The organism is Citrobacter freundii complex sp. CFNIH9 (assembly GCF_002903305.1).
GTDB lineage: Bacteria > Pseudomonadota > Gammaproteobacteria > Enterobacterales > Enterobacteriaceae > Citrobacter > Citrobacter portucalensis.
In genome coordinates, this window is record NZ_CP026238.1 from 1,499,462 (window position 1) to 1,557,132 (window position 57,671).

General features: G+C 52.0%; 55 protein-coding genes, 4 tRNA genes and 1 pseudogene (2 of these 60 running past the window's edge). 30 read left to right on the forward strand and 30 right to left on the reverse strand.

Going from position 1 to position 57,671, the window contains the following annotated elements:
* From sdhB to sucD, 5 genes are all read left to right on the forward strand, one after another.
* Positions 1-436, forward strand: partial view of a succinate dehydrogenase iron-sulfur subunit SdhB gene (gene sdhB / locus C2U43_RS07535; protein ID WP_003022921.1) — the 3' portion only. The gene continues 281 nt to the left of window position 1, outside the view; the window shows 436 of its 717 coding nt (coding positions 282-717); the start codon falls outside the window, past its left edge; its stop codon occupies positions 434-436.
* Positions 437-785: 349 nt separating this feature from the next.
* Positions 786-3,587: a 2-oxoglutarate dehydrogenase E1 component gene (gene sucA / locus C2U43_RS07540; protein WP_003831411.1), complete on the forward strand. Its 2,802-nt coding sequence runs from the start codon at positions 786-788 to the stop codon at positions 3,585-3,587.
* A gap of 14 nt (positions 3,588-3,601) precedes the next feature.
* Positions 3,602-4,825 carry a 2-oxoglutarate dehydrogenase complex dihydrolipoyllysine-residue succinyltransferase gene (gene odhB / locus C2U43_RS07545; RefSeq protein ID WP_003022925.1) on the forward strand — a complete coding sequence of 408 codons (1,224 nt, stop codon included), beginning with the start codon at positions 3,602-3,604 and terminating at the stop codon, positions 4,823-4,825.
* 90 nt (positions 4,826-4,915) lie between these two features.
* Positions 4,916-6,082, forward strand: a complete 1,167-nt coding sequence (sucC, locus tag C2U43_RS07550) for an ADP-forming succinate--CoA ligase subunit beta (RefSeq protein WP_003022927.1) — start codon at positions 4,916-4,918, stop codon at positions 6,080-6,082.
* Positions 6,082-6,951 (forward strand): succinate--CoA ligase subunit alpha, encoded by an 870-nt coding sequence (gene sucD, locus C2U43_RS07555; protein WP_003022929.1) that lies wholly within the window; start codon positions 6,082-6,084, stop codon positions 6,949-6,951. Before sucC ends, sucD begins: the two co-directional genes overlap by 1 nt.
* 97 nt (positions 6,952-7,048) lie before the next feature.
* On the opposite strand, the gene C2U43_RS07560 is transcribed toward sucD, so the two are convergent.
* From C2U43_RS07560 to otnK, 8 genes are read right to left on the reverse strand one after another with little or no spacing between them, the layout of a single operon-like run.
* Entirely contained in the window at positions 7,049-7,702 is a 654-nt protein-coding gene (locus C2U43_RS07560) for an aspartate/glutamate racemase family protein (protein WP_032942725.1), read from the reverse strand.
* Entirely contained in the window at positions 7,699-8,118 is a 420-nt protein-coding gene (locus C2U43_RS07565) for a GlcG/HbpS family heme-binding protein (protein WP_103284895.1), read from the reverse strand. The genes C2U43_RS07560 and C2U43_RS07565 overlap by 4 nt, the downstream gene beginning before the upstream one ends.
* Positions 8,119-8,123: 5 nt before the next feature.
* Complete coding sequence (locus C2U43_RS07570; RefSeq protein WP_048235850.1) at positions 8,124-9,470, reverse strand: bile acid:sodium symporter family protein; 1,347 nt, start codon at positions 9,468-9,470, stop codon at positions 8,124-8,126.
* Between the two features lie 21 nt (positions 9,471-9,491).
* Complete coding sequence (locus C2U43_RS07575) at positions 9,492-10,304, reverse strand: 3-keto-5-aminohexanoate cleavage protein (protein WP_008784143.1); 813 nt, start codon at positions 10,302-10,304, stop codon at positions 9,492-9,494.
* Positions 10,305-10,332: 28 nt separating this feature from the next.
* Positions 10,333-11,109 (reverse strand): hydroxypyruvate isomerase family protein, encoded by a 777-nt coding sequence (locus C2U43_RS07580; RefSeq protein WP_103284896.1) that lies wholly within the window; start codon positions 11,107-11,109, stop codon positions 10,333-10,335.
* Positions 11,090-11,899 carry a DeoR/GlpR family DNA-binding transcription regulator gene (locus C2U43_RS07585; RefSeq protein ID WP_172313033.1) on the reverse strand — a complete coding sequence of 270 codons (810 nt, stop codon included), beginning with the start codon at positions 11,897-11,899 and terminating at the stop codon, positions 11,090-11,092. The genes C2U43_RS07580 and C2U43_RS07585 overlap by 20 nt, the downstream gene beginning before the upstream one ends.
* A gap of 6 nt (positions 11,900-11,905) precedes the next feature.
* A complete protein-coding gene (gene otnC / locus C2U43_RS07590; protein ID WP_103284897.1) occupies positions 11,906-12,550 on the reverse strand; it encodes a 3-oxo-tetronate 4-phosphate decarboxylase in 645 nt (214 codons plus the stop codon).
* Positions 12,547-13,803 carry a 3-oxo-tetronate kinase gene (gene otnK / locus C2U43_RS07595; RefSeq protein WP_103284898.1) on the reverse strand — a complete coding sequence of 419 codons (1,257 nt, stop codon included), beginning with the start codon at positions 13,801-13,803 and terminating at the stop codon, positions 12,547-12,549. Before otnK ends, otnC begins: the two co-directional genes overlap by 4 nt.
* A gap of 372 nt (positions 13,804-14,175) precedes the next feature.
* Here otnK and C2U43_RS07600 point away from each other — a divergent pair, with 372 nt between their 5' ends.
* A complete protein-coding gene (locus C2U43_RS07600; protein ID WP_103284899.1) occupies positions 14,176-15,069 on the forward strand; it encodes a PocR ligand-binding domain-containing protein in 894 nt (297 codons plus the stop codon).
* Here C2U43_RS07600 and cobA read toward each other — a convergent pair.
* Positions 15,048-15,836, reverse strand: a complete 789-nt coding sequence (gene cobA, locus C2U43_RS07605; protein WP_003831416.1) for a uroporphyrinogen-III C-methyltransferase — start codon at positions 15,834-15,836, stop codon at positions 15,048-15,050. The genes C2U43_RS07600 and cobA overlap by 22 nt on opposite strands.
* Before the next feature lie 405 nt (positions 15,837-16,241).
* On the opposite strand from cobA, the gene C2U43_RS07610 reads away from it, so the two are divergent.
* Positions 16,242-17,144, forward strand: coding sequence for a LysR substrate-binding domain-containing protein (locus tag C2U43_RS07610; protein WP_003022936.1), 903 nt, complete (start codon positions 16,242-16,244; stop codon positions 17,142-17,144).
* Between the two features lie 82 nt (positions 17,145-17,226).
* Here the strand turns inward: C2U43_RS07610 and cobO are convergent, their stop codons facing one another.
* The 10 genes and pseudogenes from cobO to glmS all read right to left on the reverse strand — a co-directional run bounded on the left by cobO (position 17,227) and on the right by glmS (position 28,435).
* Positions 17,227-17,829, reverse strand: a complete 603-nt coding sequence (cobO, locus tag C2U43_RS07615; protein WP_003022939.1) for a cob(I)yrinic acid a,c-diamide adenosyltransferase — start codon at positions 17,827-17,829, stop codon at positions 17,227-17,229.
* A 9-nt stretch (positions 17,830-17,838) separates the two neighbouring features.
* The gene (locus C2U43_RS07620) at positions 17,839-19,491 is read right to left on the reverse strand and encodes a class I fumarate hydratase (RefSeq protein WP_103284900.1); all 1,653 of its coding nucleotides are present in this window, start codon (positions 19,489-19,491) and stop codon (positions 17,839-17,841) included.
* A gap of 109 nt (positions 19,492-19,600) precedes the next feature.
* Positions 19,601-20,602, reverse strand: coding sequence for a glutaminase A (gene glsA / locus C2U43_RS07625; RefSeq protein ID WP_032942734.1), 1,002 nt, complete (start codon positions 20,600-20,602; stop codon positions 19,601-19,603).
* Between the two features lie 151 nt (positions 20,603-20,753).
* Positions 20,754-22,035 (reverse strand): annotated as a pseudogene (locus C2U43_RS07630) (dicarboxylate/amino acid:cation symporter); the annotation flags it as partial.
* A gap of 169 nt (positions 22,036-22,204) precedes the next feature.
* Positions 22,205-22,522, reverse strand: coding sequence for a DUF4387 domain-containing protein (locus tag C2U43_RS07635; protein ID WP_003831425.1), 318 nt, complete (start codon positions 22,520-22,522; stop codon positions 22,205-22,207).
* On the reverse strand, positions 22,519-23,889 hold the full coding sequence (locus C2U43_RS07640; protein WP_048212244.1) for an acyclic terpene utilization AtuA family protein: 1,371 nt from the start codon (positions 23,887-23,889) through the stop codon (positions 22,519-22,521). Before C2U43_RS07640 ends, C2U43_RS07635 begins: the two co-directional genes overlap by 4 nt.
* Positions 23,890-23,892: 3 nt before the next feature.
* Positions 23,893-25,134 carry a methylaspartate ammonia-lyase gene (locus C2U43_RS07645; protein ID WP_032942736.1) on the reverse strand — a complete coding sequence of 414 codons (1,242 nt, stop codon included), beginning with the start codon at positions 25,132-25,134 and terminating at the stop codon, positions 23,893-23,895.
* Positions 25,134-26,579 (reverse strand): methylaspartate mutase subunit E, encoded by a 1,446-nt coding sequence (locus C2U43_RS07650; RefSeq protein ID WP_003831428.1) that lies wholly within the window; start codon positions 26,577-26,579, stop codon positions 25,134-25,136. Before C2U43_RS07650 ends, C2U43_RS07645 begins: the two co-directional genes overlap by 1 nt.
* Before the next feature lie 18 nt (positions 26,580-26,597).
* On the reverse strand, positions 26,598-27,986 hold the full coding sequence (glmL, locus tag C2U43_RS07655) for a methylaspartate mutase accessory protein GlmL (protein ID WP_103284902.1): 1,389 nt from the start codon (positions 27,984-27,986) through the stop codon (positions 26,598-26,600).
* Positions 27,986-28,435, reverse strand: a complete 450-nt coding sequence (glmS, locus tag C2U43_RS07660) for a methylaspartate mutase subunit S (protein WP_003022963.1) — start codon at positions 28,433-28,435, stop codon at positions 27,986-27,988. The genes glmL and glmS overlap by 1 nt, the downstream gene beginning before the upstream one ends.
* Before the next feature lie 1,217 nt (positions 28,436-29,652).
* Here glmS and cydA point away from each other — a divergent pair.
* The 17 genes from cydA (at position 29,653) to pnuC (ending at position 41,572) form a co-directional block, all read left to right on the forward strand.
* Positions 29,653-31,221: a cytochrome ubiquinol oxidase subunit I gene (cydA, locus tag C2U43_RS07665; protein ID WP_008784156.1), complete on the forward strand. Its 1,569-nt coding sequence runs from the start codon at positions 29,653-29,655 to the stop codon at positions 31,219-31,221.
* Positions 31,222-31,236: 15 nt separating this feature from the next.
* Complete coding sequence (cydB, locus tag C2U43_RS07670) at positions 31,237-32,376, forward strand: cytochrome d ubiquinol oxidase subunit II (RefSeq protein WP_003831431.1); 1,140 nt, start codon at positions 31,237-31,239, stop codon at positions 32,374-32,376.
* A gap of 14 nt (positions 32,377-32,390) precedes the next feature.
* Positions 32,391-32,504 (forward strand): cytochrome bd-I oxidase subunit CydX, encoded by a 114-nt coding sequence (gene cydX, locus C2U43_RS07675; RefSeq protein ID WP_003022970.1) that lies wholly within the window; start codon positions 32,391-32,393, stop codon positions 32,502-32,504.
* Positions 32,504-32,797: a cyd operon protein YbgE gene (gene ybgE, locus C2U43_RS07680; protein ID WP_003831434.1), complete on the forward strand. Its 294-nt coding sequence runs from the start codon at positions 32,504-32,506 to the stop codon at positions 32,795-32,797. The genes cydX and ybgE overlap by 1 nt, the downstream gene beginning before the upstream one ends.
* A 542-nt stretch (positions 32,798-33,339) precedes the next feature.
* A complete protein-coding gene (gene ybgC, locus C2U43_RS07690) occupies positions 33,340-33,744 on the forward strand; it encodes a tol-pal system-associated acyl-CoA thioesterase (RefSeq protein WP_003831439.1) in 405 nt (134 codons plus the stop codon).
* Positions 33,741-34,433: a Tol-Pal system protein TolQ gene (gene tolQ / locus C2U43_RS07695; RefSeq protein WP_003022976.1), complete on the forward strand. Its 693-nt coding sequence runs from the start codon at positions 33,741-33,743 to the stop codon at positions 34,431-34,433. The genes ybgC and tolQ overlap by 4 nt, the downstream gene beginning before the upstream one ends.
* 3 nt (positions 34,434-34,436) lie before the next feature.
* Positions 34,437-34,865, forward strand: a complete 429-nt coding sequence (tolR, locus tag C2U43_RS07700; protein ID WP_003022978.1) for a colicin uptake protein TolR — start codon at positions 34,437-34,439, stop codon at positions 34,863-34,865.
* Positions 34,866-34,929: 64 nt separating this feature from the next.
* A complete protein-coding gene (gene tolA, locus C2U43_RS07705; protein WP_103284903.1) occupies positions 34,930-36,186 on the forward strand; it encodes a cell envelope integrity protein TolA in 1,257 nt (418 codons plus the stop codon).
* A gap of 128 nt (positions 36,187-36,314) precedes the next feature.
* Entirely contained in the window at positions 36,315-37,607 is a 1,293-nt protein-coding gene (tolB, locus tag C2U43_RS07710) for a Tol-Pal system beta propeller repeat protein TolB (RefSeq protein WP_003022981.1), read from the forward strand.
* 34 nt (positions 37,608-37,641) lie between these two features.
* Positions 37,642-38,160, forward strand: a complete 519-nt coding sequence (gene pal / locus C2U43_RS07715; RefSeq protein ID WP_003022983.1) for a peptidoglycan-associated lipoprotein Pal — start codon at positions 37,642-37,644, stop codon at positions 38,158-38,160.
* A 9-nt stretch (positions 38,161-38,169) separates the two neighbouring features.
* Positions 38,170-38,961, forward strand: a complete 792-nt coding sequence (cpoB, locus tag C2U43_RS07720; protein ID WP_103284904.1) for a cell division protein CpoB — start codon at positions 38,170-38,172, stop codon at positions 38,959-38,961.
* Positions 38,962-39,126: 165 nt separating this feature from the next.
* Positions 39,127-39,202: transfer RNA gene (locus C2U43_RS07725), tRNA-Lys, on the forward strand.
* A 36-nt stretch (positions 39,203-39,238) separates the two neighbouring features.
* Positions 39,239-39,314, forward strand: a tRNA-Val gene (locus C2U43_RS07730).
* Positions 39,315-39,317: 3 nt separating this feature from the next.
* Positions 39,318-39,393, forward strand: a tRNA-Lys gene (locus tag C2U43_RS07735).
* A 32-nt stretch (positions 39,394-39,425) separates the two neighbouring features.
* A tRNA-Lys gene (locus C2U43_RS07740) sits at positions 39,426-39,501 on the forward strand.
* Between the two features lie 281 nt (positions 39,502-39,782).
* Positions 39,783-40,826, forward strand: a complete 1,044-nt coding sequence (gene nadA / locus C2U43_RS07745; RefSeq protein ID WP_003837113.1) for a quinolinate synthase NadA — start codon at positions 39,783-39,785, stop codon at positions 40,824-40,826.
* 26 nt (positions 40,827-40,852) lie between these two features.
* Positions 40,853-41,572, forward strand: coding sequence for a nicotinamide riboside transporter PnuC (gene pnuC / locus C2U43_RS07750; protein WP_003831446.1), 720 nt, complete (start codon positions 40,853-40,855; stop codon positions 41,570-41,572).
* On the opposite strand, the gene zitB is transcribed toward pnuC, so the two are convergent.
* Together zitB and C2U43_RS07760 are read right to left on the reverse strand one after the other, a co-directional pair.
* Entirely contained in the window at positions 41,569-42,510 is a 942-nt protein-coding gene (gene zitB, locus C2U43_RS07755) for a CDF family zinc transporter ZitB (protein ID WP_103284905.1), read from the reverse strand. The two genes, pnuC and zitB, sit on opposite strands and share 4 nt — an antisense overlap.
* A gap of 113 nt (positions 42,511-42,623) precedes the next feature.
* The gene (locus C2U43_RS07760) at positions 42,624-42,998 is read right to left on the reverse strand and encodes a YbgS-like family protein (protein ID WP_003022994.1); all 375 of its coding nucleotides are present in this window, start codon (positions 42,996-42,998) and stop codon (positions 42,624-42,626) included.
* A gap of 317 nt (positions 42,999-43,315) precedes the next feature.
* Between C2U43_RS07760 and aroG the strand changes: the two genes are divergently transcribed.
* The gene (aroG, locus tag C2U43_RS07765) at positions 43,316-44,368 is read left to right on the forward strand and encodes a 3-deoxy-7-phosphoheptulonate synthase AroG (RefSeq protein WP_100272745.1); all 1,053 of its coding nucleotides are present in this window, start codon (positions 43,316-43,318) and stop codon (positions 44,366-44,368) included.
* Positions 44,369-44,476: 108 nt separating this feature from the next.
* Here the strand turns inward: aroG and gpmA are convergent, their stop codons facing one another.
* From gpmA to modE, 7 genes are all read right to left on the reverse strand, one after another.
* Positions 44,477-45,229, reverse strand: coding sequence for a 2,3-diphosphoglycerate-dependent phosphoglycerate mutase (gene gpmA, locus C2U43_RS07770; RefSeq protein ID WP_003022999.1), 753 nt, complete (start codon positions 45,227-45,229; stop codon positions 44,477-44,479).
* A gap of 232 nt (positions 45,230-45,461) precedes the next feature.
* On the reverse strand, positions 45,462-46,502 hold the full coding sequence (gene galM / locus C2U43_RS07775; RefSeq protein WP_057066491.1) for a galactose-1-epimerase: 1,041 nt from the start codon (positions 46,500-46,502) through the stop codon (positions 45,462-45,464).
* Complete coding sequence (gene galK / locus C2U43_RS07780; RefSeq protein WP_032942744.1) at positions 46,496-47,644, reverse strand: galactokinase; 1,149 nt, start codon at positions 47,642-47,644, stop codon at positions 46,496-46,498. The genes galM and galK overlap by 7 nt, the downstream gene beginning before the upstream one ends.
* A 3-nt stretch (positions 47,645-47,647) precedes the next feature.
* The gene (galT, locus tag C2U43_RS07785; RefSeq protein WP_032942745.1) at positions 47,648-48,694 is read right to left on the reverse strand and encodes a galactose-1-phosphate uridylyltransferase; all 1,047 of its coding nucleotides are present in this window, start codon (positions 48,692-48,694) and stop codon (positions 47,648-47,650) included.
* Positions 48,695-48,703: 9 nt separating this feature from the next.
* Complete coding sequence (gene galE, locus C2U43_RS07790) at positions 48,704-49,720, reverse strand: UDP-glucose 4-epimerase GalE (protein WP_003831462.1); 1,017 nt, start codon at positions 49,718-49,720, stop codon at positions 48,704-48,706.
* A gap of 217 nt (positions 49,721-49,937) precedes the next feature.
* Positions 49,938-51,410 (reverse strand): molybdate ABC transporter ATP-binding protein ModF, encoded by a 1,473-nt coding sequence (gene modF / locus C2U43_RS07795; protein ID WP_103284906.1) that lies wholly within the window; start codon positions 51,408-51,410, stop codon positions 49,938-49,940.
* Positions 51,411-51,477: 67 nt separating this feature from the next.
* The gene (gene modE, locus C2U43_RS07800; RefSeq protein ID WP_103284907.1) at positions 51,478-52,266 is read right to left on the reverse strand and encodes a molybdenum-dependent transcriptional regulator; all 789 of its coding nucleotides are present in this window, start codon (positions 52,264-52,266) and stop codon (positions 51,478-51,480) included.
* A gap of 129 nt (positions 52,267-52,395) precedes the next feature.
* Between modE and C2U43_RS07805 the strand changes: the two genes are divergently transcribed.
* The 4 genes from C2U43_RS07805 (at position 52,396) to modC (ending at position 55,253) form a co-directional block, all read left to right on the forward strand.
* Positions 52,396-52,545 (forward strand): AcrZ family multidrug efflux pump-associated protein, encoded by a 150-nt coding sequence (locus C2U43_RS07805; protein ID WP_020996536.1) that lies wholly within the window; start codon positions 52,396-52,398, stop codon positions 52,543-52,545.
* A gap of 184 nt (positions 52,546-52,729) precedes the next feature.
* Positions 52,730-53,503, forward strand: coding sequence for a molybdate ABC transporter substrate-binding protein (gene modA / locus C2U43_RS07815; protein ID WP_003831470.1), 774 nt, complete (start codon positions 52,730-52,732; stop codon positions 53,501-53,503).
* Complete coding sequence (gene modB, locus C2U43_RS07820) at positions 53,503-54,192, forward strand: molybdate ABC transporter permease subunit (RefSeq protein ID WP_008784169.1); 690 nt, start codon at positions 53,503-53,505, stop codon at positions 54,190-54,192. Before modA ends, modB begins: the two co-directional genes overlap by 1 nt.
* A 2-nt stretch (positions 54,193-54,194) precedes the next feature.
* Positions 54,195-55,253: a molybdenum ABC transporter ATP-binding protein ModC gene (gene modC, locus C2U43_RS07825; protein ID WP_003831474.1), complete on the forward strand. Its 1,059-nt coding sequence runs from the start codon at positions 54,195-54,197 to the stop codon at positions 55,251-55,253.
* On the opposite strand, the gene C2U43_RS07830 is transcribed toward modC, so the two are convergent.
* A complete protein-coding gene (locus C2U43_RS07830) occupies positions 55,254-56,072 on the reverse strand; it encodes a pyridoxal phosphatase (protein ID WP_003831476.1) in 819 nt (272 codons plus the stop codon). It abuts the gene before it with no gap.
* Between the two features lie 165 nt (positions 56,073-56,237).
* Here C2U43_RS07830 and pgl point away from each other — a divergent pair, with 165 nt between their 5' ends.
* Positions 56,238-57,233 carry a 6-phosphogluconolactonase gene (gene pgl, locus C2U43_RS07835; protein ID WP_020996535.1) on the forward strand — a complete coding sequence of 332 codons (996 nt, stop codon included), beginning with the start codon at positions 56,238-56,240 and terminating at the stop codon, positions 57,231-57,233.
* A 56-nt stretch (positions 57,234-57,289) separates the two neighbouring features.
* Here pgl and C2U43_RS07840 read toward each other — a convergent pair whose 3' ends face one another.
* Positions 57,290-57,671: the 3' portion of a LysR family transcriptional regulator gene (locus C2U43_RS07840; RefSeq protein ID WP_103284908.1), read on the reverse strand. Its footprint extends 569 nt past the window's final position; 382 of the gene's 951 nt are visible here — the last part of the coding sequence; its start codon lies off the right edge, out of view; it ends in the stop codon at positions 57,290-57,292.

Here is a 57,671-nt window from a genome sequence, read left to right on the forward strand (position 1 = left end):
GCCGGGTTTACCGGTTGTGCGCGATTTGGTGGTAGACATGGGGCAATTCTACGCACAGTATGAGAAGATTAAGCCTTACTTGTTGAATAATGGGAAAAATCCGCCAGCTCGTGAGCATTTACAAATGCCAGAGCAGCGTGAGAAGCTCGATGGGCTGTATGAATGTATTTTGTGTGCATGCTGCTCAACGTCCTGCCCATCATTCTGGTGGAACCCGGACAAATTTATTGGCCCGGCAGGCCTGCTGGCAGCGTATCGCTTCTTAATTGATAGCCGCGATACCGAGACCGACAGCCGCCTGGAAGGTTTAAGTGACGCTTTCAGCGTATTCCGCTGCCATAGCATCATGAACTGCGTCAGCGTATGTCCGAAAGGACTGAACCCGACGCGCGCCATCGGCCATATTAAGTCGATGTTGCTCAAACGTAGTGCGTAAGTAGTTGTAGTGGTTGCCGGATGGCGACGTAGCGTCTTATCCGGCCTACGGGTTATGTACCTTGTAGGTCTGATAGGCGAAGCGCCATCAGGCAATGGTTGCCGGATGCGACGTAGCGTCTTATCCGGCCTACGGGTTACGTACCTTGTAGGCCTGATTAGCGAAGCGCCATCAGGCAATTTAAGTGCAGGAAACCTCTAAAAACTGCCACATTATTAGACAGTTTTTAAAGGTTCCTTAGCGGACGCAGATGACACGACAGTCCGCAACAAGTGAACCCCGGCACGCACATCGGTGTGCGTGGTAGTATCCACGGCGAAGTAAGCATACAAATGCTTAAGGGATCACGATGCAGAACAGCGCTTTGAAAGCCTGGTTGGACTCTTCTTACCTCTCTGGTTCTAACCAGAGCTGGATAGAACAGCTCTATGAAGACTTCTTAACCGACCCTGACTCGGTAGATGCTAACTGGCGTTCGACGTTCCAGCAGTTACCTGGTACCGGAGTCAAACCGGATCAACTTCACTCAAAAACACGTGATTATTTCCGTCGACAGGCGTTGATTACCCCACGTTACTCTTCTTCTATTTCCGACCCTGATGCCAATGTGAAGCAGGTTAAAGTCCTGCAGCTCATTAACGCCTATCGTTTTCGCGGTCATCAGCATGCGAATCTTGATCCGCTGGGACTGTGGCAGCAAGAAAATGTGGCCGATCTGGACCCGTCTTTCCACGATCTGACCGATGCGGATTTCCAGGAAAGCTTTAACGTAGGTTCTTTTGCCGGCGGCAAAGACACGATGAAGCTGAGCGACCTGGTTGTTGCGCTGAAACAAACCTACTGCGGCCCAATTGGCGCCGAGTATATGCACATCACCAGCACCGAAGAAAAACGTTGGCTTCAGCAGCGTATCGAGTCTGGCCGTGCCGCATTCAGTAGCGAAGAGAAGAAACGCTTCCTCAGTGAACTGACCGCAGCAGAAGGTCTGGAACGCTACCTGGGCGCTAAGTTCCCGGGCGCGAAACGCTTCTCGCTGGAAGGCGGCGATGCGTTAATCCCAATGCTCAAAGAGATGATCCGCCACGCCGGTAACAGCGGTACCCGTGAAGTGGTACTGGGCATGGCGCACCGTGGTCGTCTGAACGTTCTGGTTAACGTACTGGGCAAACGCCCGCAGGAACTGTTCGACGAATTTGCGGGCAAACATAAAGAACATCTCGGCACAGGTGACGTGAAGTACCACATGGGCTTCTCATCAGATATCGAAACCGAAGGCGGCCTGGTGCACCTGGCGCTGGCGTTTAACCCGTCGCACCTGGAAATCGTTAGCCCGGTGGTTATCGGTTCTGTACGTGCACGTCTGGATCGTCTGGACGAGCCGAGCAGCAATAAAGTCCTGCCAATCACCATTCACGGTGATGCGGCAGTTACCGGGCAGGGCGTGGTTCAGGAAACCCTGAACATGTCGAAAGCGCGTGGTTACGAAGTGGGCGGTACCGTTCGCATCGTTATCAACAACCAGGTGGGCTTCACTACGTCTAACCCGCTGGATGCGCGTTCTACACCGTACTGTACCGACATCGGTAAGATGGTTCAGGCGCCGATTTTCCACGTGAACGCGGATGACCCGGAAGCGGTCGCTTTCGTGACCCGCCTGGCGCTGGATTTCCGTAATACCTTTAAACGCGATGTCTTCATCGATCTGGTGTGCTACCGCCGTCACGGCCACAACGAAGCCGACGAGCCGAGCGCAACCCAGCCGCTGATGTATCAGAAAATCAAAAAGCACCCGACCCCGCGCAAAATCTACGCTGATAAGCTGGAAGCGGACAAGGTCGCCACGCTGGAAGATGCGACCGAGATGGTCAATCTGTACCGTGACGCGCTGGATGCTGGCGAATGCGTAGTGAAAGAGTGGCGTCCAATGAACATGCACTCCTTCACCTGGTCGCCGTACCTCAACCACGAATGGGATGAAAACTACCCGAACAAAGTTGAGATGAAGCGTCTGCAGGAGCTGGCAAAACGCATCAGCACCGTACCTGAAGCGGTTGAAATGCAGTCGCGTGTTGCCAAGATTTACGGCGACCGCCAGGCCATGGCCGCAGGCGAGAAGCTGTTTGACTGGGGTGGTGCAGAGAATCTGGCTTACGCCACGCTGGTTGACGAAGGCATTCCGGTCCGTCTGTCGGGTGAAGACTCCGGTCGCGGAACCTTCTTCCACCGTCACGCGGTGATTCATAACCAGGCGAACGGTTCAACCTACACGCCGCTGCAGCATGTGCATAACGGACAAGGCACCTTCCGCGTATGGGACTCCGTGCTGTCTGAAGAAGCCGTGCTGGCGTTCGAGTACGGTTATGCCACAGCAGAACCGCGCACGCTAACCATCTGGGAAGCACAGTTCGGTGACTTCGCTAACGGTGCACAGGTCGTTATCGACCAGTTCATCTCTTCCGGCGAGCAGAAATGGGGCCGTATGTGTGGTCTGGTTATGCTGCTGCCGCACGGCTATGAAGGTCAGGGTCCGGAGCACTCCTCCGCGCGTCTGGAACGTTATCTGCAACTTTGCGCTGAGCAAAACATGCAGGTTTGCGTCCCGTCTACCCCGGCGCAGGTTTATCACATGCTGCGTCGTCAGGCGCTGCGCGGTATGCGTCGTCCGCTGGTGGTGATGTCACCGAAGTCGCTGCTGCGTCATCCGCTGGCGGTGTCTACTCTGGACGAACTGGCAAATGGTACTTTCCTGCCAGCCATTGGCGAAGTAGATGAACTTGATCCTAAAGGCGTGAAGCGCGTCGTGATGTGTTCTGGTAAGGTTTATTACGACCTGCTGGAGCAACGCCGCAAGAACGACCAAAAAGATGTCGCCATTGTGCGCATCGAACAGCTCTATCCGTTCCCGCATAAAGCGGTGCAGGAAGCGCTGAAACCATTTGCTCACGTACATGATTTTGTCTGGTGCCAGGAAGAGCCGCTCAACCAGGGCGCATGGTACTGCAGCCAGCATCATTTCCGTGAAGTAATTCCATTTGGGTCAGCTCTGCGTTATGCAGGTCGCCCGGCCTCTGCCTCTCCGGCAGTAGGGTATATGTCCGTTCACCAGAAGCAGCAACAAGATCTGGTAAATGACGCGCTGAACGTCGATTAAATAAAGGATAAATAATGAGTAGCGTAGATATTCTTGTTCCCGACCTGCCTGAATCCGTAGCGGATGCAACGGTTGCAACCTGGCACAAAAAACCGGGCGATGCAGTACGTCGTGATGAAGTACTGGTAGAAATCGAAACTGACAAAGTGGTACTGGAAGTACCGGCATCAGCGGACGGTATTCTTGATGCGGTTCTGGAAGATGAAGGGACAACCGTCACTTCTCGCCAGATCCTCGGTCGCCTGCGTGAAGGCAACAGCACCGGTAAAGAAACCAGTGCTAAGTCTGAAGAGAAAGATTCTACTCCGGCACAGCGCCAGCAGGCGTCTCTTGCTGAGCAGAACAACGATGCCCTGAGCCCGGCGATCCGTCGCCTGCTCGGTGAGCATAACCTCGAAGCCAGCGCTATCAACGGCACCGGTGTCGGCGGTCGTATCACCCGTGAAGATGTTGAAAAACATCTGGCGAAAGCTCCGGCTGCGAAAGCCGAAGCAAAAGCGCCGGCTGCAGCACCTGCACCGCAGGCTCAACTGGGCGCGCGTGGCGAAAAACGTGTTCCGATGACCCGTCTGCGCAAACGCGTAGCCGAGCGTCTGCTGGAAGCGAAAAATTCTACCGCCATGCTGACCACGTTCAACGAAGTCAACATGAAGCCAATCATGGACCTGCGTAAGCAATACGGTGATGCGTTCGAGAAACGCCACGGTATCCGTCTGGGCTTTATGTCTTTCTACGTGAAAGCGGTTGTTGAAGCGCTGAAACGCTATCCGGAAGTGAACGCGTCCATCGACGGCGATGACGTGGTTTACCACAACTACTTTGATGTCAGCATGGCGGTCTCCACGCCGCGTGGCCTGGTCACGCCGGTCCTGCGTGATGTGGATCTGCTGGGTATGGCTGACATTGAGAAGAATATTAAAGAACTGGCAGTTAAAGGTCGCGACGGCAAGTTGACGGTCGAAGATCTGACGGGTGGTAACTTCACCATCACTAACGGTGGTGTGTTCGGTTCCCTGATGTCCACGCCGATCATCAACCCACCGCAGAGCGCCATCCTGGGTATGCATGCCATCAAAGATCGTCCGATGGCGGTAGACGGCAAGGTTGAAATCCTGCCGATGATGTATCTGGCGCTGTCTTATGACCACCGTCTGATCGATGGTCGTGAGTCAGTAGGCTTCCTGGTAACCATTAAAGAGTTGCTGGAAGATCCAACGCGTCTGCTGCTGGACGTGTAGTTAATAAGAGTATCACCTGCCCCGTAGGTCTGGACGCTTATCAGACCTACGGGTAAAAGATAACGATTACCTGAAGGATGGACAGAACACATGAACTTACATGAATATCAGGCAAAACAACTTTTTGCCCGCTATGGCTTACCGGCACCGGTGGGTTATGCCTGTACTACTCCGCGTGAAGCCGAAGAAGCTGCATCTAAAATCGGCGCTGGCCCGTGGGTAGTGAAATGTCAGGTTCACGCTGGTGGCCGTGGTAAAGCGGGCGGTGTGAAGGTGGTAAACAGCAAAGAAGACATTCGCGCTTTTGCTGAACACTGGCTGGGTAAACGTCTGGTCACTTACCAGACAGATGCTCATGGCCAACCGGTAAATCAGATTCTGGTTGAAGCCGCGACCGACATTGGTAAAGAACTTTACCTCGGCGCAGTTGTTGACCGTAGCTCCCGTCGCGTGGTCTTCATGGCCTCTACCGAAGGCGGCGTGGAAATCGAAAAAGTAGCGGAAGAAACCCCGCACCTGATCCACAAAGTGGCGCTCGATCCGCTGGCAGGTCCGATGCCTTACCAGGGCCGTGAGCTGGCGTTCAAACTGGGTCTGGAAGGTAAACAGGTTCAGCAGTTCACCAAGATCTTCATGGGTCTGGCGACTATCTTCCTGGAGCGCGATCTGGCGCTGATCGAAATCAACCCGCTGGTGGTGACCAAACAGGGTGATCTGATCTGCCTCGACGGCAAACTGGGCGCTGACGGCAACGCACTGTTCCGCCAGGCTGACCTGCGCGAAATGCGCGACCAGTCTCAGGAAGATCCGCGTGAAGCGCAGGCTGCACAGTGGGAACTGAACTACGTCGCACTGGACGGTAACATCGGTTGTATGGTTAACGGTGCGGGCCTGGCAATGGGCACCATGGACATCGTTAAGCTGCACGGCGGCGAACCGGCTAACTTCCTCGACGTTGGCGGCGGTGCGACCAAAGAGCGTGTAACCGAAGCGTTCAAAATTATCCTCTCTGATGACAATGTTAAAGCCGTACTGGTTAACATCTTCGGCGGTATCGTACGTTGCGACCTGATCGCTGACGGTATCATCGGCGCGGTAGCAGAAGTAGGTGTAAACGTTCCGGTTGTGGTACGTCTGGAAGGTAACAACGCTGAACTCGGCGCGAAAAAACTGGCTGATAGCGGCCTGAATATTATTGCAGCGAAAAGTCTGACGGATGCAGCTCAGCAGGTTGTTGCCGCAGTGGAGGGGAAATAATGTCAGTTTTAATTAATAAAGATACCAAGGTTATCTGCCAGGGCTTCACCGGTAGCCAGGGGACATTCCACTCCGAACAAGCGATCGCTTACGGTACGCAAATGGTCGGTGGCGTTACGCCGGGCAAAGGCGGCACCACGCATCTGGGTCTGCCAGTGTTCAACACCGTACGTGAAGCGGTAGAAGCGACCGGCGCAACCGCCACCGTTATCTATGTTCCGGCCCCGTTCTGCAAAGATTCCATTCTGGAAGCAATCGATGCAGGCATCAAGCTTATCATCACCATCACCGAAGGTATCCCAACGCTGGATATGCTGACCGTGAAAGTGAAGCTGGATGAAGCTGGCGTACGCATGATCGGCCCGAACTGCCCAGGCGTTATCACTCCGGGTGAATGTAAAATCGGTATCATGCCGGGCCACATTCACAAGCCGGGTAAAGTGGGTATCGTTTCCCGTTCAGGTACCCTGACCTATGAAGCGGTTAAGCAGACCACCGACTATGGTTTCGGCCAGTCTACCTGTGTGGGTATCGGTGGCGACCCGATCCCTGGCTCTAACTTCATCGACATCCTGAAGCTGTTCCAGGAAGATCCGCAGACTGAAGCGATCGTCATGATCGGTGAGATCGGCGGTAGCGCGGAAGAAGAAGCGGCTGCTTACATCAAAGATCATGTAACCAAGCCGGTTGTAGGTTACATCGCGGGTGTGACTGCGCCGAAAGGTAAGCGTATGGGTCACGCGGGGGCGATCATCGCGGGTGGGAAAGGTACAGCGGATGAGAAATTCGCTGCGCTGGAAGCCGCAGGCGTGAAAACTGTTCGTAGCCTGGCCGATATCGGCGAAGCGCTGAAAACCGTTATTAAGTAAGAAATAAAAAAACAGCCCTGACTCTCTGCATAGTCAAGGGCTGGTCCCGTTTCGACATGGTTGGCCATCTGATGATGGCCTTTTTTTTGCCGGGAATTTAGCGTTCAGCCAGCGTTTTCAACCAGCGAATTCCGCTTTCCGGTGAGGTCATTACCGGCACCGGCGGGGAAGGGAGCTGTTGTAAAACGCGCGCCATCGAAGCCTGCGCCAGCATCACGACATCCGCTTGGGTAAAGGCGCTCTGTAACCCTTCACTGACGATACGGTCATGGGTATCCATATCTCCCGCCAGCAGCGCGTGGAATGCATCCTCCATTAATACAGGCGTAATGGTTCGTGATTTACCGCTTTGCTGAACTTTACGCTGGACGTAATCCAGCGTTGGCTTCAGCGTGGTTGCCACAGTTGCCAACACGGCGATCCGCTCGCCTTTTCCAATCGCCTCTTCCACCATCGCGCAGTCAATGCGCGCGAGCTGGAGTGGAGTCATAAACTGGCATTGCTCCACCGCAGTACCAATTGAAGAACAGGCGGTAATAAAGATATCGCAGTCCGCCTTTTCAGCAATATGCACATAGTCGGCGATGCGGGCGGCAATATTTGGTGATACGCCTCCGGCTTTCATCACCTGTTTAATCATCGACTCCTCGACCAGATGCATCACTTCCACTTCCGGCATAATGTCGGCGATCAGCTGTTGCATCATTGCAAGGGTGGCTGCACTGGTATGCAGCATGGCGACCTTTTTCATTGGGCAATCTCCTTAAGTAATATTTCTGCGACGGACAGCGCCGCATCATGATCTTCCTGCGCGGATAAACCGCCCACCGCGACGGCTCCAAGGCATTTCCCCTGGTGCAGAATAGGGATCCCGCCCGGCAGCGCCGTAAAACGCGGATCGGCAAAATAGCTAATATCCAGCTGCTCTTTTTGCAGACGCTGTAAAAATGCCTGCGTGGTGCAGCCCAGGCGGCTGCTGGTGCGCGCTTTACGCTGGGTTAACTCGATGGTTAACAGTTTGGCGTTATCCATCCGCGCAAAGCTAAGCAGTTCTCCATTGGCATCGCATACGGCCGCACTTAACGGGCGATTTGCATAACGTGTTTCGGCGAGTTCGAGCGCACAGGTTACGGCGCGCAGGGCCTGTCCCAGAGTGAGAGTTGTCATCGTGATTATCCTTTCGACAGATTTTCGCAAGCGGGTTGAACGGGATCTTTGGCTGCTGCTGCCTGCGCCTGTCTGGCGTCTTTTTTGCGCCAGTAGTTGGCGAGCAGCGAGCCGCTAACGTTACCCAGCGGTGTCATCACCGCTGAGGCGAGTCCTACCGTTGCCAGTTTGCCCATCGCGGCGGCAAGCCCTGACGCCATACCGCCGTTTTGCAGGCCGACTTCAAAGGCCACGGTACGGGCAGACTGCACGTCCATGCGGAAGATCCAGCGGCTCATCAGATAACCAATCAGGAAGCCGCCGAGGTTATGCATCAACATGGCGAAGCAGAGCAGGAAACCGACCTGCACCAGGTTGTCGCGCCCGGCGGCGGCGGCGGTGGTGGTAAAGAAAATGATCCCCATCATTGAGATGGTTGGCATGACCTTCTTCACGCCCGCCACGCGGCCATACAGCCAGTTGTAGAACAATGCCCAAACGAGGCCGCCTGCTACGAAGTTGAGGACCACCGCGTACATCTGCGCTTCGGCGCTGGCATGACCAAACAGCGCGTCCCAGCCGCCGGCAATCATATACAGCAGCCAAATTGCGCCGATCCCGGCCAGCATCTGGACAACACGGCGTCCGCGCACGCCTGCATAGGTTTTCAGATAGTCATGCAGAATTGCTGCGCCGATGGGAATTAATACGATTTTCACCACGTCCATCACCATCGCGGTGAGCTGGATATCAATCATCGAACCCGCCAGCAGATTAACCCACAGCGGTGTCATTACCGTTGCCGCCAGCGTTGAGACTGCGGCGATTGATACCGCCAGCGCGAGGTTGGCGTTGGCGATGTAAACCATCACCGTTGACGAGAGACCGCTGGGGCAAGCGCCAATCAACAAAATGCCCACCGCCACTTCAGGCGGAAAATCAAAGATCAGGGTAATGCTCAGGCCGAGCAGGGGCATGATCACGAAATGGCAGAAGGTACCGATAAAAACTGCCCACGGCATTTTGGCGACATCAATAAAATCCTGGATCGTTAGCTTGGTGCCCATGCTGAACATGGTGGCCTGAATCACAAGGAACACGATCCATTTATGGGTGATATTGAAACCGCCCCAGACGATCAGATCCGTAGACCAGGTCATGGCGGCAACAAAACCGGCGATGATCCACAGCGTAAACTGATAGCTGCGTAAACCAGGCCAGTAGCCTGCACCGGCGGCGAATCCGACGGTGAACATCACCAGCCCCGGCTGCCACAGCGCCGTGGACTGGATGAGCGCGCCGATAATCGCCAGCGCCACGCCCGCAACGCTGACGCCGAGTCCGGTTTTGTGAATAACAGTGGTCATAGTCATGTTGAAATGTCCTTGCTGTTGTTATTGCTGCCGGGGTGGAATAGATAACATGCGCCGCGCAATTTCCGGCGTAGCAACTTTTTTATCCATACTGCGAATGAGCGTAGCGAGTTTGGCTACCTGCTGATAATTATGCTGAGCTTTTTCTTCGGCGCTTAAATAATAACTATCTTCATAGCCGATTCGCACTTCACTGGCACCCATAGCGACCGCGGCAGCGATAATATCGAAATTCCTTCTGCCAAAATGAGTAATTCCCCATAAGGCGTCGCGTGGGATCATGCTACGCAGAGCAATTAATGCATCAACGGTTGCAGGCGTACTGCCGCGGTGACCGAGAACAATATTAAAGAGCATAGGTTTTTGAAATTTTATTTTATCTTCAAGGTTCAGGATGTTATTAATCATGCCGATTTCAAAAACTTCAAACTCTGGAATAATATTGCGTTCAGTTATTTGCCGTGAACAATATTCCACGTCCGGACCGGGATTAAAATACACCGCATCACCGAGGTTAACGGAACCGACGTTCAGCGAGGCCATCTCCACACCGGGGCAGGCCAGTGGCGCGCAGCGCTCGGCGATGGACATCGAAGAGACGCCGCCGGTAGAAGCCTGAATAATCAGGTTTGAATGGCGCATAACGCGGTCAATTGTTGCCTGAAAGTCGGTAGTATCTGGCGTCAGGCGTCCCTGTTTATCGCGAACGTGTAAATGGACGATGGAGGCGCCATGTTCTACGCTGGCGAGTATTTCCTGCGCCAGTTCTTCGGGTATAACTCTGGGGCAATCTGCGGCAACGGGTGCCAGCGAAATAATAACAGTATCCGACATTTTTTCCTCCGGTACAGAGATGTTAAAATTATAGGTAAGGCGTTATCCAGCGTAATGATTCCGGCCCTGATGTTGATGGTTGATATTCACAGCCAATCCAGTCCTGGTAATTCATTTTTCTTATAAAATTAAATAGCCATGCTTCATTTAACTCCCCGGTTCCCGGTTCATGGCGATAAGGAACAGAAGCGATTTGAAAATGTTTAATAAGGGTAAAATAGCGTTCGATATTTTTCGCCACGTTGCCATGAGTTTTCTGACAGTGGTAAATATCAAACTGTAAGCCGATATTCTTCTTACCAACCTCGTGAATGATAGATTCAGCCAGCGGGAAACTGTCAATAAAATAACCGGGCATATCCTGCGAATTTAATGGTTCAATCAGTACATCGATTTCCGCGTCTGCCATCACATCGCAGGCGATGCGCAGTCGATTCGTCAGGAGGTCGCGCTGGGCGTGCAGCGTCAGGTGATTGCAGCGCAAGCCGGACATAACGTGAACCCGGCGACAACCCAGTGCCGTGGCGTAATCTCGCGCCACGTTCAGGCTGTGATGAAATTCCTGGTTTCGACCGGGCAATGCAGCGAGTCCCCGTTCACCCTGTGCCCAGTTGCCAGCCGGGGCGTTCATCAGCACCACCGGCAGAGATGTTTCCCGCTGAGCGGCCCGCAAATGCTCCAGCGGGTGCTGCCAGAGAAACAGCCCTTCTACGCCGCGAAAACCGGCTGCTTTTGCCGCCTGAAATCGACCCTCTATCGGTAAATCAGTAAATAACCAGTCGAGGTTAGCCGCTAACTTCAGCATGGCGTGCACCCTCCCGGCCATCAACCAGATGCAGCTTAACGCCCTGGCTGGCAATAGTCTGCTGCGCATTTTCCGGTAACCGGTTGTCAGAAATAATGTCGGTTAACTGCTCCAGCCCACAGATGTGGAACATGCCGTATTTGCCAAATTTACTGCTGTCACAGACCAGCACCCGACGCCGGGAGACGGTAAGCACCGCTTCTTTGACCGAGGCTTTCCCTTCACTCGGCGTCGACATACCGCGCTCGGTATCCCACGACGATGAACTGAGAAACGCCACATCAATATTAATGGTGCGCAGAAAACTGGCAGCGCTTTTGCCAAGACATGAGCGGTTACGCTGATCCACCAGACCGCCGGTGTGATAGAGCGTAATGTGTGGCATATCCATCAGATAGTGGCTGATGGAAAAATCGTTGGTGACGACCGTCAGATTGAAACAGTGGCTGGCGGCTACCGCTTTCGCCACTTCAAACAACGATGTTCCGGCATCCAGATACAGCGTTTGTCCGGGCTCAATGAGCATTGCGGCGAGCTGGCCCATTTTGCGCTTCACATCATGATTCAACTCGGCTTTTTCCCGCCACGGCAGTTCGGATTTCAGCAGGTTATTGAGCTTCACGCCGCCGTTAATGGCGATAACTTTGCCTTCTTCTTCCAGCAACTGAATGTCGCGACGTACGGTCATATGCGACACGCTCATCAGATCTGCCAGTTCATTAAATGAGGCGGCATTTTTTTCGTGCACGTAGCGGTAGATAAAATCACGTCGTTGCTCGGGGATCATCATGTCACCTCACGCTTGCCGGGAATGTTCAAGTTCGGCCACCGCCTCTTCTGAGAGCGGAACATAGCCGAGCGGTTTTAATGTCAGCCAGATGCGGGCGCTGTCTTCTAGTTCCTCGGCGTTAAACACCGCCTCACGCAGCGAGCGACCGCTTACTACCGGCCCGTGATTGGCCAGCAACGCAGCCGTATGATCTGCCGCGATTTCACTCAGTGCGCTGGCAATGCCTTCATGGCCGGGCTTGAAATAAGGCAGCAGCGGTAGCTGTCCGACGCGCATCACATAGTATGGCGTTAGTGGCGGTAGACAGTTTTCTGGCGTAGAGCAAGGCAGACAGGAGAGCGCGGTCAGCCATGGAGAATGCAGGTGCACAACCGCGCCGCAGGATGGCCGATGCCGATACCACGCCAGATGCATGGGTACCTCTTTTGACGGTTTGTCACCGCTAAGATGCACGCCGTTGGCATCCAGCCTACTTAGCGTGGCAGGATCAAGCTCACCCAGGCAGGAGTTGGTCGGGGTCACCAGATAGCCGCCATCCGGCAATTTGACGCTGAGGTTGCCGGAGCCGCCGCTGCTGTAACCACGCATAAACAAGGAACGGCCATAGTGGACGATTAGTTCGCGTAGTTGGTGTTCACTCACCGGATTCATAATGCGTACTCCTGGGCTGTAAAAAAGAAATCTTCGTCACCAAAGTTGCCTGACTTCAGCGCCAGCGCCAGACCGGAGGAAAATACCCACGGCACGCCAGGCGCAATGGCTTTGCCAACGGACAGACGCTTCACCTGCAGTGCCTCTACCACGGTGCCGGATGTTTCTCCGCCTGCGACGATAAAGGTGTTTACACCTGCAACTTGTAGCTTTGCGCTCAGTCGGGAAAAAGCGTGTTCGATCGCCTGGCTGGCAGCCTGTTCGCCGTACTCTTGTTGAATGCGTTGGAGTATGTCTGGCGGCTGGGTGGCGTATATCATCGGCGCGAATGGGTCGTTGATATGCGTCATCGCCCAGGCACACAGTTCATCAGTGTAGCGTTCTGAATCAGACAGGCAGCGGGCCACGTCGAGTACACGAGAGGCTGCTGCGGCCTTATAGCGATTGACCTGACGATTACTCATTGCAGAACAGCTACCGGAGAACACCACCGTTTTAGCAGGTAGTGGAAAAGCGTCCGGCGGCATGGTTTGCTGAGTTCCGGTGCAGGCGGCCAGTGCGCCACCGAGCCCGGAGCCCCCGGCTAACAGAGGGCTGGCATGGAGTGCCTGCGCCAGCGTGGTGAGATCTGCTTCATCCAGCGTATCGACGATAACGTGACGCATACCTTCAGCCTGAAGTTGGGCCAGAGCGTTAGTGACCGCTTCCACACCTTGACGCAGTATCGTGAGGTTAATGCAACCAACCTTACCTGGCGTTTGCGCGCTCAGCAGGCGCGGCAGGCTGGCATCGGTCATAGGATTAAGCGGATGCTTTTCCATCCCGGATTCGTTAAGCAGTACGCCGTTTACAAAAAGATGACCATGCACCACCGTGCGCCCGTTTTGCGGCAGGGCGGGGCAGTGGACGATCACGGGTGTATGCAGCTCGTTCATCAACGCATCGCTGACCGGTCCAATGTTGCCTGTTGGCGTGGAGTCGAACGTCGAACAATATTTAAAATAGATCTGGCGGATACCTGCCTTTTGTTTCAGCCAGCGGGCACAGGACAGAGATTGTGCGATGGCCTGTTCTGCGGGTAATGAGCGGCTTTTCAGCGAGATGACGATAGCGTCAACCTCTTCATTCCAGCATTGAGTGGTATCAGGCATTCCGGGCAGTAGCGCAACGCGCCACCCCTGCTGCGCCATAAAGCTTGCAATGTCCGTTGCGCCGGTGAAATCGTCGGCGATAACGCCTGTGGTGACGGCCATGGATCAACTCCGTTCAGATTGTTTGCTAATTGAACATATTATTCAGGAGGGCCTTTCACATTCACATGATGATTATCACAAATAAGCACATCATTGATTCACAGTAAAAATGAGTAATCTATTGAAAATAATGGAGAAAGATGTTTTGTTTTGCGAAAAGAGTCTCACAAGAGAGTGTGAAGATTCGTTAATCTTTGAGAAAGCGAAGTCAGTAGCATGCAGCGGAGTATTATCGTGGTTGCTTTAACTCTCTTGCCAATTGATCATAATCATCTGCATAAATGAGATTATTTTTTGCGGTGAGCATCATTCTTTCTCTTGATTAAATTCTGCATATTACCGGCTTTAATTTCATTAATGCCGGAGGATACCGTGTCGTTGAAAATCCAGGATGATTATCTACAACGTTTTTTCTCGATAGCAAAAGTATTCTCCAGTGCGACTGGATTAGCCACGGTTGTGGTTGATGTAAACGGAAAAACTCTCTCGGATTGCCATAACTTTAATTCGTTCTGCACATTAATGCGGGCGGATGAACTCTATTGTACGAGTTGCCAAAAGTGTGACAAATATTGTGCTTTTGAAGGTTTAAAACACCTTAAACCCAGAATACTCAGCTGCCACGCAGGGCTAAGTCTGTTTTCTATGCCATTAATTCGCGATGGGCATCTGTACGGTTTTATGCTCTGTGGGCAGGTGCGGGCAAAATATCAGGAATATAAAACTATCGTTATTGATAATGAATGTTCATGGATGGATGAACCAAAAATAAAAGCTGAATGGAGTCAGGTGGCGGTAGTCGATAATAACACGCTGGTGGCATCAGCTAATTTATTAAATTTTATTGTTGATAATTTTGAGACAGAACAGCAACAACCTGATGAGTTTGTTATCCCGTCGACCAGTTACATGCGTCATTATTTTACAGAGCCTTCCCGACACGAGAAAAAGCTTCTGGCAGCGTTGCGTTATATTGATGAGAATTTATATAGTGAATTATCCCTGGAATCCGTAGCAGCTCACGTTTGCTTAAGCGCAAACTATTTCAGCCGTTTTTTTAAGAAACGGCAGGGCGTTAACTTTAAAACCTGGGTGAATCAGAAAAAAATGCAAAAAGCGGGGGAGTTATTGCACGATCCCGTTCATTCAATAGACAGCATTGCCCGGAAACTCCAATACGCACAAACCAGTTACTTTTGCCGTGTTTTCCGGGCGGCGCATCAAACGTCGCCCCAGTCTTTTCGTCATGCCAGACTGTCACAGTAAAGGTTTTCTGGCAGCGTGATGGCTTCAGGGATAAAAGAGAGCCGATCGCTCAGGGTTACCACATCACCAATCACTATCAGCGCAGGGGGGAGGATGTTAGCTTCCTGCGCCTTGCTCAGTAGTGAACCGAGCGTACAGGTCAGTCGGCGTTGGTTATCGCGGGTGGCGGACATAATTAGCGCTGCAGGCGTATCTGCTGATTTTCCACCCATCAATAATTCCTCACAGATAAACGCCAGATTGGCGATACCCATGACGATAACCAGCGTACCATTCAGTTTGGCCAGCTGACGCCAGTCCTGCTGTTGGTTGCCCTCCCGCGTATGACCGGTTACCACGTGAAATCCCGAGGCGAAATCGCGGTGTGTTACCGGAATCCCGGCATAGGTCAGGCCACCAATGGTTGAGCTAATACCCGGCACCACTTCAAACGGGATGCCTGTCTCGACGAGATCCTCAACTTCTTCAGCCCCGCGTCCAAAAACATACGGATCGCCGCCTTTCAAACGCACAATATTATTGTGTGTTTGGGCATACTGGACAAGCAGTGCATTGATTTCATCCTGCGGTACACAATGGAAGCCTGGGTTTTTGCCGACATTGATAAGCAGACAATCAGGTAATGCCCATTCCAAAATTTTAGGATTGACCAGCCGATCGTAAATAATGACATCAGCCTGTTTAATGCACATCATTGCTTTGAGGGTAAGTAATGAAATATCACCGGGACCTGCCCCAACGAGCCAGACCTTTCCGAAAGTTTTCACATTGTGTCCTTTATCACATCGATCAAAAAAAGGCAGAAACCACATCAAGGAATGATAAAAAGCAGTCGTTTGCCCGTAAGTTATAACGTGAAATTATCCAAAATTATCGCACTGATAATATTGATTAATCTCGCAAAGTTTTTTCTGCAATAAACAAGATAACTTGAAAAATTATTAAGAACTTATTGGCACCATTTGCTTAGGTTTAACCTTATTTAAATTGTGTTTATTGCTGCTCTTGAGTATTATTGGTTAATATTTATCCGCCATCAGTGTGAGTAAATCATGGATTGGATCAATGACATTAATGGATGAAATAAAATATAACTCTCGGTGCTTATCTGGGTAGCTTGAATTATTTTTTATAAATTAAACTATTTTTGTACGCTGCATATGGAAGAGGTTATGAGAGGAAAAATACCCAAGACGGAGTTGCTGGTAACTTTTGAAGTTGTTGCGCGTCACGAAAGTTATACCCGGGCAGCTGAAGAGCTGGCTTTGACACAAAGTGCTGTTTTCCGCCAGGTAAATGCACTGGAGGATTTTCTCAATACCGCGCTATTTAATCATGCCAAAAAACGCATTTTCTTAAATGCGGCCGGCAAACACTATTTAAGTATCGTTAAAGAAACGTTAAATAAACTTGAACGAGATACGACGACGATAATGACCTGGCAGCCGACGGTACAGGTTATTGAGCTGGCGGTGAATCCGACGTTCAGCACGCACTGGCTGATCCCAAACCTGCGTGAATTTAACAAACTTAATCCTGATATTATCGTGAACATTCATTCCCTGGCGAATATTGGTGATTTTCTCAATCGAGAGTATGACGCGGCAATCATGCGCGAAGACTTTTATTCGCCATGGTCAGGGGTTGAGTACCTGTTTGAAGAGGAAATTCTGCCGGTTTGCAGTCGCTGTTTGCTGGCCGAACCGGAACGAAAACTGGCGGTGAACGAATTACTAAACGAATTTCCGCTCTTGCATCAAAGCACGCGCATCAAAGGGTGGCAGGAGTGGTTTGCGCTGTCAGATGTCAGCAGTCCGCTGGTGAATAAAGGTCCGAGATTTGATTTGTTATCGATGCTGATCGCGGCGGTCCGTTCTAATCTGGGCGTTGCGCTGCTCCCACGTTTTGCCATTCAGCACGATCTGGACAGCGGTGATATGGTCATTCCTTGCGATGTTCCAATGCGTACCGGGAATCGATTTATTATGACGTGGCGTGAAGAGAAATCGGAATCCGAGCATTTACAGATTTTCCGTAACTGGTTGCTCAGTAAGTCCGTGGTATCGGCTGCCTGAAGGTGGCTTGCGCCTTATCAGGCCTACAACGATGGGTAGGCCGGATAAGACGCGTTTGCATCGTTATCCGGCCAAAAAACGGCTACCAGTCGATCCCAATCTGTGCCTGAATACCGCGGTCAAACGCGTGTTTGACCGGGCGAATTTCACTGACCGTATCGGCCAGTTCCAGTAACAGCGTATGGCATCCGCGTCCTGTGACGATAACGCTCTGACCGGCAGGACGATTTTCGATAGCGCTGATAACCTCCTGGGTATCCAGATAGTGGTAAGCAAGCATGTAGGTGAGTTCATCCAGCACCACTAGATCGTAATGCGCATCAGCCAGCATGCGCTTACTTTCCTGCCAGACAACCGTTGCCGCCTCGATATCTGCTTGCCGATTTTGGGTTTCCCAGGTAAATCCGGTACCCATAATATGGAACTCGACGCCGAGAGGTTGCAGCGTGTTGTACTCGCCATTATCCCACTGACCTTTAATAAACTGCGCGATGCCAACGGTTTTTCCGTGACCCACTGCGCGCGTTGCCGTGCCAAAGGCTGCGGTGGATTTTCCTTTTCCGTTGCCGGTGAAGACAATGAGGATCCCTTTCTTCTCCGTTGCCGCCGCTACGCGGGTATCAACCTGCTCTTTCAGCTTCTGCTGACGCTGACGGTGTCTGTCGTTATTGGCGCGCGCTTCCATGGAAACTCCTTAATGCCCTGCCGGACAAGTTGCGCAGCGATGCTGCTGCTCGAACTGGCTAAAGAAGTTATTGCCTTTGTCATCCACTAATACGAAGGCCGGCATATTTTTAACTTCCATCATCCATACGGCTTCCATTCCCAGTTCGGGATATTCAAGGCACTGCAGGCTTTTCACGTACTGTTGCGCCAGCAGGGCTGCTGCACCGCCAATGCTGCCGAGGCTAAATCCACCGTGTTTCTGACAGGCATCAGTGACCTGCTGGCTGCGGTTACCCTTGGTGAGCATAATGAGGCTGCCGCCTTGTGCCTGGAAAGCATCGACATACCCATCCATGCGCCCGCCGGTGGTGGGCCCCATCGAGCCACAGGCCTGATTTTCCGGGGTTTTGGCGGGTCCTGCGTAGTAAACGATATGCTTTTTCATGTATTCCGGCATCGGTTCGCCGTTATCCAGTCGCGCTTTGATGTTCGCGTGGGCGATATCGCGAGCGACAACAATCGGGCCGCTTAACGACAGGCGTGTACCAATGGGCAGAGCGGAAAGATCATGCAGGATGTCACGCAGCGGACGGTTCAGATCCAGTTGTACGGTCTGAGCGCCGTTTTCTATCCGGTGAGAATCAGGAATGAATTTGCCCGGATTATGCTCGAGTTTCTCCAGCCAGATACCGTGTTTATTAATTTTGGCCTTAATGTTACGGTCGGCAGAGCAGGAGAGGGCCATCGCGATTGGGCAGGAGCCGCCGTGGCGCGGTAATCGAATTGCGCGGATATCGTGGGCAAAGTATTTGCCGCCAAACTGCGCCCCGATGCCAAACTCGCGGCTGGCATTGAGCAACTCGGCTTCCAGCGCCGTATCACGGAACGCCTGGCCCAGCTCGTTCCCGCTGGTGGGTAGATTATCGTAATATTTGGTTGAAGCCAGTTTGGCGACTTTCAGCGCCTGGTCGGCGGATAAGCCCCCAACCACAAAAGCGATGTGATACGGCGGACAAGCGGCTGTACCCAGTGATTTCATTTTTTCGATCAGGAACGCAGTGAGTTTTTCCGGCTGTAGAATGGATTTGGTTTCCTGGAACAGCGCCGCTTTGTTAGCTGAGCCGCCACCTTTATTGACGAACAGGAAACGGTATTCGTTACCTGGGGTGGCGCTAATATCGATTTGTGCGGGCAGGTTGGTCTGGGTATTGACCTCGGTATACATATCCAGCGGGGCATTTTGCGAGTAACGCAGGTTGTTTTCGGTAAAGGTGGAATACACGCCTTTGCTTAATGCTTCTGCGTCATCGCCGCCGGTCCAGACATGTTGTCCTTTGCTGGCCACAATGGTTGCCGTCCCGGTATCCTGGCAGTTGGGCAGTACGCCTTTAGCTGAAACCTCTGCATTGCGCAGCAGCTGCAATGCGACGTACTTATCGTTACTGCTGGCCTGTGGGTCGTGCAAAATGCTGGCAATCTGTTTTAAATGTCCGGCGCGCAGGAAAAATGAAGCCTCATAAAACGCCTGCTGTGCTAACAAGGTTAACGCTTCCGGTGCAACCTTGATCACTTCCTCTCCGTCTAACTCCGTTACCGTAACGTGCTGGTTACTAAGTAATTCATACTCGGTACTATCCTTACTCTGAACAAAGAGTTCCTGCCAGACAAATGGTTTAGACATGTTTACTTCTCACCTCTTCGTGTTGTTTACCGAATGGCGCTTCGCTTATCCGGCCTACGATTAACGCATTGGTGTAGGTCGGATAAGCGAAGCGCCATCCGGCGTAAAGTTATTTGGCTAAAAAGACATTGGCTTTTGTCGCTTCGGCGACATATTCGATAGTTTTCTGGGCACGAACGCTGTTTCCGGCTTCATCAAGCGGTGGAGAATAGACCGCAATCGCATATTCGCCTGGGACAACGGCAACCATGCCGCCGCCGACGCCGCTTTTCGCCGGGATGCCAACGGTGTACAGCCATTTACCGCTACCGTCGTAAAGCCCGGCAATTGCCATTTCTGCCAGCACCTGCGGAACATATTTCTCATTCAGCAACTGTTTACCGTTGAACGGAGATTTGCCTTTGTTCGCGAGTACGGCACCCATTTTGGCCAGTTGCTCAACGGTGATATCCACCGAACACTGGCGGGTATAAATTTCAACGGCTTCGTCAGTGTTGCCATAGAAGCTGTTATAGGATTCCATCAGCTTGGCCAGCGCCTGATTGTGCTGGTTGGTTTCCATTTCAGATTTGAAAACCGGTTCGTTCACGGTGAGAGTGGCATCGGCCCAGACGTTCAGGTTGTCGAGGATTTTGTTCCAACGATCGGTTTTGTCTTTGGCTTCGATCAGGCTAACAGTGCTCATGGCCCCGGCGTTTACCAGAGGGTTTTCAGGCGCGCCTTTGGTCAGTTCAACGGCTAAACCTGAGTTGAATGGCATTCCGGTGGCATTGGCGCCAAGTTTATCCAGCACTACCTGAGGACCGTGCTGCTCCATGGCAAGCGCCATGGTGAACACTTTACTCAGGGATTCCATTGGGAAAGGTTTGTTAACATCGCCAACCTGGTAGATCTTGCCGTCCACCGTCGCAATGGTGATGGCAAAATTTTTCGGGCTATAGGTCGCCAGAGCAGGGATGTAGTCGGCGACTTTTCCATCGTTGTTACTTTTGTACTTCTGATGAGCCTGTTCTATCAGCTTGGCGTAGTCGGGCGTGGTTTGCGCGAATGTGGTTGCGCTAAACAAGACGCTGAAAGAAAAGAGACTCACGCCGAGAATTGTTTTATTCATTATGCATTCCTGTTGGTGTGCTCATCTTGGTGCCGGATGGCGGCGTACCGCCTTATCCGGCCTACGGATGGTTAAACGTTATGTAGGCCGGATAAGCGCGAGCGCCATCCGGCAATGGCGTTGTGTCAGGACATGGCAACTTCTGACGGTTCGGTAACCGGACGTTCCTGCTCCGGGGACTTCACTGGTGCAGAGCCACGGCAACCCTGGCCGAAGTGTTCACCTTCCCAACGGCTGACAATGGCTGCTCCCATGGCGTTACTCATAACGTTCGTGGCGGAACGAGCCATATCGAGGAACGGATCGACACCCATCAGCAGAATCAGACCTGCTTCTGGAATGTTGAACTGGTTCAGGGTTGCAGCGATAACCACCATTGATGCGCGCGGTACGCCTGCCATTCCTTTTGAGGTCAGCATCAGGATTAACAGCATGGTGATTTGCTCGCCCATGCTCAGTTCGATGTTGCACGCCTGGGCAATAAAGACGGTGGCAAATGAGCAATAAGCCATGGAACCGACCAGGTTAAAGGAATAACCGATAGGCAGAACGAAGCTGGCGATTTTTGACGAAACACCGAATTTTTCCAGCTTGTCCAGCGTACCCGGGAAGGCGGCTTCAGAGCTTGAAGTGGTAAAGGCCAGCAGAGCGGGTTCGAGGATTGATTTAGTTAACCGTGCGATGCAAGGCCCGACGATCATAGTAGACAGGCCAATGAGGATCGCCCACAGCATACCCAGCGTCAGGTAGAACTCACCCATGAAGATCCCGGCGCTAACCATCACACCCAGACCACGTTCGGCAATCAGACCTGAAATAGCGGCAAACACGGTCAGTGGTGCAAACAGCATGACGTAACCCGTCAGCTTCAGCATGACGTGCACCAGTGAATCCAGCACTTTCACGATAGGATCGGCTTTTTCACCAATCGCAGCGAGGCTGCAACCAAGGAAGATTGAGAACACGACGATCTGCAGAATTTCGTTACGCGCCATCGCATCGACAATACTGGTCGGTACCGCGTGTGAGATGAATACTTTCAGCGTGAATGGCTCTGACTTAACGGCGGCAACGGCTCCGACGTCATGTGGCACAAAGTTGATACCTGCGCCTGGCTGGAAGATATTAACGATAACCAGACCCAGTGCAATTGACACCAGAGAGGCGCAAATAAACAGGAAGAAGGTTTTCGAAAATATACGTCCCAGCGTTTTGGCATCGCCCATTTTGGCAATACCTACAACCAGAGTTGAAATAACCAATGGAGCGATAATCATTTTCACCATACGTAAGAATATGGTGGTGAAAATGGAAATATCTGCTGCATAAGATTTTGCTGTTTCAGCCGCGGCCATATTATTTATGGCCACCCCGGCAATCATGCCGAGTATCAGGCCTAATATGATCATCTTCGTTAAACTAATTTTCTTCATGTGTACTCCATCGGATAAAGGCTGGTAATTGGAATTGTGTAGGGTGGCGTGCGCCTGAACCTGGACAGCAGCTCAGACGCACGCCTGTTGTGACCAACCGCATGAATAATTCGAAGCACTGTGATACAGCTGAATTCTGTGCTCCAATGGTTGTTATTGTGTTTTTTTGTTACAAGTCGAACTCAATACTTAATAATGGAGCGTGTTGCTGCGCACCATAAACATCATTGTCACCGACGTTGCCGGAAATAATATCTCGTGGCATGACGATTTTTACGGCATTCGCTGGATCGAACCAGACGATATTGTGAATAAATTCAGGCTCAACATTATATAAACCGGCAATAAGCTGCGGCGTTAATTGCTCGCAGGCTTTTACCCGCTGATAGTCTTCCCTTGTTTTAAATAAAATATCTAAAACCAGTTCGTACGGTCCGGCATTTTTGGAACGAATAACTTGTGCCAGTGAACAAATTGAGTGTTTCATGCCTGAACTCCTTCTGGCGTCACCTGTTCAATGTGGAAATCAAAACGCAGCGCATCGCTCGCTTCAATCAGGTGATAGATCGAGAACTCATACACCGGTCCACTCTGAATATCAGATGGCGAGAACGGGAAGGCGAGGTTGCCCGCAGTCGCAATACGATTTTCATAGCCGTAGTGCAGCAGGGTAGAGCGCACCAGCGAGCAAACACTGTTAGCGATATCCTGTGTTGGCGCAACGACATCCAGTAAAATTCCCAGTTCATGGCCCGCAGTTTTCATCGGCTCATGGTTGCCCATCACACCGTTCTTACCGTACAGGTGGAACGTCATGCGGATACTGTCGTCATTCAGTGAGAGGTTACGTGCAACGCTTGCCTGTACCTCTTCAAGAATCGTGTCAATCCCGGCAATCATAATCGGGTCACGTGTTCCGGCGATGGTCAGGCAACGGAAGCCAACCTGGCGTGCACCTTCCAGTTTCAACGCATACGGTGTTTCTTCATGGCGTGAACCGCTGACATACACTTCGCCCTCGTTAACCTGGGCGAAAGTGCATGCCTTCAGGTTCAGCACACCGCCTGGCCCTGGCAGGAAGTACGGATCTGACTTCTCGTACAGGGTGTGCGCTGCGGCGGAAGTCTCGGTGAACTTACGCTTGGGATTGAACGCCTTCAGCGTAAAGCCGTTATCGTCAATGATTCCCATCGCACAATCTGAGCCGGAACCAGGGGTGGCGGCAATGGCTGCACACTCAAGGATCTTACCGCAATGAAGCGCCAGACCTTCATCAAAGCCCTGCATAATCGGCAGCGCGGCGAAGCAGGCCGGATCGTAGGCACGTCCGCCCAGGACCACCTGCGCACCGGCTTTCAGCGCACGCTGGAAAGGCTCGACGCCCATCTGCGCGACAATGTAGGTGCTCTCTTCAATGGCCTCGTGAGTCAGTTCAGGCACAAAATCGAGCGCGGTGATTTTGCCGTTATCCAGCGCCTGATGAACGATTTCTTTATCGACATCAGACGGAATCAGCGCCATTGAGAAAGACAGTTTTTCTTCCTGCGCGATCTCATGGATTATCTGGCGACACCACTCCAGATGCGGAGCTGCACCAGAACCACCGGCTGTGCCGATCACGACAGGGATGTTGTTCTTAACGCCTGCCACAATCATATAGCGTAGATCGCGTTTCACACCGGCCCTGTCAGTAAAGGGTTTACCTGCCCCCAGGTAGTGGGGGCCAGGATCGGAGGAACCTGCGTCAACAGCAATAAGATCCGGTGACTCTTCCATGGCTTTACGAAAACTTTCTTCCGGGAAGCCATAACCCAGGATAGCCGTAGGCGATAAGATCTTAAATGTGCGTGCCATCTCTTAATCCTTAGTTTGCAACAGCGCGATGGTGCGGTTCATTTCGTTAAACACGATGTTGAGACCTTCATCGAAACCCATACCCGGTTTGATCAGCATGCGCATTGGACGCGCGGCCAGCGCGACGTGTACGCAGGTACGAGCACTGATTTCCGTTTCGTTACAGGTACCGCCCTGATAGGCTTCCATTCCGTGTTTGTTGCAATACAGCACTGCATCAACGATGTTGTGAATACCGCCCAGGTCCGGGGTTTTAATCTGCACCATGTGGCAGCTGCCCGCGTCGGTGAAGTCCACGATGTCCTGATAGGTGTTACACCATTCATCCGCAACGATTTTCACGCCAGAACCCAGACGAGTCAGCTCCTGAGTGATCTCGGTTAACATGCGGATCTGATCCGGCTTGTTACCGGCATCAACCGGGCCTTCAATGTACAGCGGCAGGCCTTGCGCTTCGGCTTCCAGGCTGGCGATGTATTCGGCGCAACGCACTGGATCCATATCGAAGATCAGACCGATGGTGCCGTAGACATCAATGTGCAGCGTTGGGTGATAGCTATCGTTGGTGCGCAGGCTCAGGATGCGGTTAGACAACCAGCGGACGTACTCACGCAGTTTTTCACCTTTAAAGCCCAGCTTCTCTTCTACGTTATTGATCAGCGCATGCGGTAGGACATCCACACCTTTGAGGATCATCTTGTCGACGGCGATATAACGGTCGTCGCCGCTCTGACCAAATAACGGAATGGCTTCCGGGACGCATGGCAGCTGCCATTCATCACAAACCACTTCGGCTTTCAGACGACCGGTAGCCAGTGCCGCCGCGTCGAGCAGCGCCTGAGACAAACCATAACGTACGGCAGTATGCAGCAGATGGCCGTCAATACGCAGTTCGTCAAAGAAACGGGCGTTGGTCAGGAACGAATCAACGTCACGACCTTCCAGCAACGGCTTGATGTGGTCGTTGAGGAACGGAATGAAGTTTTCAGCCAGGAACAGCGGGTCACGACCGCCTGCACCTGAATATTGCACCGCTGCGCAATCGCCCACAGCTACCGCGCCGTTTTCCAGAATCAGCTGTACGGAAACACATTCACCCGCCTGACGAACAGACGTAAATCCAGGCGTTACCGGATCGCCGGTATAGATAAACCCGTCATGACCGGCGCCGTTTTTGATGGCCTGCTGATCGTCAAAATAAAATGAGGAGTAGCCAGCTGTGAAAAGGGCCTGTTTAATTTTCATTATGGTCTTCCTATTAATTTACTGTGGGATACGGCGTTGATGTCATCAATGACCATCTGGAAAGAAGGCTTGCGACCTTCGAAATGTGCGCGCTCTGCAACGTAGTCGTGGTGCAGGGCGAGAATATCTTTCGGCAGCGGCACGGCACCGGCTTCAAGAATACGGATTGCGCCTGTGTTATCGCGAACAGGCAGGATCTTGCCGGCGTTACAGGCGGCAGGAGCGAAAGGCACATCCAGCACGCCAGCTTCAAAGGCCAGCACCGTACCGCGCGCAATGTCACCATTGCCCAGTTCGAAGACTTTCTTCAATACCGCGCGGACTTCGCTCTTAATCAGGTCAACTTCCTGCTCCACGGCAGCGCACTGCGGGAATTTCTGATCGCTGACCATGTTGAGCATCTGGCGTGACGCTTTCAGACCCTGGGCGTTAGCTGCCGCGGTTGGGATACCGAATGCTTCGTGCGGACTTTTGGTAATAACTTTTGTGGCACCAGACATACCGGCAACCGCTGCGCCCCAGGCGATAACGGAGAAGGCTTTTGCTTCATCTTCCGGGAATCCGCCCATCCACTGGTGGAAAACGGTGCTCAGCTCGTAATCGTCGAAGCCATGGTTATGGAAGTATTCGTGGGACAGTTCACGCAGTGCCTGAATAGCAGCGATATCCTGTGTCAGGCTACCGACCTGGCCGTAACCGACGGTAATAGACTTCACGCCCTGCTCCAGCGCCAGCAGACCTTCGATAATCGCAACTGAGTGGGACATGAACGGCGGGATCAGCGTGCCGGTCAGCGGACCAAACGGTTCACGGTTGATGCGAATGCCGTTCTCTTCGTACAGACCCATCAGACGGTCGCAGTACTGCCAGTCGCGGATAGATTTTTCCAGGGTGACGCGTTTGGCGTAAGGGATGTTGTAGGAGATACCGCCGCCTTCGTAGCTGGTAAAGCCACTGGCCATGGCGATTTCTGCCAGCAGACGCGCATCCGGTGTACCGTGGCGAACCTGGATCGGTTTATCCAGCGATTCAGTCATACGACGGCAGGCAGCAACCCCGTGATTGACGACCGGTAAACCATTCAGCTTGGAAGTACCTGCTTCGATGGATTTTTGGATCCCGACAGCGGCTTCTTCATAGCGGTTCAGACGGGTATAGGCATCGATAGTACTTGGCAGGAGGTCGCACTCTTCCTGCAATGTTTTGAGCAGCGCAATATGCTCATCCATTAATGCCACACCTGCGCGCGGCTGGCTCAGAGTTTTACCTTCCTGATCGGCCTTCAGCAGGGCGAGGGAGAAACGCTTTTTCTCTGGAATTGATTGCTGGTACTTCACGCCATCTTCGAAGTTCTCAACGTCTTTGCCGGTTTCCCAGGTTTGTAACACCTGATGCCTTTCGGTCATGAATTCGTCGTGGGTCAATTTTTTATTTCGAAGTTCCATTCGTAGCTGCCTTAAGTTTTATAGGGTTAAACACTGAATGCTGGTGCGAGCAGCGGCTTGCGGGTACAGCCTGGCGACGTTTGCCAGTAGAGGGAGCAGGCCATTTGAATCGCGGTAATACTCAAACTGATTCGGTAACAGAATTCTTTTACCCTGGTCGTCCAGCTCCCTGTATTTGAGCCAGTTATGGATATCGAACTGGCTGGCGCGAGAGAGCCATCCCCCTGAACCGACGATTTTGCGTACGGTGGTGAGATCGCGACCCATCTGTAAATCCACATTACCCACGCAGGTGCAAACCTGCTTTTTAGTGCCCGCGTGGCGCTCAGCGGCATAGCCCACGCATAAACCTGCCAGCAGGGTGTCGAAATATTTCTCTTCCTCGCTGAGTGGCAGGTAATCCGGTTGCCCAACCAGGTGGCGTAGATAGCGGTAAAACGCTTCCTCGCGCTGTGGCTGCTGGGCGAAGATGACTTTCACCATATCCTGCGTGCTTTCTCCCACCACAACGGCGGAAACGCGCATTCCAAGGTCGCCTTCAACGGTACGTTTGACGAACGGTTCAGGAACACCATGCAGGACGGTATCGGGGGAGAGGGTATTCGCGCTGGCCGAATAGACATCCGTGGTGGCGCCGCCCATATCAATCAGCATGAATTCCTTCCATGCGCTGTCGTAATCGCTAATGGCTTTGACTAACTCATATACCGTCCATGGCGTCGGCATAGGCTCTTCGCCTGTTTCGCCGACGATAACGTCCAGACCTTTGCCTTTGACGATGCGTGACAAGAACACATCGCAAATCGCCTGGCGCGCGGCAAACGGACTCGGGTGATCGAGGTCTGGCAGAATGTTGTCTACCGTGGTCAGATCCTTATGTCCCAGAATCGTTTGTATTTCGTCCTGAATGTCCCGGTTTCCGGCGTAGATAATGGCGCAATCAAGCTTTGAGCCTGCCAGCGCGTGCGCATTCGCCAGGCCGTAACTTTCTTCGCCACCGTCTGTCCCGCCGGTAAACAACAGAATGTCTGGCGGTGATGATTCCAGCTCCTGGATGTCATGACGGTTCAGCTTGTACGAATAATATTGCGCGATTTTCGCTCCTGCCGAATGGGCGGTAACTTTTGCCGACTCCAGCGTAATGGAAGGCACCAGCCCCATTGCTGCAACGGCGAGCCCACCTTTCGCTGAGGAGGAGTATTTCAACTGCACTTCACCACTTTTCAGTAACGGGCGAGCATCGGCAACATTCAGCACCTGATTCAGGCTGGCAAAAAAACCGTCTGCCAGATGATGTGTGGTGGTTGGGGTCAGGACATGGTTTACCAGGGTTAATTCCTCGCCTTCATGTGCGAAGAGGGCTGCCTTGGTCCATGTCGAGCCGATATCGACAGAAACTGTTTGCATCAGATGGCCTCTTCCAGGCAACGCTGTTCGAGGCCATTGTGTTGGTGAATATCATTAGTGATAAGCGCGCAAACATCTTCCAGATCGTGGCTGGGGGCGAAAACCCGGTTAAAGCCCATCTCTTTAAACTTCACTTCCACGTCGGCGAAGTCATGTTTACCGACGACCAGGTTGCCGCCGACGTACAGCAGAATGTCGCCAAGGCCGCGTTCGATGCAGCGCTCACGTAATCCGAGGCAGTCAATGTCGCCATGACCGTAGATAGAGGACACCACGATGGCATCGGCGCCTGTTTCAATCGCAGCATCAATATATTCATCCTGGCTCACCATCACCCCGAGGTTGATTACGTGAAAATCATGAGCAGTAAAAACGCGATCCAGAACTTTATTACCTACTGCATGGCAGTCAGCACCGATGACGCCAATAACAAGTGTAGATTTCTTCATGGGTAATCCTCTGTAGGGCTGATGGTCAATAAGTGAAATTATTTTCTAATATTTAGAACATGGATTGTGACAACCTCTTAATAGGGTTGGAGTTTCTGTGGAAGCGAAAAAGGAAGCAATTGATCTATTTTCAAAATATCCTGAGAAAAATGATTGTTATATTTGTCATCTATAAAATCCTTTCATAATCAATGTGATAGATTATCTTTTCTTAGCTAGTTTTAATTTATTAGAGAATTGGGTAATAAATGACTTGCCATGTTTGTGATCGAAATCTTATTTTGTTATGCGCGCCGTTTATGACGTGTTTTAAATAATTTCAAAAATCCCAATTACTAATTAACTTGTGAACGACATAACGGTTTTTTATTTTTTAATCTTATATGTCACAATTCATTTTTGTTAAATTTAGGATAAAAATGATAAGGAAATGTTTGTGGCATATTTAATCTTTGCCACATAAGAGAAGAGGGGGTGTTAATGATAACTTTCAGTGATGACTTAAGCGAAACGTCAGCGTTCTCTCGCAGAACGACAAACGCAATGCATCGGTCATTGTGGAACGTTTTCGCTTCCAGTTGAGATAGTTACATCTCGGTGTTAATTATAAGTAAAATTTAAATGAATAATTTGTATGAAATAACAAATCCATGACTTGCTAAACAAAAAACTGTGAGCTACCCAGCATTAGTGATTCTTTATCTTCTATCAATTAAGTCATCCGGGCTGGTTAAAAGATCGTGTACATTTAAATAAATATCCTATCATTTGTAGTAACGGCAATTACTCATTGAAAAACATGTTGTTAACATCGCGTTTACTAGTAGCGTGAGTGCTAAACACTATTAACATTAAATTTGAAAATTGATTTAAATCAATGTTTAAAACTTGGAAAACAGCATCAAAAGAGGGTAAATTGCTTCAGATCAAATTGGTCTGAAAGTGGTAAATTAGCTATAAATTGATCACTATCGAAAAATGCAAATTTGTCTCGATAAAAACCTGTTTATTGTAAGGATTTTACGGCGTAATATAATTGCGGGATCAATTTGAGTGTTTTATTAACATGTTTGTAACCTTTCATCATTGTCCTTTCTTCAAATGAGAGGAAAGGGTAGCGGCGGAAGGAAGCAGATAAATTTGTATTGGGGCATGCGTGTGACCCTTTCTAACGGGGTTCACTCTCGGAGTCTTCATGCGATGAGCAAGGAGTCATGATGTTAGATATAGTCGAACTGTCGCGCTTACAGTTTGCCTTGACCGCGATGTACCACTTCCTGTTTGTGCCACTGACGCTCGGTATGGCGTTCTTGTTGGCCATCATGGAAACGGTCTACGTCCTTTCCGGCAAACAGATTTATAAAGATATGACCAAGTTCTGGGGCAAGTTGTTTGGTATCAACTTCGCTCTGGGTGTGGCTACCGGTCTGACCATGGAGTTCCAGTTCGGGACTAACTGGTCTTACTACTCCCACTATGTAGGGGATATTTTCGGTGCGCCGCTGGCGATCGAAGGTTTGATGGCCTTCTTCCTCGAATCCACCTTTGTAGGTCTGTTCTTCTTCGGCTGGGACCGTTTGGGTAAAGTCCAGCATATGTGTGTCACCTGGCTGGTGGCTCTGGGTTCTAACCTGTCCGCGTTGTGGATTCTGGTTGCGAACGGCTGGATGCAGAACCCAATCGCAGCGGATTTCAACTTCGAAACCATGCGTATGGAGATGCTGAGCTTCTCTGAACTGGTGCTCAACCCGGTAGCACAGGTGAAATTTGTTCACACTGTGGCATCTGGTTATGTATGTGGCGCGATGTTCGTTCTGGGTATCAGCTCCTACTATATGCTGCGCGGTCGTGACTTCGCGTTTGCTAAACGTTCTTTTGCTATCGCTGCCAGCTTTGGTATGGCTGCTATTCTGTCTGTTATCGTTCTGGGTGATGAATCTGGTTACGAAATGGGCGACGTGCAGAAAACCAAACTCGCTGCGATTGAAGCAGAATGGGAAACTCAGCCTGCACCGGCTTCCTTCACGCTGTTCGGTATTCCGGACCAGGATGCGCAGGAAAACCATTTTGCGATTCAGATTCCTTATGCGCTGGGCATCATTGCCACCCGCTCTGTTGATACACCGGTCATTGGTCTGAAAGACCTGATGGTGCAACACGAAGAGCGTATCCGTAACGGGATGAAAGCGTATCAGCTGCTGGAAGAACTGCGTGCTGGTACTACCGACCAGGCCGTTCGCGACCAGTTCAACAGCATGAAGAAAGACCTGGGTTATGGTCTGCTGTTGAAACGCTATACGGACAAAGTTACCGACGCGACCGAAGCGCAAATTCAGCAGGCAACGAAAGATTCTATTCCTCGCGTTGCGCCGCTGTACTTCGCTTTCCGTATCATGGTGGCATGCGGCATTCTGATGCTGGCAATTATCGCGGTGTCCTTCTGGACTGTGCTTCGTAACCGTATCGGTGAGAAAAAATGGCTGCTGCGCACCGCGCTGTATGCGATTCCTCTGCCGTGGATTGCTATTGAATCCGGTTGGTTTGTTGCAGAGTACGGTCGTCAACCGTGGGCGATTGGTGAAGTGTTACCAACAGCCGTAGCGAACTCTTCGCTGACTGCTGGCGACCTCATCTTCTCGATGCTGTTGATTTGCGGCCTGTATACCCTGTTCCTGGTGGCTGAACTGTATCTGATGTTCAAGTTCGCACGCCTTGGGCCGAGTAGCCTGAAAACCGGTCGTTATCACTACGAGCAGTCCACTGTGACTTCTCAGCCGGCACGCTAAGACAGGAGTCGTCAAATGATCGATTATGAAGTATTGCGTTTTATCTGGTGGCTGCTGGTTGGCATTCTGCTGATTGGTTTTGCGGTCACTGATGGCTTCGACATGGGGGTGGGCATGCTCACCCGTTTCCTCGGTCGTAATGATACCGAGCGTCGAATTATGATTAACTCCATTGCCCCGCACTGGGACGGTAACCAGGTTTGGCTCATCACCGCGGGTGGCGCACTGTTCGCTGCCTGGCCGATGGTGTATGCCGCTGCGTTCTCCGGTTTCTATGTGGCGATGATTCTGGTTCTGGCGTCCTTGTTCTTCCGGCCGGTCGGTTTTGACTACCGCTCTAAGATTGAAGATATGCGCTGGCGCAACATGTGGGACTGGGGCATCTTCATTGGTAGCTTCGTGCCACCGCTGGTGATTGGCGTGGCGTTCGGTAACCTGCTGCAAGGGGTTCCGTTCCACGTAGATGACTACATGCGTTTGTACTACACCGGTAACTTCTTCCAGTTGCTGAATCCGTTTGGTCTGCTGGCAGGTGTCGTGAGCGTTGGGATGATCATCACCCAGGGTGCGACCTATCTGCAGATGCGTACGGTAGGTGAACTGCATCTGCGTGCTCGTGCAACTTCACAGGTTGCGGCGCTGGTGACTCTGGTCTGCTTCGCGCTGGCCGGTGTGTGGGTGATTTATGGTATTGACGGTTATGTTGTGACCTCAGCACTGGATCATCATGCTGCCTCTAACCCGCTGACCAAAGAAGTGGCTCGTGTGGCTGGCGCATGGATGGTGAACTTTAACAATGCACCTATCCTGTGGCTGGTTCCTGCACTGGGCGTGGTTCTGCCGCTGTTGACCATCCTGACTTCTCGTATGGAGAAAGGGGCATGGGCGTTTGTCTTCTCCTCACTGACGTTAGCCTGCATCATCCTGACTGCCGGTATCGCAATGTTCCCGTTTGTGATGCCATCCAGCACCATGATGAACGCAAGTTTGACCATGTGGGATGCCACCTCCAGCCAGCGTACATTGAATCTGATGACCTGGGTCGCGGCGGTGTTTGTACCGATCATTCTGCTGTACACCAGCTGGTGTTACTGGAAGATGTTCGGTCGCATCACTAAAGAAGATATTGAAAGTAACACCCACTCTCTGTACTAAGTAAGGAGCTTAAAATGTGGTATTTCGCATGGATTTTGGGAACGCTTCTTGCCTGTGCATTTGGGATAATCACAGCGCTGGCGCTTGAGCACGTTGAATCAGGCAAAGCCGGGCAAGAAGATAGCTAATGACCAACATTATCGCGATGGTATACAACGCGATGGACAAGCGCCCCTTGCGGGCGCTTTCATTTGTGCTGGCAATCGTGTTGGCTGGCTGCATATTCTGGGATCCGTCTCGTTTCGCGGCCAAAACCAGTGAGCTTGAAATCTGGCATGGTTTCCTGCTGATGTGGGCGGTTTGCGCAGGCATTATTCACGGCGTTGGCTTCCGTCCTCGCGCCGTACATTGGCAGGGCATCTTCTGCCCGCTGATCGCGGATATTGTCCTCGTTGTTGGTCTGATTTTCTTCTTCTTTTGAATAAGAAACATCCTTAAATATTTATGGGCTTGCATAAGCCCATAATTTTTTACTCTCCGTTTACTTTCCCCCATTCCAAAGCACCATTCCCGCGCGTATAGTAGCGAAGTTTGAAAGCACTAACCTGAGGTTGTGCCCTGTGGTTGTGTGCGGTGGCGACGCTGTACCATCAGGACGTTATCAAGGCGGAGTGCGCTGGACATAGTAGAACTATGTCCAAGTGCGACAACACAGAGAACATCCTGATGGAACGCGTCCCGAAGGGCTGAGAATCTTTTTGCACAGTACTGCGTTACTTGCGTCTTGTTTGGAATTACCAAACTTCGCCACTCGCGCCTTGTTCTGTGCAAAAATTTTCGTCAGCGCCATCCGCGAACAACCACAGGACACAACCTAATTGCATTACCGGGATGTACAGTGAAGACAGCGCGATATACAACGACATTCTTGATGCATCGCGGCGGCAAGAACGCGAATCACCAGACGCTTACGAAGGTAAGTAACTGGTGCGAGTGGGCGAAGCCAACAAAGAGGCAGTAGGAATGAATAAGTATATGTTTCGATGGCCGGTTCGTGTCTATTATGAAGATACCGATGCCGGTGGGGTGGTTTACCACGCTAGTTACGTCGCTTTTTATGAAAGAGCACGCACAGAAATGCTTCGTCATCATCACTTCAGTCAGCAGGTCCTGTTGGCCGAACGTGTCGCCTTTGTGGTGCGCAAGATGACCCTCGAGTATTTTGCGCCTGCCCGGCTCGACGATATGCTCGAAGTTCAAACCGAAATTACGTCAATGCGTGGCACCTCATTGGTTTTCACGCAACGCATTGTCAACGCAGAGAACACCGTGCTGAATGAGGCCGAAGTTCTGATTGTTTGCGTTGATCCACTCAAAATGAAGCCTCGTGCGCTTCCCAAGTCTATTGTCGCGGAGTTTAAGCAGTGACTGACATGAATATCCTTGATTTGTTCCTGAAGGCAAGCCTTCTGGTTAAACTTATCATGTTGATTTTGATTGGTTTCTCAATCGCATCCTGGGCCATCATCATCCAACGGACCCGTATTCTTAATGCTGCTTCACGTGAAGCCGAAGCATTTGAAGACAAGTTCTGGTCCGGCATTGAATTGTCGCGCCTGTACCAGGAAAGCCAGGGGCGTCGTGATAATTTGGCGGGCTCGGAACAAATTTTCTATAGCGGATTCAAGGAATTTGCGCGTTTGCATCGGGCAAATAGCCATGCGCCGGAAGCGGTCGTAGAGGGGGCTTCCCGTGCGATGCGTATCTCGATGAACCGTGAGCTGGAAACGCTGGAAACGCATATTCCATTCCTCGGCACCGTTGGCTCCATCAGCCCGTATATCGGTCTGTTCGGTACCGTTTGGGGGATCATGCACGCATTTATCGCGCTGGGCGCGGTAAAACAGGCGACGCTGCAAATGGTCGCACCGGGTATCGCAGAAGCGTTGATTGCAACGGCTATCGGTCTGTTTGCGGCAATCCCGGCGGTTATGGCCTACAACCGTCTGAACCAGCGCGTGAACAAACTGGAACTGAATTACGACAACTTTATGGAAGAGTTCACCGCGATTCTGCACCGCCAGGCGTTTACCGTTAGCGAGAGCAACAAGGGGTAAGCCATGGCCAGAACGCGTGGACGAGGTCGTCGGGAACTCAAGTCCGAAATCAATATTGTACCGCTGCTCGACGTACTGCTGGTGCTGTTGCTGATCTTTATGGCAACCGCACCGATCATTACGCAGAGTGTGGAAGTCGACCTGCCGGATGCGACCGAGTCGCAAGCCGTCAGCAGTAACGACGAACCCCCGGTCATTATTGAAGTTTCCGGTATTGGGCAATACAGCGTGGTGGTTGAGAAAGATCGTATGGATCAACTACCACCGGAGCAGGTTATTGCGGAAGCGAAAAGCCGCCTGCAGACCAATCCGAAAACGGTCTTTTTAATCGGTGGTGCGAAAGACGTGCCTTATGATGAAATAATTAAAGCGCTGAACTTGTTACACAGTGCAGGCGTAAAATCGGTTGGCTTGATGACGCAGCCAATCTGATGACTGCGTTTTGCTGGCTTGAAAGATAGCACGTAACAGGCGAACAGTTTTTTGGGAACCGAGAGTGTCAAAGGCAACCGAACAAAACGACAAGCTCAAAAGGGCGATAATTATTTCAGCGGTGCTGCATGTCATTTTATTTGCAGCGCTGATCTGGAGTTCGTTCGATGAGCACATTGATGCTTCAGCCGGCGGCGGTGGCGGTTCGTCCATCGACGCCGTTATGGTCGATCCTGGCGCCGTTGTGCAACAGTACGACAGGCAGCAGCAACAGCAGGCAAGTGCGAAACGTGCTGAAGAGCAGCGTGAAAAGCAGGCGCAGCAGCAAGCTGAAGAACTTCGCGAGAAGCAGGCAGGTGAGCAAGAGCGACTGAAGCAGCTGGAAAAAGAACGTTTAGCCGCGCAGGAAAAAGTGCGCGAACAGGCGGAACAGCAGAAGCAAGCTGAAGCCGCCGCAGCGAAAGCGCAAGAGCAACAGAAACAGGCTGAAGAGGCTGCGGCGAAGGCTGCTGCAGACGCGAAGGCTAAAGCTGATGCTCAGGCTAAGCAAGCGGCAGATGCCGCGAAGAAAGCCGCTGCGGACGCACAGAAAAAAGCTGAGGCTGAAGCCGCTAAAGCCGCCGCTGATGCGAAGAAAGCTGCAGAAGCACAAGCTGCTAAGGCAGCTGCGGACGCTGCGAAGAAAGCACAGGCTGAGGCCGCTAAGCAAGCAGCAGCCGAGAAAGCTGCTGCTGAGAAAGCAGAAAAAGCCGCTGCCGCGAAAGCTGCCGCTGCTGAAAAAGCGGCGGCTGATAAGAAAGCCGCTGCAGAAAAAGCAGCAGCAGACAAAAAGGCTGCAGCTGAGAAAGCCGCTGCCGATAAGAAAGCTGCGGCAGATAAAGCAGCTGCTGCTAAAAAGGCTGCGGCCGAAAAAGCCGCTGCAGCCTCTGGCGTTGACGACTTGTTGGGTGACCTGAGCTCCGGTAAGAATGCACCGAAATCGGGCGGTGGAGCGAAAGGAAACGGCCAACCGGCGAAAGATAGTGGTACAAGTGGTGCCAATGGCGGTGCATCTGGCGCTGATATCAGTGCTTACGCATCTCAAATTCGCAATGCGATCCAGAGCCGTCTGTATGGTGCAGATTTGTATGCAGGTAAATCTTGCGTATTACATATCAAGTTAGCACCCGATGGTCTGTTACTGGATGTGACCGAAGAGGGCGGGGATCCGGCATTGTGTCAGGCTGCGCTGACGGCTGCGAAAACCGCCAGAATTCCTAAACCGCCTAGCCAGGCAGTTTATGAAAAAGTAAAAGATGCCAAACTGGACTTCAAACTGTAATAACGACCCCTGAGAAATCAGGGGAAACGGTCTAAGGTTGAGACAGAGTTCTGGTAGTTTTGTGTATTTGAGTTTGTTAACATTCTGCTAAATTATCGTGGGCTTTCCGTCCAGATAAGGGAGATATGATGAAGCAGGCATTACGAGTAGCATTTGGTTTTCTGATGCTGTGGGCAGCGGTGCTGCACGCAGAAGTACGTATCGAGATCACCCAGGGGGTGGACTCGGCGCGCCCGATTGGTGTTGTCCCCTTCCAGTGGGCAGGACCGGGTGCTGCACCTGAAGATATCGGTGGTATCGTAGGTGCTGACCTGCGTAACAGCGGTAAATTTAACCCGTTAGATCGTTCTCGTCTGCCTCAGCAGCCCGGTACCGCGCAGGAAGTTCAACCTGCCGCGTGGTCTGCGCTGGGCATTGATGCCGTAGTCGTCGGCCAGGTTACGCCGAACCCGGATGGTTCTTACAGCGTTGCCTATCAGCTGGTTGACACCGGTGGCGCACCGGGTACCGTACTGGCACAGAACACCTATAAAGTGAACAAGCAGTGGCTGCGTTACGCGGGCCATACTGCAAGTGACGAAGTGTTTGAAAAACTGACCGGCATTAAAGGTGCATTCCGTACCCGTATCGCTTATGTTGTTCAGACCAACGGTGGTCAGTTCCCGTACGAATTACGTGTGTCCGACTACGATGGTTACAACCAGTTCGTGGTACACCGTTCTCCGCAGCCGCTGATGTCTCCGGCGTGGTCCCCGGACGGTTCAAAACTGGCGTACGTTACCTTCGAAAGCGGTCGTTCTGCACTGGTTATTCAGACACTGTCTAACGGCGCGGTTCGTCAGGTAGCCTCGTTCCCACGTCACAACGGTGCGCCTGCGTTTTCTCCGGATGGCAGCAAACTGGCGTTTGCCCTGTCTAAAACCGGTAGCCTGAACCTGTATGTCATGGACATTGGTTCCGGTCAGATCCGTCAGGTGACGGATGGTCGTAGCAACAACACGGAACCTACCTGGTTCCCGGACAGCCAAAACCTGGCCTTTACGTCTGACCAGGCCGGTCGTCCGCAGGTATATAAAGTTAACGTCAACGGCGGTGCTCCGCAGCGCATTACCTGGGAAGGTTCGCAAAACCAGGATGCGGATGTGAGCAGCGACGGTAAATTTATGGTAATGGTAAGCTCGGCCAACGGTCAGCAGCACATTGCCAAACAAGATCTGGTAGCGGGTGGCGTACAAGTTCTGTCGTCAACGTTCCTGGACGAAACGCCAAGTCTGGCACCTAACGGCACTATGGTAATCTACAGCTCTTCTCAGGGGATGGGATCCGTGCTGAATTTGGTTTCTACAGATGGGCGTTTCAAAGCGCGTCTTCCGGCAACTGATGGACAGGTTAAATTCCCTGCCTGGTCGCCGTATCTGTGATAATAAATAATTGATTAATAAAGGAATCATTGAAATGCAACTGAACAAAGTGCTGAAAGGGCTGATGATTGCTCTGCCTGTTATGGCTATTGCAGCGTGTTCTTCTAACAAGAACGCCAGCAATGACGGCAGCGAAGGCATGCTGGGTGCCGGCACTGGTATGGATGCAAACGGCAGCGGCAACATGTCTTCTGAAGAGCAAGCGCGTCTTCAGATGCAACAGCTGCAGCAGAACAACATCGTTTACTTCGATCTGGACAAGTACGATATCCGTTCTGACTTCGCTGCAATGCTGGATGCTCACGCTAACTTCCTGCGTAGCAACCCGTCTTACAAAGTCACCGTAGAAGGTCATGCGGACGAACGTGGTACTCCTGAGTACAACATCTCCCTGGGTGAGCGTCGTGCGAACGCCGTTAAGATGTACCTGCAGGGTAAAGGCGTTTCTGCTGACCAGATCTCCATCGTTTCTTACGGTAAAGAAAAACCTGCAGTACTGGGTCATGACGAAGCGGCTTACGCCAAAAACCGTCGCGCCGTACTGGTTTACTAAGAGAATTGCATGAGCAGTAACTTCAGACATCATCTGTTGAGTCTGTCGTTACTGGTTGGCATAGCGGCCCCCTGGGCCGCTTTTGCACAGGCGCCAATCAGTAGTGTCGGCTCTGGCTCGGTCGAAGACCGTGTCACTCAACTCGAGCGTATTTCTAACGCTCACAGTCAGCTTTTAACCCAACTCCAGCAACAACTCTCCGATAATCAGTCCGATATTGATTCCTTGCGCGGTCAAATTCAGGAAAATCAGTATCAACTGAATCAGGTTGTTGAACGCCAGAAGCAGATATTGCTGCAGATGAATAATCTTGGCAGCGGTAGTTCACCTGCGGCGCAATCTGCGGGCGGCGATCAGAGTGGGGCAGCAGCAACCCCTGCACCTGATGCGGGTGCAGCGGCAGCGTCAGGTGCTCCGGTACAAACTGGCGATGCGAATACCGATTACAATGCGGCCATTGCTCTGGTGCAGGATAAATCCCGCCAGGATGACGCGATTGAAGCATTTCAGAACTTCATTAAAAAGTACCCAGACTCAACTTACCTGCCAAATGCGAATTACTGGCTGGGTCAGTTGAATTACAACAAGGGGAAAAAAGATGATGCAGCGTTCTATTTTGCCTCAGTAGTCAAAAACTTCCCGAAATCACCAAAGGCTGCAGACGCGATGTATAAAGTCGGCGTCATCATGCAGGACAAAGGTGATAAAGAGAAAGCGAAAGCCGTTTATCAGCAGGTTATCACTAAATACCCTGGCACTGATGGCGCGAAACAAGCGCAAAAACGCCTTGGCGCGATGTAATGAACACCATGCGACCAGAAATCGTGTTAATTCTGGTCGCGTCGTGTGATTCCTAAGCAGTTGAGTTATTTACATCGAAATTTATGTTGCGCTAAAATCTGAAATCAGTAATATATGCCGCCGTTGCCAAGGGATATCAAACAGCCCGAAAGCGGCAAAAAAAGTGGGTCGTTAGCTCAGTTGGTAGAGCAGTTGACTTTTAATCAATTGGTCGCAGGTTCGAATCCTGCACGACCCACCACTAACTTAGTTAGTAAGTAGTATCCAGCGCAGTATCGGGTGATTAGCTCAGCTGGGAGAGCACCTCCCTTACAAGGAGGGGGTCGGCGGTTCGATCCCGTCATCACCCACCACTCGGGGCGTTAGCTCAGTTGGTAGAGCAGTTGACTTTTAATCAATTGGTCGCAGGTTCGAATCCTGCACGACCCACCATCCTGAAAGTATAAAGAAGTAAACCCCATAAGGGGGCGTTAGCTCAGTTGGTAGAGCAGTTGACTTTTAATCAATTGGTCGCAGGTTCGAATCCTGCACGCCCCACCAGTGTAAAAAGGCGCCCTAAAGGCGCCTTTTTGCTATCTGCGATTTATAAGATTCGAATCTGCTTGCCTGATGCGCTTCGCTTATCAGTCCTACAGACGACACTATTCACGTAGGTCGGATAAGACGTCAGTCGCCTTCCGGCATTCCTCACACGCAATTATTGTGACTTTCTTACGCCAATCCGCTATCTTGTTTAGCATATAAAACAAATCTAACCGAATACGGCGTGCGTCACGCTTTTAATCGGTTATTTCGTTAAGCCAGTAAAACGAGAAAGCAAGATGAGCGTGATGTTTGATCCAGAAGCAGCAATTTATCCGTTTCCGCCGAAGCCAGCCCCGCTGAGTGTGGATGAAAAGCAATTTTATCGTGAAAAAATCAAGCGCCTGCTGAAAGAGCGTGATGCCGTTATGGTCGCGCACTATTACACCGATCCCGAAATTCAGCAGTTGGCCGAAGAGACCGGTGGTTGTATTTCTGATTCTCTGGAGATGGCGCGTTTCGGCTCAAAACATTCTGCCTCTACGCTGTTAGTTGCAGGCGTGAGGTTTATGGGGGAAACCGCCAAAATCCTCAGCCCGGAAAAGACCATCCTGATGCCGACCCTACAGGCGGAATGCTCATTAGATCTGGGCTGTCCGATTGATGCGTTCAGCGCGTTTTGCGATGCGCACCCCGATCGTACCGTAGTGGTTTACGCCAATACCTCAGCCGCCGTTAAAGCACGTGCGGACTGGGTCGTCACATCCAGTATCGCGGTAGAACTTATTGAGCATCTTGATAGTTTAGGTGAAAAAATCATCTGGGCTCCGGACAGACATCTGGGCAACTACGTCCAAAAACAGACCGGTGCAGACGTTCTTTGTTGGCAGGGGGCCTGTATCGTCCACGACGAATTTAAAACTCAGGCTTTAACACGCATGAAGGGGCTTTACCCTGATGCAGCGGTGTTGGTGCACCCGGAGTCCCCTCAGTCTATCGTTGATATGGCCGATGCGGTTGGCTCAACCAGCCAGTTAATCAACGCAGCTAAATCGTTACCGCATCAACAGCTGATTGTGGCGACTGACCGGGGCATATTTTACAAAATGCAGCAGGCCGTTCCGGATAAAGAATTGCTTGAAGCGCCGACGGCTGGTGAGGGGGCAACCTGCCGCAGCTGTGCGCATTGTCCGTGGATGGCGATGAACGGCCTTAAGGCGATTGCTGAGGGCCTGGAACAAGGCGGAGCGGCTCATGAGATACATGTTGATGCTGCGCTGCGAGAAGGGGCGTTGTTGCCGTTAAACCGCATGTTGGAATTTGCGGCTACACTTCGAGCTTAATTAATTTTTTTGCTCTGGGGGAAAAGATGGACTTTTTTAGCACGCAGAACATTCTGGTACATATTCCGATTGGCGCTGGCGGTTACGATCTGTCGTGGATCGAAGCTGTGGGGACGATCGCTGGGTTGCTGTGTATTGGCCTGGCGAGCCTTGAGAAAATCAGCAATTACTTCTTCGGCCTGATAAACGTCACGCTGTTTGCGATTATCTTCTTTCAGATCCAGCTCTATGCAAGCCTGTTGCTGCAAGTTTTCTTCTTTGCCGCCAACATCTACGGCTGGTATGCGTGGTCCAGGCAAACCAACCAGCATGAAGCGGAACTGAAAATTCGCTGGCTGCCGTTACCAAAAGCGATCGGCTGGCTGGCGGCTTGCGTGGTGGCGATCGGCCTGATGTCGGTCTATATCGATCCGGTCTTTGCGTTCCTGACCCGCATTGCGGTGAACATTATGCAGGCATTAGGATTGCAGGTTGTTGTGCCTGAGTTGCAACCCGATGCATTCCCGTTCTGGGACTCCTGCATGATGGTGTTGTCGATTGCGGCGATGATCCTGATGACGCGTAAGTACGTTGAAAACTGGCTACTGTGGGTGATCATTAACGTAATAAGCGTAGTGATTTTCGCCCTGCAAGGCGTATATGCCATGTCGCTGGAATATGTGATCCTGACGGTTATCGCCCTGAACGGTAGCAGGATGTGGATTAACAGCGCGCGCGAGCGGGGTTCCCACGCGCTGTCCCATTAATGGTGATGGTGTGAATGGCCGGATACCCCCTGATACAGGTGGCAGTCCGGCCCATTACACGGCTGATACTCCATCTGGATCGTGGCGTGTTCAATCTGGTAGTGATGGATAAGGAAATGCTGAATACGCTCCAGCAGCGCGTCGTGATCGTGCGGCGGGACCACCTGCACATGCAGCGTCATTACCGGTTTTTCACCCACCATCCAGACATGGACATGGTGCACATTGCGGACTTCGGGGATATCCCGGCTGAGATGGCGCTGTAGTGCGGCGATATCCAGCGTCAGCGGGGCGCCTTCCAGTAATTCATTAACGCTATCCTTTAACAGTCGCCAGGCGCTACGCAGTACCAGCACGGAAACCAGAATCGAGAGAATCGGGTCCGCAGGCGTCCAGCCCGTCCAGATAATAATCAGCGCAGCGATGATCGCCCCGACCGAGCCGAGTAAATCGCCCATCACATGTAGTGCCGCGGCGCGGACGTTCAGGTTTTTCTCCTCACTGCCGCGGTGTAGAACCCAAAAAGCCAGCACGTTAGCCAGTAAACCCGCGACAGCTATAACCATCATCATGCCGCCAGCCATGGGGCGGGGCGTATGGAAGCGCTCAATGGCTTCCCAGACGATTAAAATGGTGATCACGACCAATGCGATGGCATTAACAAACGCGGCCAGTGTCGTGAGCCTCAGCCAGCCGAAGGTGTGTCGTATTGTGGGCGGGCGATGGGAAAACCGGACGGCCAGTAGCGCAAAAAGGAGCGCTGCGGCATCAGTGAGCATATGCCCGGCATCGGCCAACAAGGCCAGTGAACCTGAAAGTATTCCACCCACCACTTCAACCAACATAAATCCGGCTGTAATGCAGAATGCAAACATCAAACGGCGGGCATTATTGTCCTTGGGTTGCTCAGAAGAAGTATGAGTATGCGAGTGCGCCATTATGCCATCCCTTTGTTATTCTCATCTTTACTGTATGCCATCATACCGTTTTTGGGATGATAAAATTAAAAAGGAGAGCTATTGCTCTCCCATTATTAGCTTTATTTTCAGCGTTACTGCGTAGTGCCATCAGTTTTTGTCTCAGCATCATTGTTAATGCCGTTTCCAGTCTCAACCTTCTTATTCACATCAGGGCAGCGACCGTCCTTACACATGGTGTTTTTGTGCATCTCGTCTTTGGTCATCCCTTCATGGTTCATTGATGAACCGTTCGGGTGCAGCATTGTGCCACCCGAATTCACGTTACTGTTGTCGACATTATTTGGTGCCACGTTTTCGCGTGCGTCTGGGGCGACCTGACCGGCATCCGCCGAGGAATTTGCCTGGCCGTTATTGGACTGCGTATTGGTTTCAGCTGCCAGCGCCGCGCCGCTGGCGAGGCTGAGTGTAGCGGTAAGAAAGAGTGAAGCCAGCTTTGTCATATGCATAATATGCTCCTGTTATGGTCGATATGTCGGATAACGTCTTCCAACAGTGCATGTGCCAGTTACATCATCAATATGTGGTTAATAGTTTTGCCAGAGAAATTAAACCCAGCATAGAATCTTGAAATTTATGAAAATTAAAGCTGTTACAGTTATAAATTGTAGGTTGGATCTCGTTTTTCGCTACTTTATTGCGTTTTTTTGGCCAATTCCAGGATTAATCCGTCCAAAGTGTAAAACCCCGTTTACACTTTATGACTGAAGATATAGATTGGAGGGATTGCATTCATTTATATAAGTATGGCAACGCTGGAATAATCATGAATTATCAGAACGACGATTTACGCATTAAAGAGATCAACGAGTTATTACCGCCAGTCGCATTGTTGGAAAAATTCCCCGCTACTGAAAATGCCGCAAACACGGTGGCTCATGCCCGTAAGGCGATTCATAAAATCCTGAAAGGGAGTGACGATCGCCTGCTGGTAGTGATTGGGCCTTGCTCTATTCATGATCCGGCAGCCGCCAAAGAGTATGCCGCTCGCCTGCTGGCACTGCGTGAAGAGTTAAAAGGCGAGCTTGAAATCGTTATGCGGGTCTATTTTGAAAAACCGCGAACTACCGTCGGCTGGAAAGGGCTTATCAACGATCCGCACATGGACAACAGCTTCCAGATCAACGATGGGCTGCGCATTGCGCGTAAACTGCTGCTGGATATCAATGACAGCGGATTGCCTGCAGCGGGTGAATTCCTCGATATGATTACGCCGCAATACCTCGCCGACCTGATGAGCTGGGGCGCGATTGGGGCACGTACCACAGAATCTCAGGTGCATCGCGAATTGGCGTCTGGTCTGTCCTGCCCGGTTGGCTTTAAAAACGGTACTGATGGCACGATAAAAGTAGCGATTGATGCGATTAACGCCGCAGGAGCGCCGCACTGCTTCCTGTCTGTGACCAAATGGGGTCATTCGGCGATCGTAAATACCAGTGGTAATGGCGATTGCCATATTATTTTGCGCGGCGGCAAAGAGCCGAACTACAGCGCTCAGCACGTTGCCGACGTGAAAGAAGGTCTGATCAAAGCAGGGCTTTCAGCGCAGGTGATGATCGACTTTAGCCATGCCAACTCCAGCAAGCAGTTCAAAAAGCAGATGGATGTCGCGAAAGATGTTTGCGGACAAGTTGCTGGGGGTGAAAAAGCAATTATTGGCGTGATGATCGAAAGCCATCTGGTAGAAGGCAATCAAAACCCGGATAGCGGTGAGCCGCTGACCTACGGTAAGAGCATCACCGACGCCTGCATTGGCTGGGAAGATACCGATGCGGTGTTGCGCCAGCTGGCGGATGCGGTAAAAGTGCGCCGCGGTTAAAAAATTCATCCGGGCTACGCTCGGTAGGCCGGATAAGGCAACGCCGTCATCCGGCAATAAAAAAGCGTGGAGCATTCCACGCTTTTCTCGTTTGATCCGGGATGAAAATTACTTCGCTTTACCCTGGTTCGCAACGGCTGCCGCTTTTGCTGCGATCTCGTCAGCATTACCCAGATAGTAGTGTTTGATTGGTTTGAAGTTTTCGTCGAACTCATATACCAGCGGTACGCCGGTCGGGATGTTCAGTTCAAGGATCTCATCTTCGCCCATGTTATCCAGATATTTAACCAGCGCACGCAGAGAGTTACCGTGAGCGGCGATAATTACGCGCTCACCGCTTTTCATGCGCGGCAGAATGGTTTCGTTCCAGTAGGGGATAACGCGATCGATGGTCAGCGCCAGGCTTTCGGTAACCGGTAACTCTTTGTCGGTCAACTTCGCATAACGCGGATCGTGACCCGGATAACGCTCGTCATCTTTGGTCAGTTCCGGTGGCGTTACCGCAAAGCCGCGACGCCATTGCTTAACCTGCTCGTCACCGTATTTTTCAGCGGTTTCAGCTTTGTTCAGACCCTGCAGCGCGCCGTAATGACGTTCGTTCAGTTTCCAGGATTTTTCAACCGGCAGCCAGGCCTGATCCAGTTCGTCCAGTACGTTCCACAGGGTGTGGATGGCACGTTTCAGCACAGAGGTATAAGCAAAATCGAAGCTGTAGCCTTCTTCTTTCAGCAGTTTACCTGCCGCTTTTGCTTCGCCCACGCCTTTCTCTGACAGATCAACGTCATACCAACCGGTAAAACGGTTTTCGTTGTTCCACTGACTTTCACCGTGACGTACCAGAACCAGCTTAGTTACAGCCATACACTCACTCCTATAAATCATATTGAATGATAATAATTCTCATTATATTGCCGTAAAGCGTCAGCGGCAATGCTTACGCATAACCATAGCGAAAATAGCGCCACAGTGTAAGGTTCTTGTGAATTCAAGGTTGCGATTTTGTCTTTGAGTGGTGGGGGTTTGAGCGGTTCTACTGTGATAAACAAATAACAGGCCCGCTACGTTACGTCGTCGGGCCTGTGAGGGGAAAGGATCAGACTGGAATAAACTGATATTCCGTCACGCTGGCATACTCTTCACCCGGGCGTAAGAAGCAGTCCGGCTGCTGCCACTCTGGATGGTTCGGGCTGTCCGGGAGAAACTCACTTTCCAGCGCCAGACCTTGCCAGTCTTCGTAGGCGTCTGGTCCGCGAGATGGTGTACCGCCGAGGAAGTTGCCGGAGTAAAACTGCAATGCCGGGGCGGAGGTGTATACCACCATCTGCAGTTTTTCATCCTGGGACCACAGTCGAGCGACCGGCGTACGCGCATTACCCTGTGCCTGAAGCAGGAAGGCGTGATCGTAACCTTTTACCTTGCGCTGATCGTCATCGGCAAGAAATTCACTACTGATGATTTTAGGCGTGCGGAAATCGAAAGTGCTACCAGCGACGGATTTCAGCCCGTCATGCGGGATGCCCATTTCATCAACTGGCAAGTACTCGTCCGCCATAATTTGCAGCTTATGCTGGCGCACATCCGTTTTGTCACCGTCGAGGTTAAAATAAACGTGATTCGTCAGATTCACCGGACAGGGCTTATCGACCGTGGCGCGGTAGGTTATCGAAATACGATTATCGTCAGTCAGGCGATACTGCGCGGTGGCGCATAGATGGCCAGGGAAACCCTGATCGCCATCGTCAGATGTTAAGGCGAACAGCACCTGACGGTCATTCTGATTGACTATCTGCCAGCGACGTTTGTCGAAACCGTCTGGCCCGCCGTGCAGCTGGTTGTTGCCCTGACTTGGTACCAACTCAACGGTTTCGCCGGCAAAGGTATAGCGGCTGTTGGCGATACGGTTAGCGTAGCGACCAATTGAAGCGCCGAGAAACGCAGCCTGCTCCGGGTATTGTTCCGGACTGGCGCACCCGAGCAATGCTTCACGCACGCTACCATCGCTAAGCGGAATACGCGCAGAGAGCAGCGTCGCACCCCAGTCCATGAGCGTGACGACCATCCCTGCGTCATTGCGCAGGGTGAGCAGGCGAAACGGCTGACCGTCCGGAGCCTGCACAGGGATTTCGCTTAACATTGTCCTGCTCCTTGTGAAGGTTTGCAGACGTAGAATGTTTCTTTGATACCGGTTTTTGCTTCGTATTGTTCCGCGACGGCCTGCTGTACGGCAGGTACCAAATCTTGCGGGATCAGCGCCACGATACAGCCGCCGAAGCCGCCGCCGGTCATACGGACACCGCCTTTATCGCCGATGGTCGCTTTGACAATCTCGACCAGCGTATCAATTTGCGGCACGGTAATTTCAAAGTCATCGCGCATTGAGGCGTGAGATTCCGCCATCAGTTGGCCCATGCGCAGCAGGTCGCCTTTTTCCAGCGCCTGTGCGGCTTCAACGGTACGCGCATTTTCCGTGATCACGTGGCGAACGCGTTTGGCGACAATCGGATCCAGTTCGTGGGCGACGGCGTTAAACGCTTCAAGGCTGACATCACGCAGCGCTGGCTGCTGGAAGAAACGCGCGCCGGTTTCACACTGTTCGCGACGGGTATTGTATTCGCTACCGACCAATGTGCGTTTAAAGTTACTGTTGATGATCACCACCGCTACGCCCTCAGGCATGGAAACGGCTTTGGTGCCCAGCGTTCGGCAGTCGATCAGTAGCGCATGATCTTTCTTACCAAGTGCCGAGATCAGTTGATCCATAATGCCGCAGTTACAGCCGACAAACTGGTTTTCAGCTTCCTGGCCATTCAGGGCAATCTGCGCGCCGTCGAGCGGCAGATGATAGAGCTGCTGGAATACCGTACCCACAGCGACTTCCAGTGAGGCAGAAGAGCTTAAGCCCGCACCCTGCGGGACGTTACCGCTGATCACCAGATCCGCGCCGCCAAAGGCGTTATTGCGCTTTTGCAGATGTTTCACTACGCCACGCACGTAGTTTGACCACTGCTGGCTGTCATGAGCGATAATTGGCGCATCAAGCGAGAACTCATCAACCTGATTGTCGTAATCAGCGGCGATCACACGGACTTTTCGATCGTCGCGTGCCGCACAGCTGATAACGGTTTGATAGTCGATAGCGCAGGGCAGAACGAAGCCGTCGTTATAATCTGTATGTTCACCGATCAGGTTCACACGACCCGGTGCCTGAATAGTATGGGTGGCAGGGTAGCCAAATGTTTCAGCAAACAGAGATTGTGTTTTTTCTTTCAGACTCATTATTTAAACTCCGGATTCGCGAAAATGGATGTCGCTGACCGCACGCAGTCGTTCAGCCGCTTGTTCTGCCGTCAGGTCGCGCTGGGTTTCTGCCAGCATTTCATATCCGACCATAAATTTACGCACGGTTGCGGAACGCAGCAGCGGTGGATAAAAGTGTGCGTGCAACTGCCAGTGTTGGTTTTCTTCACCGTTAAACGGTGCGCCGTGCCAGCCCATAGAATAGGGGAATGAGCACTGGAACAGGTTGTCGTAACGACTGGTCAGTTTTTTCAACGCCAGCGCCAGGTCAGCACGCTGTTCGTCGGTCAAATCGGTAATTCGCAACACGTGCGCTTTCGGCAGCAGCAGCGTTTCGAACGGCCACGCGGCCCAGTAAGGGACAACCGCCAGCCAGTGCTCGGTTTCTACGACCGTACGGCTGCCGTCCGCCAGCTCACGCTGGACGTAATCAACGAGCATCGGCGCGCCTTGTTCGGCGAAGTACGCTTTCTGCAGGCGATCTTCACGTTCGGCTTCGTTAGGCAAAAAGCTGTTGGCCCAAATTTGTCCGTGTGGGTGCGGGTTTGAGCACCCCATCGCTGCGCCTTTATTCTCAAATACCTGCACCCAGGGATAGGTTTTGCCTAAGTCTTCAGTCTGTTCCTGCCACGTTTTCACAATTTCTGTTAGCGCAGGGACGCTGAGTTCCGGCAGCGTTTTGCTGTGATCGGGCGAGAAGCAAATTACACGGCTGGTACCGCGCGCGCTCTGGCATCGCATTAACGGATCGTGACTGTCCGGCGCGTCCGGGGTATCGGACATCAGCGCCGCAAAGTCATTGGTAAAGACATAGGTCCCGGTGTAATCCGGGTTTTTGTCGCCGGTAACGCGCGTATTGCCAGCGCACAGGAAGCAGTCCGGGTCATGTGCAGGCAGTACCTGCTTAGACGGAGTTTCCTGCGCCCCTTGCCACGGGCGTTTGGCGCGATGTGGTGATACGAGGATCCACTGCCCGGTGAGCGGGTTAAAACGGCGATGTGGATGATCGACAGGATTGAATTGCGTCATGATTGGTCCTTAATCCGAATATCCCTGCGGGTGGCGTGACTGCCAGTGCCAGGTATCTTGTGCCATTTCATCCAGTGTGCGGGTCACGCGCCAGTTGAGCTCGCGATCGGCTTTGCTGGCGTCAGCCCAGTAGGCCGGAAGATCGCCATCACGGCGCGGGGCGAAATGGTAATTCACCGGTTTACCGCAAGCTTTGCTGAAGGCGTTGACCACGTCCAGCACGCTGCTGCCGATGCCTGCACCGAGGTTGTAAATATGTACGCCCTGTTTACCCGCCAGTTTTTCCATGGCAGCAACATGGCCGTCGGCGAGATCCATCACGTGGATGTAGTCGCGTACGCCGGTGCCATCTTCAGTAGGGTAGTCATTGCCAAATATGGCAAGAGATTCGCGACGGCCAACGGCAACCTGCGCGATGTAAGGCATCAGGTTGTTTGGAATACCTTGCGGATCTTCCCCCATATCTCCCGATGGATGAGCGCCAACCGGGTTAAAGTAGCGCAGCAGGGCAATGCTCCAGTCGGGCTGCGCTTTTTGCAGATCGGTCAGGATCTGTTCCACCATCAGCTTGCTTTTGCCGTACGGACTTTGCGGCGTGCCGGTGGGGAAGCTTTCAACGTAAGGAATTTGCGGCTGATCGCCATAGACGGTCGCGGAGGAGCTGAAAATGAAGTTTTTCACGTTGGCAGCGCGCATTGCATTCACCAGACGCAGAGTGCCGTTGACGTTGTTGTCATAGTACTCCAGCGGCTTGGCAACGGATTCTCCAACGGCTTTTAAACCGGCAAAATGGATGACCGTATCAATGGCATGATCGTGCAGAATTTCGGTTATCAGCGCTTCGTTACGGATGTCTCCTTCCACGAAGGTCGGATGCTTGCCGCCTAAACGCTCAATGACGGGCAGTACGCTACGCTTGCTGTTGCAGAGATTATCCAGGATCACCACTTCGTGACCGTTTTTCAGCAACTGCACGCAAGTGTGGCTTCCAATGTAACCGCTACCACCTGTAACCAATACTCTCATAATTCGCTCCGTTAAGCCTATGGTATGCAATAACCATAGCATAACAAAGATGCGAAAAGTGTGACACGGAATAAATTAGTGGAATCGTTTACACTCCAGTGTTTTCACTCGATGCTGCCAGTTACTTTATTATAAATCATTATGTTAGGTTGTTATTTCAGCACTTGTCTGAAAAAAAAGCAGAAAAAAGGGCGTGATAAACGCCCTGGCATGAAAATTAACGCAGAGAAGTTTGTCGATAGGCGTAGATATCACCCTCGGGTACAAACTCTAGCCGATGGGTAATGCAGGCCGGGGCATCTTCGGCGTGATGAGAGACAAACAAAAGCTGAGTTTCACCTTCACCGATCAGGACATCCACAAACCGACGGATCAGTTGACGGTTGAGCGGATCTAATCCTTGCAACGGTTCATCGAGGATCAGCAACGTAGGATGTTTCACCAGTGCACGAACAATCAATGCCAGCCGCTGCTGCCCCCAGGAAAGACTATGAAATGGCGCATCCGCGGTACGTTTATCGATGCCCAGAATATCCAGCCACTGTTGTACCAGCTTGTGCTGCCTGTCGGAGACGGCCTGATAAATGCCGATTGAATCGAAATAACCGGAGAGAATAACGTTGCGAACTGTCGTACTTACCCGGTAATCCAGATGCAGGCTGCTGCTGACATAGCCAATATGTTTTTTGATATCCCAGATAGTTTCACCGCTGCCCCGGCGGCGGCCAAACAGGGTCAGGTCGTTGCTATATCCCTGGGGATGATCGCCAGTGATTAAACTGAGCAGGGTTGATTTCCCCGCACCGTTGGGGCCGATGATTTGCCAGTGTTCCCCCGGATTTACCCGCCAGCTCAGATGATGCAGGATAGGGCGATCGTTATACGAGACGGTGCCGTCGTTAAGCACAATGCGCGGCTCGTTATCTGACAACGTGTGGCGCACCGAAGGCTCATCCGGTTCGGGTAACTGGATGCCTTCCAGCCGTTCGCTATGGGCAAGCTGAGCGATTAATGCCTGTTGCAGAAGGTCGGGTTTTGCACCGGTTTCCGTCAGCGTGCAGTCGGCAAGTACGCCGGCAAACTGCACGAATTCGGGAATTTCATCAAAGCGATTAAGCACCAGTACCAACGTTAAACCGGCCTGGTGCAACTCAGCGAGCAACTCTGCTAACTGGCGACGGGACGCCACGTCCAGCCCGTCAAAGGGTTCATCAAGGATCAGCAAATCCGGTGTGGACATTAATGCCTGGCAGAGCAGGGTTTTGCGCGTTTCACCGGTGGAAAGGTATTTGAAACGCCTGTTAAGTAGGGATGAAATGCCAAACTGCTGCGCCAGCGCAGCGCAGCGGGCGGGGTCGTGGACTTCGTCCTGAATGATTTCTGCGGTCGTACGCCCGGTGTCGTCTTCACCGGGACTAAGAAGATCGGTGTTGTTTCGCTGCCACTCGTCGCTGACCAGCTTTTGTAGCTGCTCAAATGAGAGCCGGGTAATACGCGTAAACTGACAGTGACGTTCGCCTTTCAGAAGCGGTAACTCGCCCGCCAGCGCGCGGGCCAGCGCAGATTTCCCGCTGCCGTTAGAGCCAACAAACGCCCAGCTATCACCCGCGTTTAACGTCAACGCATCTAACTGGAGCGTTTTTGTGTCGCTAAGACGAAATGTGCCTTGCGAAATTTGCAACGATGACATTTTGTATCCCATTATTTGCAGCGATGAATAACAGGGATACGTGTTCTTCAGGCTGATGTCAATTAACTCAGCACAGTGTGGCGATAATCACCCTGTCCGCATTAAAATATGCTGTGACGTTAGCGCCTTCCGTTAATGTGTGGGTCTGCTCTATCGGCAAAGTCGCGCACAGCGTCTGGCCGTCTGGCAAGGTCATCAACACTTCGCACTGCTCCGCTCCGCGTTCGATATGGCTGATTGTGCCCTGCAACTGGTTATCGGCGGCCTGAGCGATGGCGTCGTCCTGAGTGATTCCTACCCACGGCGCTTTCAACAGAATCAGTACTTCTTTGCCTTCCTCAAGCCCGAGACGCTCGCCGCTTCGTGCAGTGATTGCCACTTTCAGGCGCGTTTCGCCATCCGCCAGCAGCACGTCGACATGCTGTTGAACCTGATCGTGGTCGCGGGCGGTAATGGTGCCAAACCACTGGTTACGGGCGCTGGTTTGCAGCGAAAAGCGAGAGATCGCCGCCAGCAGGCTATTGAGCGGCAGTGCGTCGTCATCGCTCAAAACATCGAAGGCTTTCTGTTGGATTTGCGCTAATAAATCATACAGCTGGATTAAGCGTTGGCCGTAGCGCGTTAATACCGCGCCGCCGCCGCCTTTGCCGCCAGTGGCGCGCTCAACCAGCGTCTGCTCGCTGAGCTGATTCATTTCGTTAATCGCATCCCAGGCGCTTTTATAGCTGATACCTGCATCCTTCGCGCCCTGACTGATGGAGCCGGAAAGCGCAATGTGCTTAAGCAGAGAAATGCGACGGGGATCGGCAAACAGTTTTTGCTGAAGTTTCAGCGTAAGAAGGATTTCGGCCTGCATCACAAGCTCCTGGCAAAAGGGGTATTGTGACGGAAAACCGCGCGCGCGCAAAGCCAACCGCACAAAAGGGGAGTGCTTTTCTGTGTTATGTGGTTAGAATACAACTAAGGACTATATCTGGAGTTGACCATGTTAGAGTTATTGAAAAGTCTGGTATTCGCCGTAATTATGGTTCCTGTGGTGATGGCTGTCATCCTGGGGCTGATTTACGGACTGGGTGAAGTGTTCAACATCTTCTCCTCTATCGGTCAGAAAGACCAGTCCAGACAGAATCATTGATTCCCCAAACGCCCGCTCAGTCGGGCGTTTATATTTTTTGCCTGCCAACTCGTTTTCTCAAGATCTTGCTTTCCCTGCCGATATTTTCTTTGTGTAACCTCTAATTGGTATCAATAACCACTGGGAAAATCCTGGTTTACTCGTTATATTTGCTCCTACATAACGAAACGCAAAGGAGTTACAGATGGCACGTACATGGTTACGCTTGTTTGCAGGGGCAACACTTTCTCTTACCGTTGCCGGACATGCGCTGGCGGACGAAGGAAAGATTACCGTTTTTGCAGCGGCTTCGCTGACCAACGCGATGCAGGACATTGCAACGCAATATAAAAAAGAGAAGAACGTTGATGTTGTCTCCTCTTTTGCTTCTTCTTCCACACTGGCGCGTCAGATTGAAGCAGGCGCACCGGCCGATCTGTTTATTTCTGCCGATCAGAAATGGATGGACTACGCGGTAGACAAGAAGTCGATTGATACCGCATCGCGTGAAACGTTGTTGGGTAACAGTCTGGTGGTGGTTGCGCCGAAAGCCAGCGCGCAGAAAGACTTCACCATTGACAGCAAAACCAACTGGACCAGTCTGTTGAATGGTGGACGCCTGGCTGTTGGCGATCCAGAACATGTTCCGGCGGGCATTTATGCCAAAGAAGCGCTGCAAAAACTGGGTGCATGGGATACCCTGGCCCCGAAACTGGCTCCTGCTGAAGATGTGCGCGGTGCGCTGGCGCTGGTAGAGCGTAACGAAGCGCCGCTGGGGATCGTCTATGGTTCCGATGCTGTCGCCAGTAAGGGCGTAAAAGTTGTTGCGACTTTCCCGGAAGATTCGCACAAAAAAGTGGAATACCCTATCGCGATTGTTGATGGGCACAAAAACGCAACGGTTAGCGCGTTCTATGATTACCTGAAAGGACCGCAAGCTGCTGAAATCTTTAAACGTTATGGATTTACGACCAAGTAATGATACTGACCGATCCTGAATGGCAGGCCGTCATCCTGAGCCTGAAAGTTTCTTCCCTGGCTGTGTTGTTTAGTTTGCCGTTTGGGATCTTCTTTGCCTGGCTGCTTGTGCGATGCAAGTTCCCGGGCAAAGCGCTGCTCGACAGCGTTCTGCATTTGCCGCTGGTTCTGCCGCCGGTCGTGGTGGGCTATCTGCTGTTGGTCGCCATGGGGCGGCGCGGATTCATTGGCGAATGGTTGTACGACTGGTTTGGCATTACCTTTGCCTTTAGCTGGCGCGGTGCGGTACTGGCTGCGGCGGTGATGTCTTTTCCTCTGATGGTACGGGCAATTCGTCTGGCGCTGGAAGGTGTCGACGTCAAGCTGGAGCAGGCGGCCCGCACGCTGGGAGCCGGACGCTGGCGTGTATTCATGACCATTACGCTACCGCTGATGCTGCCCGGCATTATTGTCGGTACGGTGCTGGCGTTCGCGCGTTCCCTCGGGGAATTCGGCGCAACCATTACTTTTGTTTCCAACATTCCTGGCGAAACCCGCACCATTCCTTCGGCGATGTATACCCTGATCCAGACTCCCGGCGGCGAAAGCGCGGCGGCGAGGTTGTGTATCATTTCTATTGTTTTAGCGCTGATTTCGCTGCTGATTTCTGAATGGCTGGCGCGTATTAGCCGTGAGCGGACGGGGCGATAATTATGCTGGAACTCAATTTCTCCCAGACGCTGGGGACGCATTGCCTGACGCTCAACGAAACGCTGCCAGCCAGCGGCATCACCGCTATTTTTGGCGTTTCCGGCGCGGGCAAAACCTCACTGATTAACGCCATCAGCGGCCTGACGCAGCCGCAGTCCGGACGCATCGTGCTAAATGGTCGGGTCTTAAACGACGTCGAGAACGGTATCTGTTTAACGCCGGAAAAACGCCGGGTGGGCTATGTTTTCCAGGATGCGCGCCTGTTCCCGCACTATAAAGTGCGCGGCAACCTGCGTTACGGAATGGCGAAAAGCATGGCCGGACAGTTTGATAAGCTGGTGGCGCTGTTGGGCATTGAACCGCTGCTTGACCGTCTGCCTGGCGGTCTTTCTGGCGGTGAAAAGCAGCGTGTCGCCATCGGTCGGGCGCTGCTGACCGCGCCTGAGTTATTGCTGCTTGATGAGCCGTTAGCCTCACTGGATATACCGCGTAAACGCGAACTGCTGCCTTACCTGCAACGCCTTGCACGTGAAATCAATATTCCGATGCTGTATGTCAGCCACTCGCTTGATGAGATTTTGCACCTGGCGGATAAAGTGATGGTGCTGGAGAACGGGCAGGTCAAAGCGTTTGGTTCGCTGGAAGATGTCTGGGGTAGCAGCGTGATGCACCCCTGGCTGCCTAAGGAACAGCAAAGCAGTATTCTGAAAGTCAGCGTGCTGGAACATCATCCACACTATGCGATGACCGCGCTGGCGCTCGGCGATCAGCATCTGTGGGTCAATAAGCTGGAGCAACCGCTGCAAACCGCGCTGCGTATTCGTATTCAGGCATCTGATGTTTCACTGGTGCTCCAACCACCCCAGCAGACCAGTATTCGTAACGTTCTCCGGGCAAAAGTCGCGCAATGCTATGACGATAACGGTCAGGTGGAAGTTCAGCTTGAGGTGGGCGGTAAGACGCTGTGGGCGAGGATTAGCCCATGGGCCAGGGATGAACTGGGTATCAAACCTGGCCTGTGGCTGTACGCGCAAATTAAGAGCGTATCGATTACCGCCTGATTACAGCAGGTGGGAGTAGATAAATTTCGCGATGCTGTCTGTGGTGTTGTCACCAATCACGATGTTGGCGCGGGCTTTGACCGCGTCATCCGCGTTGCCCATCGCCACACCGGTACCTGCGGCTTCCAGCATGCTGATATCGTTAAAGTTATCACCAAAGGCAATCACGTTTTCCATTGACCCGCCCTGTGCTTCAATCCACTGGGTAAGGCGTCGTCCTTTGCTGTTGCCTTTACGAGCAATGTCGACCTGATCATGCCAGGACCATTCACACTCCAGTCCCAGCTGTTGCTCAACGTACTGGCCAAACTGCTGCAGTTTCGGAATATCTTCGTCGGTCAGGGCAAATTTCCAGACGGCGTTGACGTCATGTGCGGCCTGCGCCAGCGAAGGAACCTGGGTGAAGGTCGGGCGCTGTTCCGGCGGCAGAGTTTGCGCCCAGTTAGCGGTACGCACCACATGCCCGGTTGGGCGCTCATACAGCATGGCCTCATCCACATACATCAGCCCGTGGATCTGATGTTCATCCAGCATTTCGATCAGCTGTAATGCCTGGTCTACCGGGAGGGGATCGGATTCCAGTACCTTTTTTGCCTGATAATCATACAAGTAGGTACCGTTACAGCAAATTGCAGGTGTATCCAGCGCCAGTGCCTGATAAAAAGGATGAATAGCAACGTGATGGCGACCTGTGACAATGATAAGTTGGTAGCCTGCTTCTCTGGCGCGCGAGAGCGCTTCGAGGGAGGATGGCAGCAAGGTTTTTTTCGGGGTCAACAGGGTACCGTCTAAATCCAGGGCAATCACGCGTGCGGTCATAGTTTTTTCCAGATTAAGGTTGAGAATTTTGTCTGCTGGAATGGTACACCGAGACGGGAGCCGGACAAAATTCTGAGCCTTAATTAAGCATTCACCGTTAAAAGCGTCTACCTTAGGCGTGTGTCAGGCAATTGCAGCCACCTGCCAAAAAGCAAAGGAGTATTCATGAAGCAAACCGTTTATACCGCCAGCCCTGAAAGTCAGCAAATCCACGTCTGGAGCCTGAATCACGATGGTTCTCTGACGCTGACGCAGGTGGTTGATGTACCGGGTCAGGTACAGCCGATGGTCGTCAGCCCGGATAAGCGTTACCTCTATGTTGGTGTGCGCCCGGAGTTTCGCGTGTTGGCTTATCGTATTGCGCCTGATGACGGAGCGCTGACCTTCGCGGCAGAGTCAGCGCTGCCGGGTAGCCCGACGCATATTTCTACCGATCATCAGGGACGTTTCGTGTTCGTTGGCTCTTATAACGCGGGTAGCGTGAGTGTCACGCGTCTGGAAGATGGCCTGCCGGTGGAACTGGTTGACGTGGTAGAAGGTCTGGATGGTTGCCACTCAGCCAACATCTCTCCGGATAACCGTACCCTTTGGGTTCCGGCGTTGAAACAGGATCGTATCTGCCTGTTTGACGTTAGCGATGATGGCCATCTGGTTGCGCAGGAACCGGCTGAAGTGACTACCGTTGAAGGCGCGGGCCCGCGTCATATGGCGTTCCATCCGAATAAGCAATATGCCTACTGCGTGAATGAGCTGAATAGCTCTGTTGATGTCTGGGAGCTGAAAGATCCGTACGGCAAGATTGAGTGTGTGCAGACGCTGGATATGATGCCTGCTGATTTCGCGGATACCCGTTGGGCAGCAGATATTCACATCACACCGGATGGTCGTCATCTGTATGCCTGTGATCGTACCGCCAGCCTGATTACGGTCTTTAGCGTCTCTGAAGATGGCAGTGTGCTGACCAAAGAAGGTTTCCAGCCTACCGAAACTCAGCCGCGCGGTTTTAATATCGATAACAGAGGTAAATACCTGATTGCAGCCGGGCAAAAATCGCACCATATCGCGGTATACGAGATTGCTGGCGAACAAGGACTGTTGACGGAGAAAGGTCGTTACGCGGTAGGACAAGGCCCGATGTGGGTGGTGGTTAACGCTTACTAAAACGCCAGGCGTTACAAACGATCCGCAATCTTGTGAAGATTGCGGATTTTTTTTGCTTATTTAGCAAACGACATGTTTTCCTGACACTTAGCCACAGATGTCCAAAGGCTATCTGTATCATCTGCCCATAAATTAAGCAGAAGAGAGAAGAAACGTTCAGCGGGAGGGGAGAGGATAGCGTCTTTACGCCGAATAACTCCCAGCGTGCGTCTAATCACAGGCTCAACCAGTGGGATCCCTATCAGCGTTGGATGCGGCGTTTGCGGCATTGCTAACCCTGGTAATGCGGAAACACCTAGTCCAGCTTCAACCAGACCCAGCGAAGTGGACAGATGACGAACCTCGTAAAACCAGTTCAACTTCCACGGTTTATCGGACAAATGTTGTTCAATCAATAATCGGTTACCGCTTGAGGAACGAACGCCTATCAGTTTGTAA

Coding starts and splice junctions, on each gene's coding strand:
- sucA (WP_003831411.1), top strand. CDS start 786: ATGCAGAACAGCGCTTTGAAAGCCTGGTTGGACTCTTCTTACCTCTCT.
- odhB (WP_003022925.1), top strand. CDS start 3,602: ATGAGTAGCGTAGATATTCTTGTTCCCGACCTGCCTGAATCCGTAGCG.
- sucC (WP_003022927.1), top strand. CDS start 4,916: ATGAACTTACATGAATATCAGGCAAAACAACTTTTTGCCCGCTATGGC.
- sucD (WP_003022929.1), top strand. CDS start 6,082: ATGTCAGTTTTAATTAATAAAGATACCAAGGTTATCTGCCAGGGCTTC.
- C2U43_RS07560 (WP_032942725.1), bottom strand. CDS start 7,702: ATGAAAAAGGTCGCCATGCTGCATACCAGTGCAGCCACCCTTGCAATG.
- C2U43_RS07565 (WP_103284895.1), bottom strand. CDS start 8,118: ATGACAACTCTCACTCTGGGACAGGCCCTGCGCGCCGTAACCTGTGCG.
- C2U43_RS07570 (WP_048235850.1), bottom strand. CDS start 9,470: ATGACTATGACCACTGTTATTCACAAAACCGGACTCGGCGTCAGCGTT.
- C2U43_RS07575 (WP_008784143.1), bottom strand. CDS start 10,304: ATGTCGGATACTGTTATTATTTCGCTGGCACCCGTTGCCGCAGATTGC.
- C2U43_RS07580 (WP_103284896.1), bottom strand. CDS start 11,109: ATGCTGAAGTTAGCGGCTAACCTCGACTGGTTATTTACTGATTTACCG.
- C2U43_RS07585 (WP_172313033.1), bottom strand. CDS start 11,899: ATGATGATCCCCGAGCAACGACGTGATTTTATCTACCGCTACGTGCAC.
- otnC (WP_103284897.1), bottom strand. CDS start 12,550: ATGAATCCGGTGAGTGAACACCAACTACGCGAACTAATCGTCCACTAT.
- otnK (WP_103284898.1), bottom strand. CDS start 13,803: ATGGCCGTCACCACAGGCGTTATCGCCGACGATTTCACCGGCGCAACG.
- C2U43_RS07610 (WP_003022936.1), top strand. CDS start 16,242: ATGAGAGGAAAAATACCCAAGACGGAGTTGCTGGTAACTTTTGAAGTT.
- cobO (WP_003022939.1), bottom strand. CDS start 17,829: ATGGAAGCGCGCGCCAATAACGACAGACACCGTCAGCGTCAGCAGAAG.
- C2U43_RS07620 (WP_103284900.1), bottom strand. CDS start 19,491: ATGTCTAAACCATTTGTCTGGCAGGAACTCTTTGTTCAGAGTAAGGAT.
- glsA (WP_032942734.1), bottom strand. CDS start 20,602: ATGAATAAAACAATTCTCGGCGTGAGTCTCTTTTCTTTCAGCGTCTTG.
- C2U43_RS07635 (WP_003831425.1), bottom strand. CDS start 22,522: ATGAAACACTCAATTTGTTCACTGGCACAAGTTATTCGTTCCAAAAAT.
- C2U43_RS07640 (WP_048212244.1), bottom strand. CDS start 23,889: ATGGCACGCACATTTAAGATCTTATCGCCTACGGCTATCCTGGGTTAT.
- C2U43_RS07645 (WP_032942736.1), bottom strand. CDS start 25,134: ATGAAAATTAAACAGGCCCTTTTCACAGCTGGCTACTCCTCATTTTAT.
- C2U43_RS07650 (WP_003831428.1), bottom strand. CDS start 26,579: ATGGAACTTCGAAATAAAAAATTGACCCACGACGAATTCATGACCGAA.
- glmL (WP_103284902.1), bottom strand. CDS start 27,986: ATGCAAACAGTTTCTGTCGATATCGGCTCGACATGGACCAAGGCAGCC.
- glmS (WP_003022963.1), bottom strand. CDS start 28,435: ATGAAGAAATCTACACTTGTTATTGGCGTCATCGGTGCTGACTGCCAT.
- cydA (WP_008784156.1), top strand. CDS start 29,653: ATGTTAGATATAGTCGAACTGTCGCGCTTACAGTTTGCCTTGACCGCG.
- cydB (WP_003831431.1), top strand. CDS start 31,237: ATGATCGATTATGAAGTATTGCGTTTTATCTGGTGGCTGCTGGTTGGC.
- cydX (WP_003022970.1), top strand. CDS start 32,391: ATGTGGTATTTCGCATGGATTTTGGGAACGCTTCTTGCCTGTGCATTT.
- ybgE (WP_003831434.1), top strand. CDS start 32,504: ATGACCAACATTATCGCGATGGTATACAACGCGATGGACAAGCGCCCC.
- ybgC (WP_003831439.1), top strand. CDS start 33,340: ATGAATAAGTATATGTTTCGATGGCCGGTTCGTGTCTATTATGAAGAT.
- tolR (WP_003022978.1), top strand. CDS start 34,437: ATGGCCAGAACGCGTGGACGAGGTCGTCGGGAACTCAAGTCCGAAATC.
- tolB (WP_003022981.1), top strand. CDS start 36,315: ATGAAGCAGGCATTACGAGTAGCATTTGGTTTTCTGATGCTGTGGGCA.
- pal (WP_003022983.1), top strand. CDS start 37,642: ATGCAACTGAACAAAGTGCTGAAAGGGCTGATGATTGCTCTGCCTGTT.
- cpoB (WP_103284904.1), top strand. CDS start 38,170: ATGAGCAGTAACTTCAGACATCATCTGTTGAGTCTGTCGTTACTGGTT.
- nadA (WP_003837113.1), top strand. CDS start 39,783: ATGAGCGTGATGTTTGATCCAGAAGCAGCAATTTATCCGTTTCCGCCG.
- pnuC (WP_003831446.1), top strand. CDS start 40,853: ATGGACTTTTTTAGCACGCAGAACATTCTGGTACATATTCCGATTGGC.
- zitB (WP_103284905.1), bottom strand. CDS start 42,510: ATGGCGCACTCGCATACTCATACTTCTTCTGAGCAACCCAAGGACAAT.
- C2U43_RS07760 (WP_003022994.1), bottom strand. CDS start 42,998: ATGCATATGACAAAGCTGGCTTCACTCTTTCTTACCGCTACACTCAGC.
- aroG (WP_100272745.1), top strand. CDS start 43,316: ATGAATTATCAGAACGACGATTTACGCATTAAAGAGATCAACGAGTTA.
- gpmA (WP_003022999.1), bottom strand. CDS start 45,229: ATGGCTGTAACTAAGCTGGTTCTGGTACGTCACGGTGAAAGTCAGTGG.
- galM (WP_057066491.1), bottom strand. CDS start 46,502: ATGTTAAGCGAAATCCCTGTGCAGGCTCCGGACGGTCAGCCGTTTCGC.
- galK (WP_032942744.1), bottom strand. CDS start 47,644: ATGAGTCTGAAAGAAAAAACACAATCTCTGTTTGCTGAAACATTTGGC.
- galT (WP_032942745.1), bottom strand. CDS start 48,694: ATGACGCAATTCAATCCTGTCGATCATCCACATCGCCGTTTTAACCCG.
- galE (WP_003831462.1), bottom strand. CDS start 49,720: ATGAGAGTATTGGTTACAGGTGGTAGCGGTTACATTGGAAGCCACACT.
- modF (WP_103284906.1), bottom strand. CDS start 51,410: ATGTCATCGTTGCAAATTTCGCAAGGCACATTTCGTCTTAGCGACACA.
- modE (WP_103284907.1), bottom strand. CDS start 52,266: ATGCAGGCCGAAATCCTTCTTACGCTGAAACTTCAGCAAAAACTGTTT.
- C2U43_RS07805 (WP_020996536.1), top strand. CDS start 52,396: ATGTTAGAGTTATTGAAAAGTCTGGTATTCGCCGTAATTATGGTTCCT.
- modA (WP_003831470.1), top strand. CDS start 52,730: ATGGCACGTACATGGTTACGCTTGTTTGCAGGGGCAACACTTTCTCTT.
- modB (WP_008784169.1), top strand. CDS start 53,503: ATGATACTGACCGATCCTGAATGGCAGGCCGTCATCCTGAGCCTGAAA.
- modC (WP_003831474.1), top strand. CDS start 54,195: ATGCTGGAACTCAATTTCTCCCAGACGCTGGGGACGCATTGCCTGACG.
- C2U43_RS07830 (WP_003831476.1), bottom strand. CDS start 56,072: ATGACCGCACGCGTGATTGCCCTGGATTTAGACGGTACCCTGTTGACC.
- pgl (WP_020996535.1), top strand. CDS start 56,238: ATGAAGCAAACCGTTTATACCGCCAGCCCTGAAAGTCAGCAAATCCAC.